Below are 57,671 nucleotides of genomic sequence, written 5' to 3' on the forward strand. Positions count from 1 at the left end.
AGGGTCGCCTCAAATCGGGACAACGCAATAATTAAAGATATACAACATAACTGTAATAACTCAGACGCCAGGGATCATGGAATTTATACCATCTGCCCTGTGGTGCTGAAGCTTCGCAACCTCTACAAGTGGGAAAACGATTTGGAACCGTGGCAAGAGCCAGAATATGGTGATCTTCTGGATTGGATTGAAGCCAAAGTAATTTACTGTAAATCAGGCTGGCCCTGCTCGATTGCATATTTTTTCATTTTCGATCGCTTCTCCATTTATCATTTTTGGAAGATATTTTTTTAGTCTTCTTTCATCTTCACAATGGCTCAGCCCTGGGCTGTTGTTGCAAGAGGGGTACAACGCAGTACCAGCGCCTGCAGTATAGCCAGAACCTGGGTGCCGATGATGACAAGTCCTGGAAAACGTTCAAAAGAAAGTTTCTGTCCGAGCTAAAGGCTCCAGAACCAAGTAAGGATTTGGACCTGTTGGCGGCATTGTCCCATCAGACGAATAGTCGATTGGCTGTTATTGCGAAGATGAGGCCCGCTGCCGTCGCTCAATTTTGCGGGAGCTTCTCACAAAGAGAGGCGCGGACGTCAAATAGACCGCACCCGGCAACATAGCCCCCCAAGCTTCGCTCAATCAATCGGAGATATCCGTTCCCTCACCCGCTTCAACCAAGCCGAGATAACAAGCCTGGTCGTAAAGTCGCTGCGCCATGCGTAAGGTGGCCAGATCGACCATTCTTCCTTCAACGGCGATTGCACCGCGTGATTGTTGTTTGGCTGCCTGGACGGCCTGAAGAACTATGACCGCTCGGTCAATATCTTCCTGCGATGGGGAGAAGACCCTGTTGATGGTTTCGAGCTGGGTCGGATGAATAGCCCATTTGCCGTCACACCCCAAGGCCCCTGCCATTACCGCCGACTGGTGCAACCCTGCGATGTCTTTGAAGTGCCCGTAAGGGGCGTCAATGGCCAGAAGGCCGTTAGCCTTGGCGGCCATGACAATGCGGCTGAGGGCGAAGTGCCAGCGATGGCCGGGATAGATATCGGCTTCGTTTTCCCCGTGCCCGGAAATGGAAACCAGACGCGCACCAACCGAGGCAGAGTAATCGGCAATACCGAAAACCAGACTGCGCACCCGCCGACCGGCAGCGGCAATGGCCCTGACATCAGCCAATCCTTCGGCAGTCTCGATGGAGGCCTCGATACCGATTGTACCGGGCAGTTGCCTGGCCTGTTCGATCCCGTCCAGCATCCGTTCGACGAAATGGATATCGCCCGGATGATTGACCTTCGGCACGACAATTGAGTGCACCTTGTCACCTGCCCCTTCGACAATTTCCAGCAGGTCCCGGTAGGCATAAGCTGTGTCAAGACCATTGATGCGGATGCTAACAGTCTTCTCTTGCCAACCGATGGTTTGCAGGGAAGTAAGAACCTGCATTCTTGCATCTTCTTTCGCCTCCTGCGGGACACTGTCTTCCAGGTCGAGCATGATAACATCGGCCGCGCTTTCGGCGGCCTTGGTATGCATTTTCTGAATATGTCCGGGAACGGACAAAATCGAGCGATAGGGTTTCATGGAATACGTTTCCTCCTGACGATGATGGATGAAGCTGTACTAACGGACAATCTGCACTCTCCCGGCGTTGGGAAACAGCCTCTATGTATAATCACAAATGGAATTCTGAGGACGTCATTCTCATCGCTATTCCGGGTCGCCGAGTTTGTAACGTATCCGAAGAACGCCATTGTTGCAATCCTGGGAGATTATATGGAACTCGCCGATTTCGGCGGTATTGTACACATGTTCGCCGATGCAGGGGCAGAAATCATAGTCGCCGATACGCACTATGCCAACGGTTTCGACGCCGTTTGGAAGACGGGTGAGGTTGAAATGCCGCTTGGCTTACTTAATGGAAATTATATCCTCGGTTACATCCAGATTCGCGGAAAACGCCTTATTGACCACTGCATCCACTTCCCTCGCTTCGTCATCTATCAGGGCTCTGGCGAAGTGGTAGTCACACTTGGACTTCTTCTTGTTCACGTGGGCGCTGAAGCATCGGCCACAATGGAATTTCCTGACCATTGCCTGATTGAGTATGTGTTCCGCCGAATGCATGCGCGGGACATAAGATTTTTTCTGCGTCTTTTGGGAGAGGGTAGATAATTTGGAATTGTGCAGGGGTTACGAATGATGTATATCAGTGTTTGGATGTCAGGGGCGATTTGGAAATGCCTATTCATTAAAATGGGAAGCTGTAACGCTGTAAGATTAAATAGTGGGAGCCATAGTACAAAGGGTGTACTAAGGGGGTATATTTAAAATAACCAACCCAATAATCTTACCAATCTCATTGTAACTGAATTCAAAATAAACTGAGTTTCTCTCTCGCTCAGCCACATTGAAAAAGGTTTTTCGAGGCTTATCGCAAACCCTTTTTTTCTTCAGCCCGGAAAATCAGTTGAGGGTAAGAGGCTATGGAAACATACCAGGGCGTAAAATTTCAGTACCATTCAACAAAAACAACCTTCCCCTACGACCACCGCTTAGCACTTCTCAACCACTGGGCATATCTTTTTTCGCAGCTTGGTCTGGCACCCGTTCATGCATGCGGCGCCTATGGCAATCATTCCTATAGAACCGGACCAACATCCTTTGTCATAACAAAATCGGCAATGACCCCGGCAGAAGCACTGCAACCGGCCGATTTCTGCCACGTCATCGGTTTTGAAGAGCCGTCTACCACCTTTATCACCGAAGGGAATGCCCCGCCGTCCTCGGAATGTTTTCTCCACAACGCCCTGTACCGGGCACTGCCGCACATCAACGCCATCCTGCATGGCCATTGTTCCCTGTTGAACATGCACGCTAGGGATCTCAATATTCCCGTAACGAAAAGATTTTATGACTATGGCACCCGGGAACTTGCCGACTCGGCACTGGCGCTGGTTACTCCGGACATCTCCTTTTTTATTTTAAAGGATCATGGTTTTGTCGCTTTAGGAGAAGATATCGACAGTGCCGGAAAAGTAACTCTTCGATACTTTTCCGAATTTATCACATTATTGATGAAATCGTAAAAACCGTTTTTACGACACCATCACATTATTACGGACAAACAAGAACTCTACATGTTATTGAATTTATAGAAATATACCAACAAACTCCCGTATATATACTCAGTAGTTATGGGTATTCTCGCCCATTTACTCTTTGTCAATTTCTTTTATAATACAGTATATTAGTTTCACATCAATGAACTGGAATTACGTCGACAAAATGTATCTACATGAAATTCTTTACTAAAAAGAAAAAAGAATTCTTATGATACGAAACGATTTTTTTGATGTTTATCCTGGAGAGAGGAGAGTAAATCATGTCAGACGACTTCAGTAATTTGCGTAACTTCAAGAAGTCACCCCTGCCAGCCGCGGATAATACAGTCATTTTAAAAAAACCCGCCACGGTAAACAAGACAATCAAGACCAAGCCGAAAGCAAGGATGCGTTTTATCATCACCAACAATAAAAACAACTCCTGGGTTGAGGATCTGTACGCCCAGGAGCAATTAAATCAGATGGAGCGGGTGTATCACTGATAGATATTGTCTATGTTACTGGAAATCCCCGACTATCGCTTCCAGGCTTTGCTGCAGAACCCTCAGCCAAGCAAATTACCAGCCCAGTTCCGCGAAGAAATCGCCGGCAAGGTGCACAGTTTTCACCGGCAACTCCCCGGCTACCGGGCCACAGCACTTGTGTCACTCAAGGGACTGGCTAAATCCAGCGGTGTCGGCGATATTTTCGTCAAAGATGAATCCACCCGTTTTGATCTCAAGGCCTTCAAGGTACTCGGCGGCAGTTATGCCGCCGCCCGGCTGATCTGCCGCAAATTGCATGTGACCTTGGCGGAAACCGACTATGCCTACCTGGTCAGCAATGATGCGCGCCGGCAGCTTGGCCGCATGACCCTTACCACAGCAACGGATGGCAATCATGGCCGAGGAGTCGCCTGGGTCGCCCAGCAGCTGGGGCAGGATGCGGTCATTTTCATGCCGAAAGGAACCACCCGCTCGCGAATCGACAACATAACTTCACACGGCGCGACCGTGAAGGTGACGGATATGAGCTATGATGCCACTGTCCGTCTGGCTGCCGAAACCGCAGAGAAAAATGGCTGGTATTTGCTCCAGGATACGGCCTGGCCAGGCTACGAAGAGATCCCCCTGTGGATAATGCAGGGCTACATGACCATGTGCAAAGAGGCGGTGGAACAGATGGCCGAACACGATGCGGCACCGAGCCATGTCTTTGTCCAGGCCGGCGTCGGCGCGATGACCGGCGCGGTTGTCGCCTATCTGGTCAATACATACCCCCGCCAGCCGCCATGTTTTATCATCATGGAACCAAACAATGCCGCCTGTATTTTCACATCCGCCAAGGCTGGTGACGGGAAGCCGCATGCGGTGACCGGTGACCTCGATACTATTATGGCCGGACTGGCCTGCGGCGAGCCAAACCCGATCAGCTGGGAAATTCTCCGTGATTTCCCCAGCTGCTATGTGAGCTGTGATAATTACGTCGCGGCCAACGGCATGCGCATCCTTGCCAACCCCATCAACGGCGACCGGAGGATAGAAGCGGGTGAATCCGGCGCAGTCGGTCCCGGCCTCCTTGATCTGCTCATCAACCACGCAGCGTTCAGCGAAATCAAGGAAAAACTGGCCATCGGACCGGAGTCGACCTTACTCTTTTTCAATACCGAGGGTGCGACCGATCCAGTTAACTCCCGGAATATTCTCTGGTACGGGAAATATCCCGGCGTCTTTCCCGCTGAGCGGGGTGCGACCCAGGCAACTCCGCCAACCAGGCCTTGACCTGCATCCGGCACGGCAAATCGCCCTTATATCAACGCTCGCCTTGCGCTCTTTTCTCCTCCAGCAGCACCCTTGCCAACTCCCTGCCCGCCTCAAAGGCTTCGCGCAGATACTCTTCCTTCTTGTCAATTTCGCCCTTATGATCCACCCCTCTACAGAGAACGGTTCTCCATAACCCGGCATTGAGGACATCAAAGAAATATTTAACAGTCAGAATGGCTCCTTCAAAGAGTTTTTTACCCTTGGTCGCGCCCACCGAAATAAATAATCCCTTGCGGGTTTGCGGCTCCTGGCCAGAGGTCTCCTTGTCGATCCAGTATTTCCGCACCCAGAGCGACTGGCATCGATCCATAAAGATTTTCGTATGCGCACTCACCGAATAAAAAAAGATCGGCGAGGCGAGCATAATGCCGCTGCTGGCCTCGACCTTGGCGAGAACTTTCGGGAAATCGTCGCGAATGCCGCATTCGCCGCTTTTTCTGCAGGCATATATTTCCATGCACGGTGAGATGTTGTAATCGCGGAGGAAAACCTCTTCCACCTCAGCCCCTTCCTGCCGAGCGCCGGCTACGGCCTGTTTCAAAAGGCCGGCACTGTTTCCATCGCGCCGGGGACTGCCGTAAATCGCTATAATCCTGACCATGCAACCTCCTCATGAGTGTTTCATCATGCTGTTAAATAAATGCCGCATCCACGGCATGCAATAATGTTGTAAAGAAACATCCTGTTTTTCTCACTATATCGGCAGTGCCAAAAAGGTTCCCCCATTGTTCTTGGTCATCTCGCGCATCAAGATAGCAAAACGCCCGCTAGTATACTTTGACAGAAAGCCGACCGCATGTATTTTTGCCAGACGCCGGCCGTTTGGCTGCAGTCTGTTCATTTTAGTAATGTCACCAATAACCGGATCGTAGGAGGAGCCGGTATAATCGTCACCAAAAACGTAGATCGCCGTCGATTGGCCCGGTTTGGCGTAGCGTTTCAGGGCCATCTGTATTCCTTCGACCGGGCTGCTGTTCGAGGCGGCCCGCCAGCCGGCAAACACCTGTATGACACTCCTGCGCCGTTGCGGGGTATCAGGAATCCACCGGCCGCTGTAGCCGTCAAGAAGCGCTTTGCCCTGATCGTTTATAATCTGAAACCCTTTTACCTGCGGATGAATCTGCAGAACATGCAAAATTTCCCGGGCGACCCGGTCCCAGATCGACAGCATACTCCCCGAGGTATCAACAATGAAAATGACATAGTCGCTGTCCACCGGAATACCGCCGACCTCCTCATCACGGGTGGTGGTGCTGGTCGCCGGCGCGATAGTCATCCTCTGCAGCGTCGATTGCACCAGCGTCAAGCCTTCCAGATCACCGGCAAGGGAATTTTCCGCACGTTTTTTTTGCGCAAGGTTCAGGGCAAGTGTCTCTGCCGTGCGGCCTAAACCGCCGCTTTCTGCCAGCTGCTCGTCATTTTTCTTCTTTTGCACCTCAATTTCCCCGGCCAGGCTCTCTATCCGGCTTTCCAGGTTTGTCGACCGGCCAAGAAGAGTTTCAATCGCATCGGCCCTCTCTGAGGTTGCCACATCACCTGCGGTATTGGAGATCAACACCAGCAGTATGACCGCACCGAAACCGCAGGATATAATATCGAGAAAGGCGAGGGAAAAGATATCAAAATCTTTTTTCTTGATTTTCATGGCCAGTTCCCGGCGGGACTGATAAGCAGGCCTCCTGTGGTTGCCGCCCAGGCCCAGTATTCATTCACCGCATCGGGATCACCTTCAATCGGCAGCAGAACGACATTGACCTTTACCCCGCGAAGGCTGCTATCCTTCAGGCTTTGTCGAAAAAGCTTGACCCGGCACTCGCCGGAAATGGTGTTCGATCTGCCGAGCAGGGAACTGCAGGCGGCAAAAGGATTCAGACCGGCATAGCGCGAGTCACCGACCGTCGGTAAACCATCGGTGATCAGGTAAAGATCAGTGGCGCCACTCTGGGCCACTGCCTGCAGACCTTTGTGCAGATTGGTGGCGCCTTCAGGTACAATGGTATCCAGGTCCCGGTAGAGCACGGCACGTGCTGCCGGAGTAGCCGTCGCACCCTTGCCGAGGGATTTGACCTGGTCGTTATATGAGATCAGCGTAAGCCGGCTGGTCGCCGGCACCCGGGAAAGCAGCCAGCGGACAATTTTTTTCGTGCGCCGCCATTTTGGCCCGCGTTTCTTGTTCTCCCCCGAGTCGTTTTTTCTTTTAATGATATCAAGAAGCTTCTCGTCGGTCATCGAAGCACTGCTGTCGACAAGCACGGCAATATGATGCCCGGCAACCTTGAGCCCCATCAGGTAAGTCTCTTCCCCGCCTCGATCATCCTGCACAGGATCCTCCATCCGGGCCACCGGCCTGGTGGAAATATCCTTTTTCAAGGCGTCCAGCTGCTCTTTTTTCTGTATCAGGTTCTCATCTTTTTGCGAAAGGGACTGCTCGAGCCGGGTGAGCTCTGCTCTTTGCCGGGCAATTTTCTCCGCCTCCGACTGAGCAACATTCTGCAGCTGGGCCAGGGTCTGCTGCAGTTGATCCTGCTGCAGTTCCAGGCGCTGCAAATCTTCCGTGAGAAGATCGGTTTCCGCCGGCACATTGCCGATATTGTGCTTGACCAGCATAAACACCAGCACTATGGCGCCGAGGCCACAGGACATGATGTCCAGAAAAGCCAGGTTGAAACCTTGCGACGGGCGACGCCTTCTCACGAATTCACCGTTACATTCACCGTTTATTTAATGCGGGCAAGAAGATACCGGTCACAGTAGGCCTGAATATCGACCAGCTGGCCATCCTGCAGGCGCTGCAGTTGATGGAAGAGAAACATCAGCAGAATACTGATCAACAGGGCGACCAGTGTCGAGTTAAAAGCCACACCAAGACTATTGGTCATCCCGGCGATGTCTCCGGCAAGGGCCTTGTCGGCCAGGGACAGCGCCTCACCGATGCCGCGCACCGTACCGATAAAACCAATGGACGGAATGGCCCAGATAAGATAGCGGATCATTGAATTTTCCGCATCCTGACGAATGGCCAGCGCCTCGACACTGCTTTCAACCGCGTCGGAAAGATTTTGTACGTTTCTCGTCCCGGCATAACGCCACAGGGCCGAACGCAGCGTCTGAATGAGCGGTGCACCACTCCGCTCAGCGGAAAGCTCCGTGTCCAGCTTTTCAATGACCATCTCCGGCACCAGGCTCTCGCCTGCCGTTCCCTCGATCAGATCAACGGTAAAAAGGTAATTGTTGCGCAGGATCGCCCGACACTTGCTCAAGATAAGGTAACTGCCCCAGAGCATGAGAATAAAACAGATCTCCTGCTCATAATCCTTCAGGACAATCATCAGGTGACGGGGAGCCGACTGGCCGGCCTGTCGCGCCGTCTCCAGCAGAAGATCCGCTTCCGGACGCACATAGCCGATATAGGCAAGATGGACAACGACGACGGAGACAAGCAACACCAGAAAACTTTTCACTATATCCGACATATCAAATATCCACCGGGAAAGAGGTCGGAGAATTCAGGCTGATCGCCGGCAGCACGGCATACACCGTCACCGCCGTGATGCAAAGAAGTACCAGAATACCCAGCCACACCACGGATTTTTTGCTTAATATCCTGTTTATCTTACTCATTTTTCTCCCATAAGGATAACGTCCGAGGCAAGATACCGTCCAATGCGAAAGCCGACATCGTCCCGCCCGGCGCTCAGCCCTTCGCGAAATGCCGGGCGCAGGGTGGTAATTGTGCCGGAACGCCAACCGGCACCTTTGATGACATGGGCATCGCCGGCTTGCGAGCCCAGCGGATTGATCGCGGTAGTTTGCGGCGGCGGCACGAGCGAATAGACATCGTGCACCCATTCACTGACATTTCCGGCCATATCATACAGGCCCGACGGCTCCCTGGTGAAACTGCCGACCGGGGCCACACCGGAAAAGCCATCGCGATACTTCGGTACATAAAATCGCACCTGCCCCTGGGCGCTTTCATCGGCCGCATTGGTCGCCCTGGGCGGGATGACCGTTGCGTTGCCCCAGGTAAAAATCGTCTGCTGCTCCTTTCCCGCTTTGCGCGCCAGCCACTCCCATTCGGCTTCGCTGAGCAACCGATAGCCGTCGGTGTGCGCGTCAAAGCCGGTCACCCGGCCACCGGCTATTTTATAGAAGGGGTCCAATTTTTCTTTTTCGCTCAGCCAGTTACAAAAGGCCGCCGCCTCCTGCCAGCTGACCGAAGTAACGGGGCTCTCTGGCGAACCTCCACCCTTGCCCGGCTTGAACTGGGCAAACTGGCCGGTGGTAATCTCATACAGACCGACGTAAAAAGGCCTGGTCAAACGGATCTTGCGCAGAAATTCATTGGCCCGCATACCTTTTTCAGACCGGGGAGCGCCCATGATCAAGTCGTCTTCGATGGCAAACAGTTTCAGTTTGATACCGGCGTGGCTGGTATACTCCCGAGGTGCCTCCTGCAGCCGGGCCTGATATTCGCCCTGCAGGGTAACGGAGACCTTTTGCACCGAACTGCCCCTTGGTTGAATGGTTTTGACCACGGAGCGATAGCCTGGCTTTTTGAAAGTAACCGCCTGGGCGACGGCCGGAAGTGTGAGTGTGACCGGGCTTAGGCCAAGGTTTTTGCCGCCGATCCAGATACTGGCTGGAGGCGAGGCAACAAACTCGACCCGACCCAGTTCTTCTTTCAGGTGAAAAGAAAGGCGCTTTTCTTCGCCGACGCCAAGCACGACGGTCTCCGTTGCCGGATAATAGCCCGCCTTTCTGTAGGTGAGACGATATTCTTTCGTCGCATCGAGGACAAGGGCTTCTGCCCCGGTCCCCTTGTGCACCACACCGTTGACCAGCAGGGTTCCGTCCCTTGGCAGCAGTTCCAGATGGACCCGTGATTTTTGCAGTTCGAGCTGATAGTTGCGATGCACCTGTGGCTCGGCCCGGGTAATGGACACCTGTTCCTGCGTCTCGATAGAGTTGGCCGCCGCTACCCGCAGATCATACCGGCCGCCGTTTCGGTCAAGGTGCAGCGGGGTCTTCCCCACCTTTTCCTGGTCAAGAAAGACAGTCGCGCCGGACGGATGCGAAACAACATGCAGCATCCCCGCCACAGGCTGCAGATCCACCTGTTCCTTGGTCTCTTCGCCTCGCTTTATCGCAACTGCTACCTCTTTGAGCTGGAAAAAGGGGTGGTCAATGGTGATTGTGTAGGCGCCGGCGTCAAGTTGCACATCAAGCTTCTCGGCCAGTATCACCTCGCGGCCATCGATTCGCCATGCTGTCCTGGCGAGATCGGCAGCATCGCCGGCTATGTCGAGGACCAGCCGTCCCGGCAATGCAACCAGGGTCAGTGGCAGGACTTTACCGAGAAAGGTGGCATCAATTGTCTGCACAGCATCCCTGAACCCTGGCGCGGCGGCGCGTATAACCGGATGTGCGCGCAGCGAGTAGACGGTGTCGGCAAGGCTGAACGCCAGCCCCTCTGCCACCCTGATAACCGCATGCTCTTTCGCCTCCTGTGGCATAATTTCAATCCGGGTACCACGGGAAACGACCAGCAGCGCGACGATCAGCAAAAGAATTACCGGCACCGTTACACCAACGGCAAGGTACAATCGTTTGTGCCGATCCCTCGCTTGATCTAATTTTTCATTAAATTGGCTCATATGCGTTCGTTTCTGCGGTCATTTCTTCGGCATAGATCTTTTGCAGAAAAGCCCGCCATTGGCCAAATTGCTCTTTGGCATTACCGGTCAGCTCAACACTTTCTTTTTCAAAGGCAACAACCTGGGGAGCCAGGGCCATATCAACGGATTGGCCGAGCTCGCCGAGCGCATCCCGGTGTATTTTTGCTTCCTCACTGGTCTGAAAACTCCCGGAAATCAAGGTTGCTCCCGCCACGCCGCCAAGAATTGCCCCCGTCGCACCGGCGGCACTGCCGCCGGTGGAACTAGACCTCGATCCCGACACCGCCGAAAGGACCGCCAGACCGACCAGAAGGACACCGCCTATCGCCTGGCCCATGGCTTTTCGGCTGGCGGCACGCTCGGCCTCGGTCTCAAGCAGGCTCTGCTCCTGCCACATCAGGTAACTCTCATTCATCTCCTTGGCAAAAGCGGCATAGTTATCCTGCAGGTTGTCGACAAAAAGCTGATCGCGCACGCGGATGGCTCTCACCCGCTGCAGCATGGGGTCCTCGTCACTGGGTTTACTCACCAGGGTAAATTTCCCTTTCTCCGTGTTCATATACGGCAGAAAGGAACTCTCGGAAAAGTGCGCGCCGAACCGGATATCGGCAAGATCATGCAGCTCCGCCAACTCCTGCGGAGAATGTTTACCAAGCTCGGCAACAATTTCCGCGGCAGCCTCGGCAAAAACAGGCTCGTACGGATCCTTGCCGTCATTTCTCAGATCTCGATGAAAGGCTGCGGCGACCTGATGCGCAAAAGATTCAGCAAACCAGCTCTTGCCGGCTATATCGACGACCTCGATGTCTATCTCTACCTGCTCACCGTTCGATTGCTCAATTCGGCCAAGAATATACAGATCTCCCGTGGCGGTGCTATCCGGCGTTACCCGAACCGCGCCAAATTTCCCGGTCGCTTCCAGTTGCTCCTTCAACTTATAGGCAAAACGGTTCGCCTCCGCCCGGCGCAGTTCAGGCCAGATCTTTTCTTTAGCATAATCCGCCGGGTCTTCCGGCAGACCGGGATCAAAAACGGGAATAATCACATCAGGTTTTGCACTGGCCGACACCGCTTCGATCGGCTTGGAAACGCTCTGAAAAGAAGATGAAGGAGGAGGGCCAACGGTGGAGGACGCTCGGTTTCTGGTCGTACAGCCTGCAAGAAGAAAGGAATAAATAACCAGGACAGTGACTATTTTTTTAAAAAGCATGATATCGTTCTACTCTTATCTGGAGGCCAGGCCTTTGTATTTTCTGTATTCATTCCACAGCTGGGCGCTTTTCACGGGATCCGGTTCGTTCTCGGCAGCATAGCGTATCTGTGCCGCCAGGGCATCGTCATTTTTCGCTGATGGAATATCGTCGGGAAGCTTGCCGTTTGCCAGTGACGAATTTTTAGCGGATTGGCTTTTTGCCTCATCCATAGCCTGGGATCCCGGCAAAGACGCTGTATCAGCAGATTCCATGCCGTCGGCGGAAGGGATTTTCCGAGAGGTTTGTTCCGCTTCCGTTCCCGACATTGTCGAACTGGCAACAGAGCCGCCTGCCGACATGTTGCTCTTTTCTGAGCCTGAGTCCGCGGAATTCTGGCCTGGGCCATTGTCTGCACCGCCGCCGCTGCCGTTGCCGCTGCCGTTGCCGCCGGCTCCCGCGGCAGACTTCGCCGCCCTGGCCGCCGCCTGACACAGCTCAAATCTGCTCAACGACTCAAAAAAGGCCTGATCCATAAGACGAAGACGTTCTTCTCGCGTCAGGGTCGGATCGTCCGAATAGTCAACGTGCACCTTGGTACAATCAACGGCTTCGCCAAGACTGCTTGCTGCGCAGGTGTTCTGCTGAAAAAACAAAAAATGTCCTAGGTAACTGGAGAAAACCAGAGCGGCAAATATTTTTGCGCTTATCAAGACGTGCCTCCATCGTACAGATAAAGAGGTTCTTCCGGTAATACTGGTGGATTCCGGATCAAGCCCGGAACGACAAGCTCTACCCGCCGCCGTCATTCCGGACTTGATCCGGAATCCAAAAAAGTACAAAAAATTCTAGAAGTGCTTGCGGATACGTTCGTACCCTTTCTTGAGCTCATCGGCGGCCAGTCCCAGCGCAGCACGCGCCTCTTTTGCGGCTTTGCCCGCTTCGTCGGCCACGGATTTATATTGCGACTGCAGGGAACTCCATTTCTTTTCAAGCTCTTCGAGTGCGTCTTTCGCCTCGGCCTTGCCAAGATGGGCCTTGACGTTGATCTCATCACGAAGTTGTTCAATAGATGCCTTCAAGGCGTCAAACCTGCTTTTGTTCTCGGTCATTTTTCTTCCTCCTCCGCTAATAGTTAATCGAGCCTGCTCCTCTTTGCTATTTGTTCTAAAACAAGTAATACCATGACATGATCTCTGTCAAGAAAGAGGAGTTTTTTTCTGTCGCAGGGAGACGAAATGCTCCGTATCTCTTATACACCCCTACTTGGCTTCAACACTGCCCAGCGGCGATCTCCTGGTAACCTTAAGGATCACTTGAACATTTTTTGGCGAATCGTCGGCCAGTTTCAGAGAAGACGACTGCAGCACCAGCTTGACGGTTACCTTGCCGTCGGCAGTAATATTTTCCAGAGGAATTTTTTCGGTATAAATGGTTCGAATATCTTTCAGTGTCTGGTTGCCGCCTCTCACCTTGACCGTCTCAGGAATGGTCCGTGCTTCCTGCAGGAGAAGACCAGGCGGCAGTTTACCTGCCCAGTCCGGTTGAATGGGCAGATTTTTCTGCACCGGCACGTCGAGGACCACCTCGAGTTTCTGTGGTTCCAGCTGCTTCAGTTCAATTCCCGGCGGCACGACGATACCATCCCTGGCAATGGTGACCTGATTCTTGCCGGCCTCGGCATTGGCCAGATTAATCTTGACCTGCACCTGATCGGGGCTGACGGACCTGATGAGCGACCCGGACCCGCTGATCTGCAGCTTAACGCTACTGACGGATGAGGAAAGAATTTCCAATTTCGGATCCCGATTGACGAACTCCACCGGCACATCCAGAGTTTTAAAGGTTTCAACCCCCCGGGCAAAGCTCGACCAGATGGTGGTAACGCCAGCGAGACAGATCAACCCGGCAAGGCAGAGCTCAAGTAACTCCCTCTTCGCACCATTTTTCACCGGGACTGCACCGACATATTGACGGAGCACCCGATTCAAGGAAATATTGTCTTTGATGGGAATAATCGATTTATCTTTAAATACGGTAACCTCGCCCCGTTCCTCGGAAACAACAAGGACCAGCGCATCGGTCAGCTCAGTCAAGCCGACGGCGGCACGATGCCGCGTGCCGAAGTGCGACGGCAGGCGGTCATTTATTGATAGAGGCAGAATAGCAGCGACCTTGACAACCTGTTTTCCCTGGATTATTGCCGCACCGTCATGGACCGGTGTGCCATGCCAGAAGATGCTCATCAACATTTCCCGAGAGAGCTTCCCCTGCCATTGAATACCTCCGTGAACCACCTCATCGATGCTTTTTTTGAGGGGTAAAACTATCAGCGCGCCAAGTTTATGGCGAGCCAGTTCGAAGACACTGTCGGTGATAATTTCCGTTGGTGTCTGATTTTGACGCCGGGGAATCCCCCAGAAAAAGGATTTGAAACTGCGGGCCTGGAAGACACCGGCAATGTCATTGCGAAAGACGATGATGATAATCAAGGCAGCCGCAGCAATGATACCCTGGATAGCCCAGCTGGTTACAATCAGGCCCATTCTCCTGGCCATGCGCTCGAGAATCCAGAGTAAGCTGATGGCCATCAGCATGCGAACGACATTGGTCCCGCGAAACAGCACGTAGAGCCGGAAGAGAATATAACTATTGAGAAGAATATCTAATATATCCTGCCAGCGAAAGCTGACCAGAGAGAGTACCTGTGCGTCCATAAAGTTAATCCGTTAAAGTCAATCCGTTATACTGAATCGTAAGGTGCGAAGAAGTTTGTCGTTGTCGCCGATAATTTCAACCTGCCACGGCCCCTTGTCCAGTTCCCGCAGCTGTATCGTGGAGAATGAGGACCAGCGCGGCGGATTAAGGGTCAGCTGTTTGACGGTGACGAGATTACCTTTGCGATACCATTTATGATGGATGACACTTTGCACCGGCACCGGGTCAAACTCGGTAAAACAGTAGAGTCGGCCCAGATCGATCGAGAAAACCACCGCCTCATTGGCCGGCAGAAATTTCTGAATGGACTCGCACATAACGGCTTTTTTCAATGTCGGTTCTTCGACAAGAACATTGCTCTCTTCGGACCACACGGTCCCGGGCACAAACAAGACCAGAGCCAGGAAAAGCGGATAAAAGATTTTTCTGCTGATGGTATTCATGAACACGTCACTCAGGTAATCGTTTTTCAGGTTTCACTTTTCACCAATGCTAACAGTGCTAACACTGCTAACAATGGGCACAGATGGAGGCATCTGTTAATGGAATAAGCAGTTTTTTCACTAAAATACTTGTTTCTACAAATAGTTATGACATAAATACCTTTGTTTTGAAGAGCATAAAATATCGAAATTACATTTTCAGCACTTGAGTTATACCGTAATAAACAGGATAATCAAGGACGACGCAACCGATAACCAGAAACCTGATCGACACCCTCATGATACAAGACATAACCTCCAAACTTTATGCGGATTTGCCCCAGGAACGACTTTATCACTACACCAGTTTCACCGGGCTTCTCGGCATCGTTGAAAGTGGCACGCTCTGGGCAAGTGATATCCGGTATATGAACGATTCAGCCGAGCTCAAGCATACCGCCGATCTTATCCGAACGGAAATCACCCGCCGGATAACCGCCGGTCATGCCAAGCCGGATCTGCTCAACCGATTTCTCGACTGGGTTACCCATCGTATCACCAACGGCCATATGCTTTTTGCCTCGTCCTTCCGATCAAACGGCAATCTGCTCAGCCAGTGGCGCGGCTACAGCAGGCTCGGCAAGGGGGTGAGCCTCGGCTTTGATCCCGAATCAATCCTGCGCTGCGCTCGACAGCAGTCTTTCCAGATCGGCAGATGCATCTACAGCAGCAAAAGCCAGCAGCGTTTGATCAGCCGGATTATCGATGCCGTTGAGGCTCTTGCCGAAAAACATGTCCCGGAATATACTCACCAGGGAAAAAGTGCTGACAATTCATATCATTGCATCTTTCAATTAATAGAAACTGACCTGCTGCGCATCGCCGCCATCCTCAAGCATCCTTCTTTCAGGGAAGAAGAGGAGTGGCGAATCGTCTCTCCGGTCATCACCGATTACGTCAAGGCCCCGGTGCTGTTTCGCGAAGGTGCATCGATGCTCGTGCCCTACATTGAATTCAAGCTCATTACCGAGGACAATTCACCCATCGCCTTAGAGCATCTTTTTTTAGGCCCCACGCCCAACATCACCATCTCGATGAACTCCTTGACCATGTTCCTCGCGAAAAACAGCATACGACCAGACAAGGGCATCTCTTATTGCCAGATTCCCTACCGTGCCAGGTAGGAGAGTCTGCCAGACCGACCTGCTGAACAGAGTCATGCAGGCCAGTACCGCCAATACGCGCTTTTTCAATAGGTGCTTTGGTAACTTTTTTTTCTATGGAGACGGATTATGAACAGATCACCACGCCACAAGAGCCACATTGTAACCCTCGCCCTCGCTTTCACCTTGGCCACTGCCACCACTTGCCTGGCGGATAAGCCGCCGTGGGCCGGCAACAAGGGTCAAGGCGGAAAACATGAACAGAAAGAGCAGCGGGGCGACAGTCAGGGCGGCAAAAATGGTTATGTCCGGGAACAATCCAGCTCCGGCATCAACATCCAATTCAACTTCAGCGACCAGCAGCGGCACACCATCCATACCTATTATCAAGAGCAATACCGTTCCGGTCACTGCCCGCCGGGGCTGGCTAAAAAAAATAATGGCTGCATGCCTCCCGGCCAGGCCAAAAAATGGCAGCGCGGCCGGCCTTTGCCCCAGGACGTTATCTACCATGATCTGTCGCCGGAGCTTATTGTGCGACTCGGACCACCGCCGGCAGGCCATCGGTTCGTGCGCGTTGCATCGGATATACTGCTGATTGCCGTCGGCAGCGGAATGGTCATCGATGCAATTGACGACTTGAGCAATATGTAGCCAATAATTTCACCCGGTAGCGGGGCACCACCATTCCCTTGTAGTGCATTGAATATTTACGGAATGTTCGGTGGCCCGGCTCTGCTGGCTTGTCAAGAAGACCGTTCAGGAAATAAATTGTCGCAAGGCGAAATAGGCCAGCGGCAGGAAAATAGCGGGAATCAGGTTGCCGACACGGATAGTGGTTATCTTGAGCATGTTCAAGCCGATGGCCATGATAAGCAAACCGCCGACGGAGGTCATCTGTTCGATGGTTTCCGGCACCAGCAGGCTTTTCATGAAGACCGCGGTGATGGTGATCAGGCCCTGATAGAGGAACACGGCGGCGGCGGAAAACATCACGCCCAGGCCCATCGCCGAGGCAAAGATGACCGAGGTCACTCCGTCGAGCACCGACTTGGCAAAAAGCGTCTGATGGTTTCCGGTCAGCCCGCTTTCCATGGAACCGATAATCGCCATCGAGCCCACACAGAAAACCAGGCTGGCGGTGACAAATCCCCTGGCAAAGGACTTTGAATCGGCTGATTTCGAGACAACCTTTCTTTCGAGAAAGGCGCCCAGACTCTCCAGTTTCTTCTCTATCTGCAGACTCTCGCCGAGCAGGGCACCGACAATGACCGAAAAGATAACGACCATCAGGTTGTCCGAGACCAGGGCGCTTTTGATACCGATCAGCACCACCGACAGACCGACCCCGCTGAGAATGATTTCTTTGTAATTATCGGCGATCCCCTTGCTGAAGAGAAGGCCGAGCAGGCTGCCGGCGATGATTGCCAAGGCGTTGACTATAGTTCCCAGCATATTCGTTTCCAGATGGTGTTAGAGGTTTTTCTTCTCGCCGTGCAGCAAAGCAAGCAGTTCGGTCGCCGATATCTTCCCGGCGGCATCGGTGCCTTCGAGCAGGCTATCGGCGAGATCGCGTTTTTGTTTGTGCAGGTTGACAATTTGTTGTTCGATGCTGTCCTTCATTACCAGACGGTAGACGGTCACCGGCCTGTCCTGGCCGATGCGATGGGCCCGGTCCGAGGCCTGGTCCTCCACCGCCGGATTCCACCAGGGATCCATATGGATGACATAATCGGCGGCGGTCAGGTTGAGACCCGCCCCGCCCGCTTTGAGGCTGATGAGAAAAACATCGCCGCTGCCGTTCTGAAAGGCGGTGATCCGTTCCCGGCGCTGTTTTATCGGCGTGGAGCCGTCGAGATACTGGTAGCTGATCTTCTCCTTATCAAGATAGTCGCGGATGATACCGAGGTGGTCGACAAACTGGCTGAAGACCAGGGCCTTGTGCTTGTTTTCGAGAAGCTCGCGCAGGGTATCGCCAAAGACCCGCAGCTTGGAGGAGGCGATATCCGCCTCCGGCAGGAGCAGATTCGGATTGCAGCACAGGCGGCGCAACTTCATGATCTCGGCCAGGATGCGCAGATGCTGCTGGCCGGCGGCCTCATCCTGATGGGCGGTGATGGTCACCATGGCCTTCTGGCGCTGGGCCTCGTAGAGCAGCTGTTCCTCCGGGCTCATCTCGACCTCCAGGGTAATCTCGGTCTTGGCAGGCAATTCCTGGAGGACATCGCTTTTCAAGCGGCGCAGAATAAAGGGGCGAATCAACTTGCGCAGACGCTGCCGCGCCTCCTTGTCCTGATCCCGCTCGATGGGCAGGGCGAATTTTTCGTTGAATTTCTTGAAGGAGCCGAGCAGGCCCGGGTTGAGAAAGTTAAACAGGGTCCACAGTTCGCCGAGGTGATTCTCCACCGGCGTCCCGGTGGTGATGATCCGGCATTCGGCGCGCAGATCCATGGCCGCCCGGGATCTTTTCGTCTGCATGTTCTTGATGGCCTGGGCCTCATCGAGGACCACCGTCTGCCACGCCACCGAAGCAAGCAGCTCCCCTTCCAGGGGCAGCAGGCCATAGCTGACGACGAGCAGGTCGAAGGGCTGCAGATTGTCGAGGACCTGTTTGCGCTCTCCCGGACCAAAGATCTGCACATTGAGGGTCGGGGCAAAACGGCCGGCCTCCTCCAGCCAGTTCGAGGTGACCGACAGCGGCGCGACCACCAGGGTTGGCCCCTGCCCGGCGCGCAGCAGGATCGCCGCCAGGGCCTGGACGGTTTTGCCCAACCCCATGTCATCGGCGAGACAGGCGCCCACTCCCCAGGACGACAGGCGGGCCAGCCACTGAAAGCCGGTGGTCTGATAGTCGCGAAGCTGGGCCTGGAGGGTCGAGGGCACCGGCGGCGCGGCCGTTTCGGCCAGGCGCCGGCACTGCTCCTTCCAGGCCTTATCACTGTGCATCTGCCCGGCATCGCGGGTGAGGTCCTCCAGGGCCAGGGCAGCCACCGGCGCAAAACGAACCCCCTTGCCGTGTCCCTCGGAGTAGGCCTGTAATTCGGCCAGCCGGCCATGTAACGACCTGGTGAGTGCCAGGAAAGTACCATCATCCAGGGGGATAAACCGGCCGGTTGAGCGGCTAAGCATCTCCAGGAGCGGCCGCAGCTCGAGGCTGAGCGTGTCATCGATAGTCAGGGCGCCGGTGGCCTTGAACCAGTCGCGGTCCTTGCCGATGCGCAGGGAAAAGTTTTTCCCGCTTACCTGCCGCCGCACGGCCATCTTTTCGCCCTGGGGCCATTCCATGATCACCTGGTCGCCGCATTCCTTGAGTTCCAGCAGCAGCTCCAGCGAATCTTCCGGATCGTCGATCTGCCACTGGGTATTGTTTTCCTCCAGACGCTGCAGGGTAGGACAACCATCGATGATCCCGGCCAGCCGTTCTTTTTCTCGACTCTGATCACGCACCGCCTGGACGGATTTGCCGTCAATCACCGCCATCACGCTCTTGCTGCCTTTGCCCGGCCGAAAACTCGAGCTGCCGTCGGCGATGGGTTTGACGAGAAATTCCAGGCTGATACCGTCTCGATAGGGAAGAATATGCGCGTGCGGCCGGCAATCGGCCGGAACGACGGCGGCCTGGTTTGCCCCTGCCAGATCGGAATGCACGGTGATAAGCGGTGTCAACGCCTCCACCGCTTTTCGAGCCAGCTCTTCGCCGACTTTGGGGATGGTCATCCCTTTCCCCAGCAGGTTGATCAACTGCAGGTGTTCGGTCGTGAAGCGGATAACTTTAAAGCGCGTCGGGGTGTCTTTCTGCACCATCAGGCCGCCGTTGACCTTGGCAAGAGATGGCGTGACGGACAGTTTCAGGCCGTTCTTTTCCTGCCTGATATGCAGCTCCGGCTCGGCGAGAACCAGTTCCACGTTTACCTCGGGGCTATTCTCGAGAAATAACAGGGGATGTCCCACCAGCGCCGGCAGCGCCTTGTCCAGATCCAGAGTATATTCGGTCGCGGTATGCCTGCCCCAGCCGGTACGGTAATATTCCTCCTTGATGGTCCCGCACACCCGGCGGTCCTGGTCGGTCAGTCCCGGCATGTCATGGTAGTCCTGATACAGTGTTTTCAGGGCTACCGGCCGGCCCTTGGTCCAGGCGCCCTTGACGGACATTTTCTGCAGCCTCGGCGAGAGATGACAGAAATGGAATTCTTCGCTGAAATTGAACAGCCAGATCAACCGCTCTTCGGCGGCAATGGCCTTATCCTTACCCCCTGTGCTGAGATGCAGCAAGGCCTGCAAGGTCTTTTCCCATGGCGGCTGCAGCCGGACAATGTCCACGCAGCTGCTGGTCGTGCAGGCGGCGTGCAGCCCGGCAGCGACCTCGCTGCTGGTCTTTCGGTCATGACCGAGGGCGGCCAGCAGTGCGGAATATTCCGCCGCCAGCCAGATGTAGCCACTGTCCAGCGCAGCATCCCTGGTTTGCCGCAGCAGGGCGATGTCCGCGGCAGTTGTTTTGTCACCGGCCCAGAAGCGAAAAAGCCGGCTACACAGGATATCTGTCGGGTTCTTAAGTAAATAAACATTGCCTTCCATATATCTTTCGGGAACAGCCAACCCAAGCTTCTCGTAAAAAATCGGCCCCAGGTCCCTTATCACCCGAAGCAGCGGATATCTGTTTTTTTCGGCAAGGTTGATGTACTCCAGCGCCTCGCGGAGCGCGTCCGCCTCACCGCACTGCAGCAGGGCCAGAAGATGAAAGATTCCGGCATAATTCTGCAGAAACACCTTCCTTTTGCCGGATATTTTCTTCAACAGATGATTGGCCTTGGTAAACAGGTCACGGCTTGCCGGATAGTTGCCCATGACAAATTCCAGACTGCCGGCCCAGGCGGCTTTTTCCAGCTGCACATCGTCATCGACCATTTTATCAAGCAGGTGTCGACTGATGGGTGGTTCTCCACGCAGCAGGTAATGAAAGAGGACGAAGGACACCAGAGGTTTTTTGACCACCTCGCGGCCATGGTTGCCAAGGACATAGTCGAGAATATCATCGGATGGCTCCAGGCAGATTTGGGCTGCATGAAAAAGATCCGTTAAAATTTCCACCCTGATGGCACGTTTGATCTTCTTGAATATGGCCGCGGAAAAAGGCCGCGCCAGGAAGGTCAGGAAGGGATTATTCGTGTGAAACTGCTCATTGAATTCGCTATAGGCAACAGAGTAGGCAAGGTACCTGACCTCCTGTATCGAACCGTTCAAAAACAAGGCGATATGGAAATCACGGAGAATCTGGCGGTAACTCCTGTACGGCTCGCGTCTATTTGTCACTATTTTCGGCAGGGACAGGTATTGCTGCAGGTACTGGACAATAGCCGGGTAGGTGTTGTCGATCAGGGTATCATGAAACGCCTGGTGCCATATCGACTCGGCACAGCAAAGACCGGCGGTGTTTTTCACCACCAGCCCCTGCGCCGTCAGCTCGTTGATTAACGGCTTGAGACCGGCCCGGGTAATGCGGCGGCCATCGGCATCGTTACAATGCAGATCCTCCAGGAAAAGGCTGACCATATCGAGGCGGCAATCATCAACACCTACGGCGAGAAGCTGTACTATGGCCTTTGCCGGCCGCGACAAGGCGAGATAGGCCTCTTCGGGCGAGACAGGGTCTTTTTTCTGGCTATTCATTGCGACGGTTCACTGTATTGATCATTATTATCGCCAAACTCCCCCGAGGCAGGCACGCCATGCATGCGACTGCGGCTGTTTTAACAGACCGGCAATAATAGCCTGCCAAGCTATGATGTACAAATGAAAATTTGGCCGATTCCGGATCAGGCCCGGCATGACCTTAAAAAATCTTTTTCACTATGGATGACCCAGCCATTGTCACAAAAACCCTTTTCATGAGGACATTCTCCCGCAGCGGATGCATTTACAAAAAAAACCAAAATTGACAGAAGTACAAGAGGTTTCATTTTGTCCTCTCCGGTAGAGATGAACTACTGAACCTTTCTCATCAACTGGCCGAGATCAACCGGCATTTGCATTCGACACAGACACAATTCCGCGCTTTTGTAAAAAATGACGAGAATTCACTGTAAGTAAAGAAGAGTTCGGCGGCGTCTTCGACAAGGTCAGAGCGCAGTGGCAGGACCGATACCGTTGCCTTAGTATTATCGCCTTGGTTGTATCAATCCACACCTTACCTTTCCATTCGGTAACCACCCCTCAAATTACAGAGGTGAAAATTTCGCTCGAAATGGTAGAATCAAAATCAATCTCAAAAGATTCAATTGATAAAGGCATAAGATATGTATCAAATTAAAAATACGATAGAAATAGACAAATTTTTTATTTTAAACGAAGACGAAACGACTTACCATTCTCGCTGCTCAGGTGAGCTGCTACAAAATCCGCAACGATATCGCCTCATAGACCTGTTTTCAGGGGCCGGCGGGATGTCGTTGGGTTTCTCCGAGGTTTTTGGACAACCTTTTCAGGCCGTTTGGGCAAACGACTTTAATCAATTTTGCGTAAACACATACAATGAAAATTTTGGACCACATTGTATTGTCGGAGACATTGTCGAAATACTTGAACAAGGAAAAATCGAAATCCCCAAAGCTGATGTCGTAATTGGTGGTCCTCCTTGCCAGGGTTTCAGCCTTTTAAACAAAAATCGTGAAAATGACCCACGGAAAGAGTTGTGGCGACCTTACTTAGATGTTGTAGAGAGATCCGAGGCATCAATTTTTGTCATGGAGAATGTTCCTCAATTGCTTGGAACATTAGAGAATGGTGAAATTGTCGAAGCGGCAAGGTCTTTAGGCTTTCAAGTCTGGCAGGACAAATTAATTGCTGCGGATTACGGAGTTCCTCAAACTCGTACCAGAGCTTTCATCATCGGCTGCAAATTCACAGATCCATCCGTTTTGTTCCCACCCCGAAAAACTCATTTTAATTCCAACGGTAACGGAAAGCCGTTAACACTTCCTTTCAATGGAGAAGAATACCTATCAACACCCCCGAGATGGACAACAGTAAAAGACGCTATTGCTGATTTACCACCTCCGGAAGGAACAGAATTTAGAAATACTGATCCTCCGTTGGATTTACACTTTGGGAGGAATCCGACCGATCTCAGTCGGAAAAGATATAGGGCAATACCGCGTGAAGGAATGAATCGTTTTGACTTACAACGTATTGCTCCTGAGTTAACACCTAAATGTTGGATCCGCAAAAAATCAGGAGGCACTGATCTGTTTGGCCGACTCTGGTGGGATAAACCTTCCGTTACGATACGTACTGAATTTTTCAAACCGGAAAAAGGCCGATATTTGCATCCTGAACAACACAGGCCAATCACCCACAGGGAAGCAGCACGCTTTCAAAGTTTTCCCGACAGTTTTAAGTTTTTAGGTTCAAAGGTTGAAATTGCCAAACAAATCGGCAATGCAGTACCACCTCTCCTTGCTGCGCGAGTGGCAGATGTTGTTAGATTACTACTTGACCAAAAATATAAGCAATGGACGTCTTCTCAAGAGAAAAGCGAAGTCAAATTATGTCGCGCGTTGGCGGCAAAAATACCAAACCTGAAATAGCTGTCCGCTCTTCGCTTCACCGCATGGGATACAGGTTCAGGCTTCACAGAAAGGATTTACCTGGAAAGCCCGACATAACACTGCCGAAGTACAAAAAAGTTATTTTTGTCCATGGCTGTTTTTGGCATGGCCACGCAGATTGTCCCCGTTCTAAAAGGCCGACTACAAATCAAGAATTTTGGCGTGAAAAGTTGGATAAAAATATTAAAAGAGACAAAATAGTCGTTAACGCTCTTAAACAATCCGGTTGGGAGGTTTTAACTGTTTGGACATGCGAAGTGAACGACACGAATAAACTAAAATCAAAACTTCTTTCGTTTCTCGAAAACACATAAGAGAATATTAACGATGACATCTGAAGCGATCAGAAAAAAATTACAAAGACTATTAACCAATTTTGCACAAGAATTAAAATCAGACAGTTTACGCAACAAAGTTCTTGCTCTTGTCCCCTGTTTTAACCATTTACGAGATTTGGGGAAATCCTTAATACCATCCACCATTGCAAAAAGTGCTCGGGACAGAATACTTCATTATTTTTTAAAATACCCGACTGTTATGATCAGTGGTGATGAGTTGCTTGTCGTTTCAGGTATCCAAGAATATGCCCGTAGGATTCGTGAGCTGAAAGTACAGTTTGGGTGGTCAATTGTCAGCGGCCTGACAGCCAAACAAATGGCGGAAGAAAACGAATTTCCTCTTCCGAATATTGACGTAACATTAATGGGGCCATCCGATTATATATTACTTTCCTCCCAACAGGATAGAGATGCTGCCCATCGTTGGAATCTTGCCAATGAAATAAGAAGAGAGAACATTGCTGTCCGAGACAAAATTTTAAAATATTTGCGGGCGAATGTCGGTCAAAAAGTTACCGGCGAAGAATTGAAGTATCTGGCAAAGGACAGGTCGGAATGGGCAAGGAGAGTCAGAGAGTTACGCACAGAATATGGTTGGCCTGTAGTCACTCGGAATACAGGTCGTCCTGATCTTGACGTAGGGGTTTATTTACTTGAGGCAGATCGTCAAAGTCCTGAACATGACCGGCATATTCCCGATCCAGTTAAAAGAGATGTCCTCCGTCGGGATAAATATATGTGCACTATCTGTGAATGGTCCCACAAAGAATGGAACAGATCCGACCCTAGACATTTGGAATTACACCACAAAAAACATCATATCAAGGGCGGCGACAACTCAGAAGGTAACCTTGTTACCGTGTGCACGGTTTGTCATGATGAGATTCACCGCAAACAATAATAACGAACGGCAAGGCCGAAAAACTGCATCAACTCGGATGGTCAAAAACCCTCTTAAGGGCCGAATATTATAATACATCAATGACCGCTTTGACTTTTCTTTCCTTTACACCAGAGCAGCTCGAGGTCGATTTTCCATTTCCTTGATAATATGCAGAATCGTCTGGTTGACCGGAGTCGGCACGCCGTATTCGAGCCCCATGGACACAACCTTGCCGGCGAATACTTCCACCTCGGTTTTTCTGCCCGCCTCGATATCCTGCAGCATCGAGGTCTTTCCTTCTGGGGCCAGCGTCGAGAGGACGGAGAACCATTCGTCGATGTCTTTCTGGCTGAGGTTGACGGAAGCCCTGCCGGCCAGGGCGACGACTTCCTGCATCAACAGCAGCATCAAGGCCCGGGCGTCCGGCGAGGAGTGGAAGACCCCATAGGGCGCGCGCAGCACCGCCGAGGCCTGGTTGACACCAACGTTAATCATGAATTTCCACCACATGACAAACATCATATCGTCCGGGACCTCATGCGGGATCGCGGCGCGGGTCAAGGCTTCCTGCAGGCGGGCCACCCGGCCGTGATCGTCGGGTACCGGGCCTTCACCGAAAATGATCTTGCCGGGCCTGGCGTAGGAGAACTGATTGTCCTGCCGCACGGCGTCAATGCCCACCGCGATGGCATAGACCATCTTGTCCATGCCGCAAAGCGCACCGATGATCCGTTCGCTTTCAAGCCCGTTCATTACCGACAGGATAGTCGTCTCACCACCGACCACGGCCTGGATAAGAGGCAGGGCTTCGCGGAGGTGCGCGTGTTTCAGGGCGACAAGAACGAGGTCGACCGGCTCCGTCACCTCTTCCGGCCGCCGGACGTCAATACTATACGACTTGCCGTTGACCGTTAATGGCCCTTTGCTGAGCTTTTCGTAGCGCTCGCCCTGGGCCAGAAAAAAAAAGGAGAAACTCCCCGCGTCGGCAAACATGGTCGCATACGCCGCGCCCATGGCCCCTGCGCCGACAATGGCGATCGTGTTGATTTTTTTAACAATCATCGAATGAAATTCATAAAGATTTTGCCTTCTTTTTCCGGCGGCGTAATAGAACCTTTGCCATGCTCAACCAGCTTCATCAGCCAGGCCATATTCCGGCCGAGCGTCTGCATGATCTGTGTTCCCTCTACATCCTGGGTCGCTTCTCCCGGCTTGGTGCCGTGGATGACGTTCCAGTAGTTGGATGTCGGCAGAAGCATTTCCGTATAGCAGAGAAAATTGTTCAGCTGATTGAAGGCAGGCAGACCACCGGACCGACGTACCGCAACCACGGCCGCGCCGACCTTATGGCGCAGCATGCTGTTATTGACGCCGGTTACGTAAAAAACCCGGTCGAGAAACGATTTCATCGTGCCGCCGATGGCCGAAAAGTGCACCGGGGAGCCGATAATGATGCCGTCAGCAGACTTCATTTTCTGAATATATTCGTTGACGACATCATCGACCTGCACGCATTGTTCGTTTTGCTTTTTCGCACACTGGCCGCAAGCCAGACAGCCGCGGATGGCCTGGTTGCCGACATGGAGGATTTCCGTTTCGATGCCTTCTTTTTCCAGGACATCGGTAACCATTTTTATCGCATGGTAGGTATTGCCGTTTTTGTTGGGGCTGCCGTTGATTGCTACTGTTTTCATGGAGTTCCTCTCATTTTATGGTCAATTTTAATATATTTTGATTCTGGACAGTTGTGGTATAATCACCGATACGAGGCAAAAGGTCAACAACGCAGAGGATGTGGGAATATTTTATTCCTGGGCAATTCCTGGCGATTTTATTAAAAACAACAATGTGTTGTAGAGTATGACAGAAAGAGTCCCAGATGATATCAGGCGAGATCTGCACAACGCCTGCGCGCTGCATCAACAGGCCACGTCCGACTATGAGAAGTGCCAGGAATTCAGTAAATTGATGTCCGATCTCCTCGCCAGATTAGAGGACGCCGGGTGTTTCGATACAGCCGACAAAGTGATGTCGGTTTTGCTCGACTGCAGTCCCAAGCCCGGCACCCACTGTGAAAAATCGACCGTTGTCAGTCAACGGACCAAAAAGCTCGGCTAAATATAATGATGCGTAGAGCGAAGAAGCGGAAGTCTCACCCCCCCGAGTTCAAAGCAAAAGTGGGTCTTGAGGCACTGCGAGGGGTGAAGACGATCGATGAGATAGGCCGGGAATACGGTGTTCATCCTGAACAGGTCGGGCAGTGGAAGAAGGCACTTGAGGAACACGCCACAAGGTTATTTGAAGGCAAGCGAGAGCATCAGGAGCCGGAGCGTCTGCACATCGACGAGATTCTCTCTGACGCAACCGGAGACAGACAGCATGAAGAACAGTTGCTGGCACGGGAACAGTGGTTCAGAAACCTGGTCGAGACCATCCCCGGAACAATCTTCCAGTGCCTGCCGGACAGGGAGTGGACCATACTTTTCATCAGTGACGAGGTCGAACGTCTGTCCGGCTATCTCGCCTCCGATTTTATCCACAATAAGGTGCGCACCTTTGCCGGCTTGATCCACCCCGACGATGTGCAGTATGTCGAGGATGCGCTGGGCCAGGCGGTCAAACATCGTCACCTCTATACCTTAGAGTACCGGATTGTCGATCGATACGGTCATATTCACTTCGTCTATGGACAAGGAAAAGCCACCTACTCGGATGATGGTACCCCCATCAGCCTGTTCGGGACCGTCATCGATATCAGTGCTCACAAAAAAGCGGAAGAGGCATTACGCAAAAGCGAAGAACGCTATTCTTTTGTTATGCGAGGTGCCAACGATGGTTTCTGGGACTGGAATTACCTGACCGATGAGATCTACTTCTCACCGCGTTACAAAGAGATTCTTGATTATCGACCGGATGAATTTCCCGATCATATCGACGAGTGGTGGAAGCGGATCCACCCCGATGACATGGACCTTGTCATGGCAGCGATCGGGCCTTGCGTGAAGGGGGAGAGAGACAGTTTCTGGGTGGAATATAGAATGCAGCAGAAGGACGGCCATTACGTCTGGGTTATAGACCGGGGAGCCAGCATCAAGGATACAACCGGCAGGGTCGTCCGGCTGGCCGGCACCAAGACCGATATTTCCGAGCGTAAAAAGGTGGAGGCGTCCCTTGCCGCCGAGCGGCAACAACTACAAAACATTCTCGATAACAGCCAGTTAGGGGTCACTTTTACCAGCAATGGGATCATCCGTTTTGCCAATCCCAAATTCCTGGAAATGTTTGATAGCCATATAGGGGATCCCGCGGTTAACCTCTATGTCGATCCGCAAGAAAGGGCTGCAATTGTCGCAAGAGTGGCAGCTCACGGCAGGGTGGAAAACTACGAACTGCAAGCGTACGACCGGCAGGGCCAGATCAGGGATATGCTCACCAATTACATGTCGTTCACCTACCAGGGAGAGGAGGGAATCCTCGGCTGGTTGCTTGATATAAGCGAGCGGAAAGCGTCGGAAAAGCGTCTTCAGGAAAGTAAAGCACGGCTCGAAGCGGTTACCAGAGGAGCAAAACTTGGCATGTGGGACTACCTTCCGCAACAGAGGGAAACGTTTGCTAACCAGACATTGGCCAGGATGCTGGGATATGATCCGCGAGTACTACTCGAAACCACGGCAAAATGGTCCCGCGTTCTAAGAGGTATCGAAATCTGGTCGGATTTAATGCATCCCGATGATCTGGCAGCGGCTTCGAAGCTGTTCATGCAGCATCTGCAAGGCAAGACAGATTTTTTCCGTGCCGAATTTCGCATGCGTTGCGCTGACGACAGCTGGAAGTGGATTCTTTCTGCCGGTCAGGTAGTGGAACGTGACAGTGCGGGACGAGCCCTGCGCATGACGGGAATCCATGCCGATATTGACGAGTTAAAAAAAATGCAGCAAGAGCTGGAGGTGGCCAAGGATACGGCCGAAAAGGCGACAGAAGCCAAGTCGAATTTTCTCGCCAATATGAGCCATGAGATCCGCACCCCGTTGAACGCCGTTATCGGCCTGTCCCATCTGACACTGCAGACGGAACTCAACCCCAAGCAGCGTAATTATATCGAGAAGACCAATCGCTCCGCGGAGTCCTTGCTCGGCATCATCAACGACATTCTCGATTTTTCCAAGATTGAGGCGGGCAAACTCGAGGTAGAACACATCGATTTTCGTCTCGAGGAGGTCTTCGACCATTTGGCCAACCTTGTCGACCTCAAGGCGGAAGGGAAACACCTCGAGCTGGTGTTTGACCTGCCACCTGATCTGCCCACCGCCCTTGTTGGCGACCCCTTACGCCTGGGGCAGATACTCGTCAACCTGGGCAATAATGCGGTAAAATTTACCGAGCAGGGGGAGGTGGTGATCGGCGTGGAGACGGTTGACCAGGACGACAACAAGATCAAACTGCATTTCACGGTACGCGATACCGGTGTCGGCATGTCCCCGGAAGAGCGACGGAAGCTGTTTCGGTCCTTCAGCCAGGCGGACACCTCGACCACCAGAAGGTACGGCGGTACAGGACTTGGTCTGGTTATCTCGAAAAAGTTGACCGAAATGATGGGAGGTGAAATCTGGTGTGAAAGCGAGGAAGGTGTCGGCAGTACTTTCCACTTTACGGTGCAACTGTCCAAACAACCGGACAAGATCAGCAGTCGCTTTTCAGTGGCGTCGACCAACCTGCGGGCGTTGCGGGTGCTGGTAGTGGATGATAATAGGTCGGCCCGTGAGATCCTGGCTTCCATGCTGGCCTTCTTCGGCCTGCGCGTCGATCAGGCAGGAAGTGGAGAAGCCGCATTGACCCTGCTGGAAGAAGCCAATGACGACGATCCCTACAACCTGGTCATCATGGACTGGATGATGCCGGGCATGGACGGGATTGAGACTATACGGGCCATCCAGTCCGATACTCTGCTGAGCGAGGTGCCGACGATAATTATGGTTACGGCTTACAGCCGGAAAAAGGTAAGCCAGTCCACTGCAGAAATCAATATCAGCAGCTTCCTGACAAAACCGATTACGCCTTCCACCCTGTTGGAAGCTATTATGCTGGCGATGAGGCTTGAAGCGACTGACTTCGCTCGAGTCAATAGTCGCCGGGAAGCAATCAAAGCCGTTCTTGCCGGTCTGCGCGGTGCCAGGGTACTGCTGGTGGAAGACAACAAGATCAACCAGGAGCTGGCTGTGGAACTCCTGACCGCCAACGGGATTATCGCCGAAGTTGCCAATGACGGGCAGGAGGCTCTGGAGCTGCTGGAAAAAGAGCAATTTGATGGGGTGTTGATGGACTGCCAGATGCCGGTGATGGATGGCTACGAGGCGACCCGGCGGCTACGCAGGCAGGAGAGATTCAAGGACCTGCCAGTGCTGGCGATGACCGCCAACGCCATGGTGGGTGACAGGGAACGAGCCCTTGCCGCCGGGATGGACGATCATATTGCCAAGCCCATCAACGTCCACAATATGTTTACCACCATGGCCAGGTGGATTACCCCCTCTCTGCCACTCAAGCCATTACCTCCTGCCGACCCCGTAAAGGCCGTCACCGAGGCGGATATTCCAGTGCTTCCCGGTATCGATACAGCGGCAGGACTGGCTCGCTGCATGGGCGACCGCAGATTGTATCGCAAGATCCTGCAGACGTTCCATGATGACAAGATCGATTTTGCCAATCACTTCCGTAAGGCACAGGCAAGTGACGACCCGCAGGCAGCCGCCCGCCGCGCCCATTCCCTGAAAGGGGCGGCGGGCACCGTGGGTGCCACGGCAGTGCAAAATGCTGCCGAGGCACTGGAATCCGGGTGCCTGGAAGAGGCCGGCAAAGAGCAAATCGATCAGCTGCTGAACGCAGTGGTATCCGAGCTTTCCCCAGCGCTGGCAGCCCTGCAAGCACTTCTAAAAAAAGGACCCACCAATCTTGGGTGAGTGCATCCAAAATGGCAAGGTTAATGGCGATAGCTGATAGGCTGACAAACTTTCGTCAAAGAACTGAAAAGGGATATTGGCAGCACCGAAACCCAGATCCGAAATCGGTTATCAGAAGGCTGGTGGCCGAAGCAGCATTGTGGACGACGATTTTTCATCGTTTTGCCCAGTGCCGCGCATCACAGCCTCAATCTTCCGTATCTCTGAACAGCTCTCGGCCGATGAGCATCCGACGGATTTCACTGGTACCGGCACCGATTTCATACAGCTTGGCATCACGGAGCAGTCGGCCGGTCGGAAATTCGTTGATATACCCGTTCCCACCAAGGCACTGGATGGCCTCAAGAGCCATCCAGGTCGCCCTTTCAGCCGCATAGAGAATAACCGCGGCCGCATCTTTACGAATGTTACTACCGGTATCCGCAGCCTTGGCCACAGTGTACACGTAGGAGCGGCAGGCATTCCAGGTGGCGTACATATCGGCGAGTTTGCCTTGCATCAGCTCGAATTCGCCGATAGGCCGACCAAATTGTTGACGCTGATGGATATACGGCAAAACGACATCCATGCAGGCAGTCATGATTCCTAAAGGACCGCCGGACAGAACCAGTCGCTCATAGTCAAGACCGCTCATCAACACCTCAACGCCACGATCAAGCTTACCGAGGATGTTTTGCGCTGGAACAGCACAATCGGTAAAGACCAGTTCGCAGGTGGGCGACCCGCGCATGCCAAGCTTGTCCAGTTTGGGGCTGGTGGAGAATCCCGCCATGGTTTTTTCTACCAGAAAAGCGGTGATACCCTGGTGCAGTTTTTCCGGCGAAGTTTTGGCATAAACCACCAGCACGTCGGCATTCGGGCCGTTGGTAATCCACATTTTTGTGCCGTTCAAGACATATGTATCGCCCTGTCTGACGGCTCTTAGCCGCATGCCGACCACATCCGAACCGGCCCCCGCCTCGCTCATGGCCAGGGCGCCGATATGTTCCCCGGAAATTAGCCTGGGCAGGTAGCGTTCTTTTTGTGCAGGGGTTCCGTTTCGGTTGATCTGGTTAACACAAAGATTGGAGTGCGCGCCGTAGGCAAGGCCAACCGAGGCTGATCCCCGACTAATCTCTTCCATGGCTATGGCATGTTCGAGATAGCCCATTGCCGCCCCGCCGTATTCTTCCGGAACAGTAATACCCAAAAGGCCTAAAGCGCCCATCTTCAGCCAAAGTTCCGGCGGAAAATGATCCTCCCGGTCAATCTGCGCTGCCAGAGGGGTAATTTCCGTGCTGACAAAACCTTGTACCGATTCACGCAGCAGGCTCGCGGTATCTCCCAGACCAAAATTCAATTGAGGAAATGTCTTCATAGTCGCTCCAGGTTATCAGAAGTTCAGCTCTTTGATGTCAGCAAAAAAATCAAGGGCTTCGGGATTTTTCAGGGCGTCTTTATTTTTTACTTCCCGGCCATGGATCATCTTCTGCACAGCGAGCTCGACCTTTTTCATATTCAGGGTATACGGAATATCAGGCACTTTTATTATCTTTGCCGGAACGTGCCGCGGTGAGGCGTTCCATTTGATGTTTTTTCTGATTCTTTGCTGCAGTTCATCAGTTAATTCATAGCTGGCTTTCATCTTAACAAAGAGGATGACCCGGCTATCATTTTGCCATTCCTGTCCGACCACGACGCTGTCCTCGATCTCTTCCATCTGCTCCATTATCCGGTAGATCTCAGCGGTGCCAATTCGGACGCCGCCAGGATTTAAGGTGGCATCGGATCTGCCGTAGATGATGACACCGCCCCGCTCGGTAACTTCGATGAAGTCGCCATGGGTCCAGACGCCGGGAAACCGTGCAAAATAGGCTGATTGATATTTCTTGCCGTCCTCGTCGTCCCAAAAATAGATAGGCATGGACGGGAAAGGGGCTGTACAGACAAGTTCACCTTGCTGGCCTACGACCGGGGAACCATTCTCGTCATAGCTGAAAACCTTCATGCCAAGGCCGCGGCACTGCAGTTCGCCTTCATATACCGGGCCCATCGGGTTGCCGAGAGCAAAGCAGCCATTCAGATCGGAACCGCCGGAGATCGAGGCGAGCTGCATATCTGTCTTCACTTCCTCATAGATGAAGTGAAAATCTTCCTTAGAAAGAGGTGACCCCGTGGAAAGCAGCGACTTGAGAGGGGCAAGATCAAATTGTTTGCCCGGTCTTACGCCGGCCTTTTTAAGGGCGGCAATATATCCGGCACTTGTGCCGAAAATGCTGATTTTTTCCTCTTCAGCCATTCGCCACAAGGCATCCGGACCAGGATGAAAGGGGTTGCCATCGTACAGAACAAGGGTTGCCCCAACGGCCAAAGATGTGGTCAGCCAGTTCCACATCATCCAGCCACAGGTGGTGAAATAAAAGATCGTATCGTCTCGTTTCAGATCGGTATGCAGCAGCAGCTCCTTGAGCTGGTGCAGCAGGACCCCGCCCGCACTTTGCACCATGCATTTGGGCAGGCCGGTAGTGCCGGACGAGTACATGATATAGAGAGGGTGCTCGAAAGGCAGCTGGGCAAATTCTATTGCCTTGGAATTGTTGCCGATAAAATCCCCGTAAGGAACCGCGTTCGGTAGATTGGCAAGATCTGGTGTCACCTGGGTGTAGGGAACAACAATGATTTTTTCCAGGGACGGTATCTGTTCAATAATTTTTGCTATCTTGGCCAGGCTGTCAATAGCTTTGCCTTTGAAAAAATAGCCGTCAGCGGTAAAGAGGATTCTTGGTCTGGTCTGGCCGAATCTATCCAGTACACCTTTAATACCAAAATCAGGCGAGCATGACGACCAGATTGCGCCGATGCTTGTTGCCGCCAGCATAGCGATAATTGATTCAGGCATATTCGGCATGAACCCGACAACCCGGTCGCCGGCAGCGATTCCCGCTTGACGAAGAGCCGCCGCAACCTTGGCGGTAGCAGCATAGAGTTCACTGTACGTAAGACTTCTGCGAACTGAGTCTTCTCCCCTGAATATCAGGGCTGTCTTTTCATCCCGATAGCGCAGCAGATTTTCGGCAAAGTTCAACCGGCTCATGGTGAACCAGTGTGCACCGGGCATTTTGGTCGGATCGTCAATGACGCTTTGGTATTCTTTCGAGGCTTTGATACCGGCAAAACGCCACATCTCCGCCCAGAAGGCTGCAATATTTTCTACCGACCACTGATACAGGTCATTGTAGTCGTTACAATGTATTCCGTAAGTTTGGTTCACGCTCTGCATAAACCTGTACATGTTGGAATCCTTGATTCGCTGTTCCGACGGTTCCCATAACGGTTTCACCATAGCCTTCCTCTTGGTTTGAATCTCTATCGCTCTCAATTCTTAGACAGTTTCATTGCCAGCTCGCGCAGTTTGTATTTTTGTATCTTACCGCTGGCGGTTGTCGGGTACTCGTCGACAAAAAAGATATATCTGGGAATCTTATGGTATGATATCTGGTCCTTACAGAATTCGATGATTTCTGTGTCGGTGGCTTTTTCCGAAGCCTTGAGCTGGATAAAGGCGGCCACCTCCTCACCATATTTCTTACTCGGAAGACCGACGACCTGCACATCTTTGACCTTTGGGTTGGTGTAGAGAAATTCTTCAATCTCGCGCGGATAAATGTTTTCTCCGCCGCGGATTATCATATCCTTTATTCTGCCGGTGATCTTGCAGTACCCGTTCTCATCCATAATAGCCAGGTCCCCGGTGTGCAGCCAGTTGTCCTTATCTATTGCATTTGCCGTGGCTTCAGGCATCTTGTAGTATCCCTTCATCACGTGATACCCTCTGGTACACAACTCTCCCTGCTCGCCGACAGGCAGCTCCTTGTTGGTCACCGGGTCGACAATCATTACCTCAACGTTGGGCAGGGCTTTGCCAACCGTGGTGGTTTTCAGTTCCAGGGAATCCTGATCCCTGGTCTGCGTGATTCCTGGCGATGCCTCGGTTTGACCATACACAATGGTCATCTCGTTTGCCCCCATATCCTTGATGACTCGTTTCATCACTTCAACAGGACAGGTTGATCCGGCCATGACACCGGTACGCAGACTCGATGTATCGTAGCTGTTGGCATCCATCTCTTCAAACTCGGCGATGAACATTGTCGGCACCCCCAGAAGAGCAGTGCATTTTGAGGCCTCGACAGTCTTCAGAACATTGACGGCTGAAAACGAGACGACCGGAGCCATGGTGGTACCGGAGACCATGCAGCATAGGGTTCCGATAACACAGCCAAAGCAGTGGAAAAAGGGAACAGGAATACACATCGCATCGTCCGGGGTCAGTTTCATGCATTGAGCCATACTCAGGGCATTGCCTATCAGATTGGTATGGGAAAGCATAACACCTTTAGGGAATCCCGTCGTTCCCGATGTATACTGCATATTTATTACATCATCAGGTTTGAGCGAGGCAGATCTCTCCTTAAGCTGCTGATCCGACACCTGTTTGCCCATTTGCAGCACATCGTCCCAGTTATACATCCCGGCAATTTTTTCTTTGCCAAGATAGATAATATTTTTCAAAAAAGGGAGTTTTTCACAGTGTAATTTCCCCGGTTCACTGTCCTTTATCATCGGACAGACATTGTTCAGTACCTTGAGGTACTCGTCGGCGTCTCTTACTCCACCTGTCAATATAATTGTTGTAGCATCAGATTGTAATAAAAGATACTCAAGTTCATTGCTGCGATAATTGGTATTCACCGTTACCAGGACCGCCCCCATCCGAGCACTGCCATATTGCGTATAGATCCACTCAGGAAGATTGTTGGCCCAGATTGCTACCTTATCGCCCTGGGCAATACCGAGGGCCATGAGCCCCTTTGCAACATCGTCGAATTTTTCTCTCAATTGGCGAAAGTTCTTGCTGATGCCCATGGTATGATACTCTAGTCCTCTGTTATCTCCGAAGTTTTCCGCTAGAATATCGACTACATCACCGATGGTCATTTTGCCAACTAAGATATCTGGTTTATTCATTTTTTCCCCTAGAAAATGTGATAATAAGTTGAGATACATGCCTGGCAAACCTCCCGGAGGGGGCCGACAGAAGGTATTTCCCCTCGACTGGCCCCCTCCGGGATTGAGCAAGATGACAATTCTTTCTGCCTTTCCGACAGAACAAGCCTTCCCCCTTAAAAACTAAACCCTTCCGGGAGCTGCTCTTTTGTCGTACCTTCCGGTACCCATGACAGATCGAGGATGGTGAAAGTTGCCCCACTTGTCTTAAAGATCGGCACCACCTTCATGTCAAATGCCGGATCACCAAGGCTGAGATAACTCATCAAGATAGTCGCCACCCCGTCAAATTCAATATTGATGAACTTGATGGGCTTTTCAAGGCTGTTGAAGGCCCCTGACCGCGCACAGACCATAAAGGTATGAATGCGTGCTGTCTTCTTGGCAATATCTGTCAGATCGATAATCGTATTTCTGCTGAGACAATCGGGGCAGTGGACACGAAACGGCAGGTATATCGTTCCCTTGGAGTCACAATCCGGGTCATCACAGCGAGTCGCCATCAGTTTCCCCTGGCTGAGTGATTCAAAGAATATTGCTTCTCCACCATAGGAATGGATATAGGTCATATCTCTCGGGTTCGTTACGCCGAGGAGTTTCCAGCTGTCATCGGCGTCGCGTATCGGGGTGTTTGGTGTCAGGTGGTGAAAATCACCTTTCAGTTTGTATTTATTGTCTTTGACAAAAACCTGTCCGAACATGCTCATAGTATCTCTCCTTTATGCATCTTTCTTTATCAAATGATCGGGGTCCATAAGGATAGTGGACGTGACATGGGAACCAACGCCGGCATGGCTGATCGCCATGCCTCTTTTTGCGCCGACGACCTGGAGGTTGGTCCAGTCACTCGGTTTTTCCCGGTTAAATTTTTTCCACAGTTTTTCATCGCCATGGGTCTCTTCCCATCGGTTCCAGATATGTGTTGCAACTTCGAGGGTCTGCATGATACCTGTAGCCCCAACCGAATGCATGCAGCCGATCAAGCCACCGGAGAGATTGGATGGCAGTTTGCCGGGCTGACCGGTGTGCGGGTTGGTATGGTAACAGTCGCCGGATTCAACATAATCCCGGCCGTAACCATAAGGCCGTATGCCGACATCCTCGTAGGTCTGGACATCACTGATGGTGAAGGCGTCATGCAGCTCGACCAGATCGAGGTCTTCGGTCGGGTCGGTGATTCCGGCCATGCCATAGCCATAAAGAGCTGCCATCCTCGCGGCGAGAAATCCGGTAAATCCGGGATATCGATCCCCTCCTGGGAATCGTTCGCCCAGATCTTTGTACTGATCTGCCGTTTCATTTGGTAACAGCGGGATGTCCATATCCAGTCGATCGGCAGGACGAAGGGTATGCGAACCGGCGGCTACATAGAGGCGTAAAGGCTTATTTTTAGAATTTTTGGTCAGTTCTAGCGCGGTGTCTTCATCGCAGAGAATTGTACAGGCTGCGCCGACGCTCATCAGGCAGCAGTCGAGGGCCCGCAATGGATAGGCGACTACCGGGGAGTTTAATACATCATCGACGGTAATCTTCATCGGTGACTGGGCAAACGGGTTGAACCTGGCATAGCCATGGTGTTTCACGGCGATTTCCGCCAGAGTCCTTCGGAAGGAGTCTTCTGATTTACCAAAAATCTGCCAGTAACGCTGGGCCATGACCGCATAATATCCGGTATAGATATGGCCGAGGGGTGATTCCCAATCTTTATCCGCCGCACACGAAATGAGGAAATTCCCCTCGTCGGTGGGCACCTCGTCCATCCGCTCCCAGCCCATCACCAGAACGCAGTCAGAATACCCTGAGGCTACTGCTTTCATGCCTTCCCATATGGTCGATCCGCCAGTGGCACCACCGGTCTTTACCCCGACGTTACCAAGCGGATCAAGACCGAGGCGATCGTGAATGACCGATTCTCCAAGCAGCTGGTCGCCAAAATGATCAGCGAAATGTCCATAATAACACGTATGGATGTATCGTTTCAACTCAGCCGACGAGAGTCCCAGCAGTTCTGAAGCCATCTTGAAGGCATCGATGCAAAGTTCTTCCGTTCGCTTGTCCGGAAAGGCTCGATCAAACTTGGATTGCCCGGCCGTTACCAGATATACTGGTCTTTGCAGTTTGGGAATCTTCAACTGTTGTTTGCTGAATGTGATCATACCTCGGTCTCCTGTTGGTTATGGTTTGCTTGCGTAGATAATTATTTCTAAGCAACGAAGCCGTTGTCAAACAATGACATGGCCGGAGTACTGCCTGGAGGGGCACAAGGATCGGTAACGAAATGAATAAAAATAGCCAGGTTGTTTCGTAACGGCTCCTAAACTGTTCCCACCCATAAAACAAAACTGATGGTGGTGCTGTTATTGGTAATTTTCTGGTTTACCGGATTGGACCAGAAGTGGACCGAATCACCCTCTACCAGAGGATGGTTTTCATCGCTGAGCATGAGTTCCACCGATCCTTTCAGTACACAGAGAATTTCCTGACCATTTTTGATATTTTTCCGGACGGGGATAGATTTTCCGGGCTCGATGACCAGGATGGATGAATCGATGACGGTTCTGTTTTCCGGAGGGAAAAAACGTCGGGTCACAAAGCCGGTATGGGAAAGATCGATGTCATCCCATTCCGATTTCCTGATGATAATGATTTTTTCCTGTTTATTGACCTGAGTGATGAGATTACCGGCATCGATGCCGATGGCATTACAGATTCGGATAAGGGTATCTACAGAAGGGGAATTGACATCATTTTCAACCTGGCTGAGAAAGCCTTCGGATATGGACGCCTTCTCTGCAACGATTTTCAGCGTCAGTTTCTTGTTCTTCCGGGCTTTTCTGATCAATGTCCCTATGTTCATGCCCTCTCTTCTCCAGATTACCCAGGATTCCTCGATAATAATTCACATCAGCAGAAGTCGACAATTTAAGCATCGGTTAAGCTTATGCATTGGTTAATTTTAACTGAACAAACATTTGACCTTCTGTCAATGAATATATTTCTTCAACCTCAATAAAAAAAGCCTTCGGATGTGGACACCTCCTTCACAGCAATTATCTTATTTATTTTCTTTTATTTACTGGTTATTCCGACCAATATCCTTACATACACTCTCTGCCTTCCTGAGCACCCGGGATCTTTAGATAGTATTTGAGATTATCGGAAGTCAACATATTAAGCATAGATTAAGTTTATGCCTGAGTTAATTCGGCTGGTTACATCGCAACCTTTGGCAATGGCACGAAGCAACTGCGAGACCTTGGAGCGATCAGGCGAAGGTTTACCAGGGAAGAAAACCACATGAATCGGCACTATGGCAATTGCCGGACGAACACCTCGACGAATTCGAAGACGGTGGAGAACACAACTGACAGCTCTCAGGGGGGGGGGACTGACGTTTTTTCTTTTCCATCACTTTTTCACAACAAAAAAAAGGGTTTCAGAGAAGAACTCTGAAACCCTTGAATTTACTGGAGCCAGCAAGCGGAATCGAACCGCTGGCCTGCGCTTTACGAGAGCGCCGCTCTACCAACTGAGCTATGCTGGCAATGATGTTAAAAGAGAGCAAGGAGGCCTGCGCCTTGGGTCCCCGCTCATTTCAGTACGCCTATATAGCAGGTAATCATTGAAAATTCAACTATTATGAAATATAACCTATGCATAATTTTTTAGGCAAAGAGCAGCTCACCCCGAGAAAGATGCAACGTCACAATCGATGTACACGTCAACAAACGGTAAGCCATCCTGGGAATATGTCCAACGCTTTTTACCTCATAGTCCTTCTCTTTCTCCTTCCGGGCTGTACGGAAGACACGGCAGACGAGCAGACAGCCGTTTCACTTCGGCAATGTATCGACTGCCATGCGGTGCACCCCGACAGCAACCATCAGCAGACCTGCATCTCCTGCCATAAAGGGAACAATCAGGCCGACAGCAAGGAGGTCGCCCATGCCGGCTATGTCCCCTCCCCCGCCCACCCGGATCATCTGGCCAAATCCTGCGGCCCCTGTCATGCGGATATTACCGATAAAATAGCCAGTTCGGTGCATTTCACCCTGGCCGACAGCACCAACCTGTTCAGAAAGGCGTTCGGTGCTAAAACCGATCTGGCCGAATTTCGGGCAACCCCGAAGAATGTTTCCCCGGCAAGCGCACTGGAGCTGGCCGATGATCTGCTCCGCCGCAGGTGCTTTCGTTGTCATCCCTACAGTTCAGGCGATGCCTATCCTGCCGTCAGTCATGGTACCGGCTGCGCCTCCTGTCATATGGCCTTCAGTGAAGGAAAAGCCGTCTCGCACACCCTGGAAAAACCCGGGGATGCCCAGTGCCTGTCCTGCCATTACGGCAATTATGTCGGTTTTGATTACTATGGCCGTTTTGAACACGACCTCACTATCGAATATCGAACGCCCTACACCACAAAAAATAAATATTTCCGGCCCTATGGTGTCGAATATCACCAGCTGCAGGCGGATATTCATCACCTGCGCGGCATGCTCTGCATTGACTGCCATAGCGGCCGTGAGCTGATGCGACAAGGTGAAGAAAAACCGTCCTGCGACGGCTGCCATGACGGCAAGGAACTCATACGTTCTCTGCCTGCCGGGGTCGAAAAGCAGCAGAATTCTTACGTTCTCCATGGCCGGGACGGCACAGACCACCCTCTCCCGCTGATGCGCCATCCGGCCCACGAGGGGCAAACGGAAAAAATTACCTGCCAGGCATGCCATGCCCAGTGGACCTTCAACGATGTCGGCAAACATTTCCTCAGGTCGGATACCGACGATTTTGAGGAGTGGTCGCATCTCTCCGTCCAGGGAAGTTTTGAAATTGAGACCATTATCGACCATAACAATGATTTTGATAAAACAGAGCTTCCCGCGGAAATGACCGACAAATTAACCGGCGCCCCGGAAACCGGTCTGTGGCATAAGGGCTTTACCATGCGACGCTGGGAAGAGATACTCCTCGGACGCGACGACCAAGGAAAAATCAGCACGATGCGCCCGCTGCTCGACTACTCCCTCTCGTGGATAGACGAAGAGGAGACCGTCCGCTTCGATTCGGTCCCATCCTCTGCCCAGGACAAAGGCCTGCACCCCTATGTGCCGCACACCACCGGGCCGGCCGGGCTTTTTTACCAGGAGCGTCTGGCCCGGTTTCTCGACAAGGAACGTTCTGCCCCTGCAGAACCAAATACCCCGGAGCCGATCAATGCACCTGATTAGTCATCGACGGAGCACTGCATGATACGTTTGACTCCAGTCGCCTCGGACGAAAGATACACCGGCACCTTGTTATGGTGTCTCTTCCTGCTGCTTGTCCTGCCGCTCTTTTTCGTTCCTGCCGCCCAGGCCTCCGGACACAGACCTGCCGCCACACAGAACCCGTATGTTATCGACAATAAAAAGTACTACCCCATTCCCTCGGCCGAAGGCTATAGCGAAAAAGGCGTGGCCTCCTGGTATGGCGGCAAGTTCCACGGCAGGAAGACGTCGAATGGAGAAATTTACGACATGCATTCGATGACCGCCGCCCACAAAACTCTGCCGATGAATACCATGCTGCTGGTCAAAAACCTGGAAAACGACCAACAAACCGTGGTCCGCATCAATGACCGCGGACCGTTCGTGCGCGGCAGAATTGTTGATCTCAGCTATAAGGCGGCAACCGCGCTGGGCATTCATGAAAAAGGGATCACCAGGGTACAGGCCATAGCCCTTGGCCAGGAAGCCGTCAGTAAATGGGGCGAACCGCCGGTCCTGGTCTATCAGGATCTGTCGGTTGGAGAATTTTTTGTGCAGATCGGCGCCTTCGCGGAACAACGCAATGCGGATAAATTACAGAAACGATTCAGTGATGCCGGGCATACGACGGCTGTTCGCAAGTCTCTCGGCACCGTGTCAATGCTCTACAGGGTACTGGTCTACGCTGGGAAAACAATGCAGCACGCCAAACGGGCGGAAAAATCTCTGCTTGAACGCGGCTATGTCGGAGCATTTATCATCGCCGAATAATTCCGGGTCGAGCCCGGAATGACAGCGGCAAGAACCGCAGCTTACCAAAGAGCGGTTTGATATACCAGCTGCAACAGGTTTTTCAGGCGGGCATGGTCCTTCACCCCCGGGTGCGACTCTACCCCGGAGTTGATATCCACCGCGTACGGGTGCACCGCACTGATGGCGGCAAGGACATTTTCAGGCGACAGTCCCCCGGCCAAGAGGATCGGCCCATGCAGCTGCAGCTGCTCGATAATTGACCAGTCAAAAATCCGCCCGGTCCCGCCTCTTTCGCCCTGCACGTAGGTATCGAGCAGAAAGGCATCGACGCAGGCATGGTAGGCAGCAAAGTCGTCCGGCCGACTCTCGGCACCGACACGAATGGCCTTGATAAGACTGCAGCAAGGAAGTTTTTGACGTAATGCCCAGCAGTAGTCGACCGACTCATTGCCATGCAGCTGCAGGGCGGAAAGCCCCGTCGCGGCAACGGCGACCACCTCGTCGATTGTCGCATTGACAAAGACACCGACCCTGTCGACAAAGGGGGGCAACTGTTTGATTATCTGTGCCGCCTTCTCCGGAGCAATGGCGCGGGGACTTTTGCTGTAAAAGATAAAACCCAGCGCGTCAGCGCCGCAGTCCGCAGCGACCAGGGCATCTTCCAGGCGCGTGGTACCGCACACCTTCACCCGTGTTCTTCGCGGTACTTTGCCGACCACAGACGACATCCTTATTGACGCAGAGACTGCAGCAGCGGACTGTCGGCGCCGGCCCGCATCAGCGTCTCCCCGACCAGGGCCGCGCTGATCCCGGCATCGCGCAACCGCCGGAAATCATCGGCGGTTTTCAGCCCCGACTCACTGACCACCGGAATATCTTCGGGAATGAGTCTTTTCAACCTGAAGGTCGTTTCGAGGTCCATCGAAAAGTCCTTGAGATTACGGTTATTGATGCCGATCAGCGTACTGCCCCCTTCCAGGGCCCGTTCCGTTTCCCATTCGTCATGCACCTCGACCAGCACATCCATGCCGAGTTCCCCGGCACAGGCCTGATACTCGCGCAGCTGGTTGAGATCGAGGATGGCGGCGATCAACAGGATGGCATCCGCCCCGTGGACATGGGCTTCCTTGATCTGCAGTTCATCAATAATAAAATCCTTGCGCAGAACAGGCAGGGCAACCGCCTCGCGAACCTGCATCATATAGACGAGGGCGCCTTGAAAAAAATCGACATCGGTCAGAACGGAAATCGCCTGCGCGCCATTTTCCTGATAGTTAACGGCAATATCCACCGGCCGGAAATCGGCACAGATAACCCCCTTTGAAGGAGAGGCCTTTTTCACCTCGGCGATGATCGAAACATCGGCATACTGCATGAGCGTGCGGCGAAAACCGCGCGGCGGACCAATCTCCCGGTCCCTGAAGGCGGACGGCAGCTGGATCCCCTTGGTGCGCAGTGCGGCGACCTCAATCTTCTTTTTTGCCACTATGGTATCTAAAATCATTGCCATAAATCACCAGACCCTTCGTTACGCTGACGCTTTACCGGCGGTGCGGGAATAACCGACGAGCTGTTCCAGTTTTTCAAGCGCCGCCCCGGAGGCAATCACTTGCCGGGCCAGGACAACACCGGCCTTGATGCTCTCGACCTTTCCTGCGGCAAGAAGAGCAGCCCCGGCATTGAGAAGAACCATGTCGAGCCGTGCACCGGGCTCGCCCCGTAACACTGAACGAACCAGTTCCGCCGCTTCCGCAGCGGTCGCTCCGCCTTGTATATCGGCAATTGCTGCCCGGCTGAGCCCGACATCCTCGGGCTCGATGGTGTAGCTGGTCACCTTCCCCTCAAAGCCATCCGCCACATGCGTGGTACCGGTAACGGTCATCTCATCCATATTCCCCTCACCCCAGACAACAAGGGTGCGTTTCATGCCAAGCCGGACCAGCACCTCGGCAAGAATTGTCGTCAGTTCCCTATCAAAAACGCCGGTGAGCTGGACATTGGCCCCAGCCGGATTGGTCATTGGCCCAAGAATATTGAAAATAGACCGGATACCGATTTCCCGCCGTGGTCCGATGGCGTATTTCATCGCCCCATGGAGCATCGGTGCAAAAAGAAAGCCGATGCCCACTGTTCGGACACACTCGGAAACCGCCTCTACCGAGAGGCTTAAGTCGACGCCGAGGGCCTCAAGGACATCGGCGCTGCCGCATTGTGACGAAACCGCCCTGTTGCCGTGTTTGGCCACGGGAACACCGGCCGCGGCGACAACAAAGGACGTCGTCGTCGATACATTAAAGGTACCGGAACAGTCTCCGCCGGTGCCGACAATATCAATCAAGACCGCACCGCCGGCGGTATCGACGCCTGCGTCGACGAAGGTGGCTTTTTCGCGCATGACCCGCACCGCACCAACAATTTCGTCGATGGATTCACCCTTCATCCGCAAGGCGGTGATAAACGAACCTATCTGGGCGTCGCTGGCGAAGCCGCCCATGACATCGTTCATGACCGAAACCATTTCCGTTTCGCTCAGATCCTGACCAGTGACAACTTTGCCGATTGCTTCTTTAATATTCATGATTTTTTTATTAGGTGTTTTTCCGGGCAACCGTATTATCGGCGTAACAGGTTTACATAATCGGCCGCCAGAAAATTTTTCAAAAGGGTTATGCCCGCCGGAGTCATGATCGACTCGGGGTGAAACTGCACCCCTTCGATCGCCAGTTCCCGGTGCCGCAACCCCATCAACTCGTTTTCGTCGGAGCGGCAGGTCACCTCCAGACAGGCCGGGAAGTCACTTTCCTGGACAATGAGGGAATGGTAGCGCATGCCGTCAAAAGGATTCGGCAGGCCGGAAAAGACGCCTTTGCCATCATGGGTCATCGGGCTGGTCTTGCCGTGCATGATGCGTCCCGCCCGAACAACCGTGCCGCCAAAGGCCTCGCCTATGGCCTGATGGCCGAGGCAGACACCGAGAATCGGCAGCTTGCCGGCGAAATAGGTAATCGCCTCAATGGAAATTCCGGCCTCTCGCGGCGTGCAGGGACCGGGGGAAATCAACAGTCGATCGGGCTGCAGTTCTTCAATTTCCCGCACGGTGATCTTGTCATTGCGAAAGACGCGAATGTCTTCGGTGCGGCCCTCTTCCAACCCATTCGCCGCCACAGTCTGGACGATGTTATAGGTGAAAGAATCGTAATTATCTATGATAACGAGCATGTTTCAAAATCCCTTCTCTGCAAGTTCAACGGCACGACGCAAGCCCAGCGATTTATTGACCGTTTCTTCATACTCTTTTTCCGGCTCGGAATCGGCGACAATGCCCGCCCCGGCCTGAATCCATAAATCCCTGCCCTTCATGACAAAGGTCCGGATGGTGATGCAGAAGTCCATATTGCCGGAAAAGCCGAAATAACCGACAGCTCCGGCATAGGGCCCACGTTTGTCCAGCTCCAGCTCATCGATAATCTGCATCGCCCTGATCTTCGGCGCACCACTGACCGTACCCGCCGGAAAACAGGCGGCCATGACATCGAATTGATCTTTGTCATCGGCAATCTCACCTCGGACCCCGGAGACAATGTGCATCACATGGCTGTAACGCTCGATGACCAGCAGGTCGTGGACATAAACATGACCGCCTTTGGCTACCCGGCCGACGTCATTGCGACCGAGATCGACGAGCATCAGATGTTCCGCCGTCTCTTTCGGGTCGGCGAGCAGCTCACGTTCGAGTGCCAGGTCCTCTTCCGGCGTCGCCCCTCGTTTTCTGGTCCCGGCGATCGGCCGCAGCTCGATGTTTTTGCCTTCTTTGCGCACGAGAATTTCCGGTGACGAACCGATTTGAATGACATCGCCCAACTGGAGATAAAACAGATACGGACTCGGATTTATATGTCGCAGCGCCCGATACAGTACCATGGGGGCCAGCTCGGTTTCCGTGTGAAATCGCTGGGACAGCACCACCTGGATGATATCACCGGCATGGATATATTCCTTGGCTTTAACCACCATGGCTTCGAACTGTTCTCTGGCCATGTTCGAGGTAAAAACGTGCGAAAGAGAAGTGTTGTTGCCGCTTGCTGCAAAAAAATCCGCCGAGACGGGCCGCTTGATTTTGCCAATTACCTCATCAATACGCGCAACCGCATTATTATAAAGCATATCGCCATCGTCGTCATCCACCTGCACCCAGCAGACAACGGTCACGGTCTGTTTGAAGCTGTCATGCACCAGGACGATTTTCGGCACCATGAAGGAGGAGTCGGGAAACTCCGTCGCCGGGCGGCTGTCGGGGAGCTCCTCCATGAACCTGACCATATCATAGCCGAGAAAACCGACCGCGCCGCCGCAGAACCTCGGCAGATGGTCGTATTCGGCGGCATCGAGATCGCTGATTAAGGATTTAAGGGCACGCAGGGGATCGGCGGAAAAGGTCCGGCTTTCGCGCAACCCTTTTTTTACTTCCGAAAGCGTGATGGCCTCCGCAGTAGAGGTAAAGGTGACCAGGGGATCGTAGCCGATAAAAGAAAACCGCCCCCATTTTTCGCCGCCCTCCATGCTCTCGAAAAGAAAAACATGGCTGTTACCATCGGCAACTTTGGCAAAAAGGGTTAACGGCGTATCAAGATCCGCCACTATTTCCCGGCACACGGGAATCAGCCGGGCCACGGCCATGTCACTCTTGAATCTCTGTACGTCCGGTAGAACCATTCTCGTAGGCATCGGCTTAATTGGCTTATTGTATGGATAAAAAGCTCTGATAGTCAGTATGGACAGTAACATACCAGTTATCGGCTCTTCTTGTCCAGCCTCTTCCTGGCAGAAAAAATAAAAAAAAGAGCCATGGAATCCAGCGATTCCATGGCTCTTTTTTAATTTCTATCAACCGTTTCTTGACAAACGGTCAGCCGGCGATTAGGCGGCACTGTCCATTTTATTCACCCGTTTGGCGAGACGGGAAATTTTACGGGACGCGTTCCGCTTATGAATTGTTCCCTTGGCTGCTGTCCTGGCAATGACTGAAGTAGCTTCTTTCAGAACATCCTTTGCAACATCTGCTGTTCCGGCACCCACAGCTTCATCGAGTTTGCGGATGATCGATTTCATTTTGGTCTTGTTCATTTTGTTACGCAAACGAGCAGCCTGAGCTTGACGGGTTCTCTTTTCAGCGGATTTATGATTTGCCACGTAGGTGTTCCTCCTGTAAGTATCGTATCTCTTTAGAGAGATGAATAAAATATATTTTCAATGCATCAGTGACCGTAATCGCTGCAAGGCGCACTGATCCTGAATAGTCCATATTGTGAAGGGCATAATTTATAATGTAAGAAAAGGACATTGTCAACAGATATCATCAGGTATTCGTCATCAATTTCATGTCGATTTTTTTGTGCCTTCGCATTAAAGCGCCTGCCCGGCCCCCTCATTCCAGCGTCCCCAGGTAGTTGAATGTCGACAGCTTGCCATAGCGGCCGGAGTTCGACAGCCGGTCGTTCAACTCCAGCAGTTCCCGCTTGGATTCGCTCCCACCGGAGATATCGACGACAACATATTTTATGCCCATCTCTTTCAATTCTTCGAGATACGGCAGCAGCGAAAAGGGTTTTTCCGGAAAGGTCTGGGTAAACCCTTCTTTTTTTCTGATGACATAGGGCTCATCTCTCGGGCTGAGGATCTGCCGCTCATACGGAAAATGATCGGGTGCAAGCCTTGAGGTATACAGGGCAGGAGCACCGTACACGGTAAGACCAAGCGGTATGCTTCGCCTCTTGCGGCCTGGCCCGGAGACACCCTCGCCTCCCCGGCAGCCGCGCAGCAGCTCCTGCAGGGCGGCACGATCCATCTCAATACCTGCCTGTGCGGCTTCAAGCCCGATGTCGCCGACCATGGCCACCGCCTGATTGTTGAGCAGATTCGCGGTGTAGTCACCAAAAAGGTGCGCCTTCTCCCCGGCAAAGAACAGCTTCTGGCTGAGATGGCCGAGTTGAAAACTTCGAAAGCCGGTACGCAGAAGCAGCTGAATCTGTTTGCGCACCCTGGCCAGATCATTTTCCATGATCAGGGGAGGAAGCGCCCAGGTGACCAGCCTGGCTTTTGCGCCAAGGGCCCCCTTCATCTTGCCGGCCTGGAGCACCGTCTGCTTGTTGAAACTGAGCAGATATCGATCGGGTGTAAAGGGCAGATCGCCCTGCAGCAATTTCAGCGAATCGGTTTTCAGCCACCATTCCAGGACCATTTTTTTTCTTACCGGTCGCAGGTGCGCCAACCTTTTTTTGGTAAGGCCCTGTATCGCACCTCTCCCGGCGACTTTTCCTGAAACTTTCTCTCTCTGTTCCGGCATCCCCGCCGTACCATCGACAGTACACACCTCGGCGACAATCCCCTTGATGGTACCGGCCAGCTGTTTTCTTTTGCCACTCAGCTCTCGGCCAACCTGTTCGGTCTGCAGCACCGTGCTGTTCAAGGAACCGAGGCGGAAGCCACCGTCAATTTTGTACACCTCGACATGTCCGGCGGTATCGGCCTGAAAATCGGGCGGCAACTCAATGGACACCTTGCTGCCCGGAGCGGCGCTTTGTTCCTGCTGACCGAGAACGAAGAGGGATTTCAAACGAAAGGCGGTCCGTTCTCCGGAGGGCTCGACATGGAGCCGAAGCCTGTCGCCGACGGCGAGGGCACCCTTGGTAACAAATTTACAGGTAAGCTGTTCTCCGGCCCTGCGGGTCACGGTAAAGCGGCCGAGATGCATGCCCATATTCCCCGAATGATGCACCGTTATTGCTTCCGCCGGCTGCGGGGTGAAAAAGTAGCCGCTGGAGGTCTTGCGACTCATCGCCTGTTCCGCCAGGACCTTCGCCTCGACAAGCGCACTCTCTTCATGCCCCGGCGCGGCATCGAGAACCTTCCGATAGGCCGCGACAATCGATTGCACATAGTGCGCCGAGCGCAGACGACCTTCAATTTTCAGCGAGGCGATACCCGCCTCCTTGAGAAAGGGGATTGCCTCGAGACCGGTAAGATCATTCATCGAGAAAAGGTAGCGACCAGAATCACCTTTTTGCGGCATGCTTCCGCCTTTGGCACCAGCACTTTTGCCCCGGGAGCTATAGGCGCGGCGGCACGGCTGGACACATCGGCCGCGCAGGCCGCTTTTCCCACCGAGATACGACGAAAACAGGCAGAGCCCGGAATAGGAGAAACACATGGCGCCGTGGATAAAAATCTCAATCTCCGTATCCCCTCTCCCGGCGCTGATGGTGCCGATTTCCTTGAGGGTCAGTTCCCTGGCGAGCACCACCCGTTCACAGCCAAGCTGCGCCTGAAAACGTACCCCGTCCGAGTTATGCACGGTCATCAGCGTCGAGCCGTGCAGCTTCAACTTCGGAAAATAGTCCCGTACCAGCCGGATCAATCCGAGATCCTGGACAATGAGGGCGTCAGGGCCCAGCTCCTGCAACAGGGCGAGGTTTTCAATAACCAGCGGCAGTTCTCTTTCCAGAAGCAGACTATTGGCAGCGACATAAAGCTTTTTATTCAGGCTGTGGCAATGACGGATCATCGCCCCGATCTCTTCAAGGCGCAGATCCCTGGCAAGATTTCTCGCGTTAAATCCAGGGGCTCCGACATAGACAGCATCGGCACCGCCGTCCAGAGCAGCGCCGAAGGTTTCAACGGTTCCCGCAGGGGCAAGCAGTTCCATGGCAGCCATCAGCTTTCAATGACCACTTCGCCGTCCGGACCGTCGGCATCAAGCAGGACCGAGATTCGTTCATTCGGCAGAATAGCGGTGTGCATGCCGGTAAAATCCGGCTGAATGGGTAATTCCCGGCCACCCCTGTCGACCAGGGCGGCAAGTTGAATGGAGGTTGGCCGACCGTAATCCATAATGGCATCCATGGCCGCCCGGATAGTTCGCCCGGTAAAAATCACATCATCGACCAGCACCAGATTGGTATTGTCGACATCAAAAGAAATGTCGGTGGTCTTCACTATCGGATTCTGGCTCATCAGGCTCCAGTCATCGCGATACAGGTTGATATCGAGCGAGCCGAAGGGTACCGGCAGGCCGCTCTGCTGTTCAATATACGCGTGGATTCTCCGGGCCACGTAGACGCCGCAGGTATGAATACCGACTATGGCCATGGCATCACCGCCAAGGTTTTTTTCCATGATCTGCAGGGAAATTCTCTGAATGGCCAGATCGATATCCAGAGACGACATAATGACACGTTTTTTCACACTCACAACTCCACCCTTTTCCAAAAAAATTCTACTCCCAGCTGGTCAACTCTATTGATCGCCTCGGGAAAGGCGACACATTCAATGGCAAAGACCATGTCGGCAATGGTGTCGGCATCATCTTCGTAGGCAATTTCGACACATTTCTGCAGGATAATCGGTCCTTCGTCATAGTTTTCATTGGCAAAATGCACCGTGCAGCCGGTGACGGTGCAGCCCCTTTTCTTCACCGCCTCATGCACATGATGGCCATAAAATCCATCGCCGCAAAAACTGGGGATCAACGAGGGATGAATATTGATGACCGCCCGGGCCAACTCGGCCGGCGGCGTATACAGTTTCAGATAGCCGGCAAGACAGATGATATCAATATCATAGTCCTGGAGGATCTCGTTGATACGCGCGTTATCGGCGGCATAAAAAGCGGGATAGCCGTATTTCGCGGCCTTCTTCAGGCCAAGCACATCGGCCACGTTGGAAATGACCACCTGGATCTCTCCGGCAAGACTGCCCTGGTGAATACGTTCATGAAAATTATCGAGGGTGCGTCCACTGCCGGACAATAAAACCGCCATCTTCAGCATGGTTCATTCTCCGGAGAAATAACGATTATTCTCTACATCGACCTTTTCCAGCCAGGTGGAGATGGCCGTATCGTAGGCCGCTGTCAGGGCAAAGACCTTTTTCATCAACCTAAACCGTGTTTTCAGGGTGGTATTGCCCAAGGCTTTGATCTCCTCGATGACCTGGCCATAGTCGGCAGGATCGACGATCACCGTGACATCGTGGAAATTTTTCGCCGCCGCCCGCAGCATCGTCGGACCACCGATATCAATATTTTCAATGGCATCGGCCAGGCTGCAGTGTGGATCGGCGACGGTCTTGGCAAAGGCGTAGAGATTGACGGCGAGAAGGTCGATGTTTTTCAAGCCATGCGCCGCGCACTGCTGCTGGTGCTCGCTGTTGGCTCTCTGGTTTAAAATACCGCCGTGCACCTTCGGATGCAGGGTTTTTACCCGGCCGTCGAGCATCTCCGGAAAGCCGGTGAACTCCGAGACATCCATGACCGCCAGCCCCGCGTCACGCAGTTTTTTTGCCGTGCCGCCGGTGGAAAGCAGCTCTATTCCCAAGGTTGCCAGTTCCGTCGCAAAACCTTCAATACCGGCCTTGTCGGTCAGGCTGATCAGTGCTCTTTCAATTCTTTGCATAGCTTACTCCTGTTCATCTTTTCTGGTGAAAGATTTTATTTTTCGCCGGTCGCGCTTGCTCGGTTTTTTCGCCGGTCCGGTATAGCCGCTTTGCGCCATCCGCCGAAGCTCCCGTTGCTCCTCACGGACCTTGATACTCTCGTCCGATTCGACATACAACAGGGCGGCTTCCTTAGCTGGTCGCCTGAACTTTGCCAGAGCCAGTACCGTGATGTGAAACTCCATGAAGCCAATGGTGATGCGCAGCTGATCACCCACTGAGACACTCCGGGCAGCCTTTGCCCGGTTGCCGTGCACATGTACTTTCCCGCCATTTACCGCAGCGGCGGCCAGGGAACGCGTTTTAAAAAAACGGGCAGCCCACAGCCATTTATCCAGTCTGCATGCTTCGTTATTGCTACCCATCGTCCAGACCCTCTAGCGGCAGTATCGATCAGTGGAATGAGAAAACGCGTAGAATACACCGATTTCAGCAGAAACGCATGAAAAATTGGGGTCACGGCAAGCCCGGAGCGGAAAAGAGTCTTGTCGAAGACAGTCAAAAAGGGTAAGTAACAAACGTCTTACTACAATCGACTATTGTGCGATTGCCTACGATGGAAGTAAAAACGTGTGACAGCGAACACTTCTCCGTGAATTTCATCTGAACAAGATTAATCGATTAAGCCTATGCATATTCAGACGGTTGGCCTGAAGGGTCTCAAGACGCCGGTTCGAGTGAAGGAAAAAAGCGGCAACCTGCAAAACACCATAGCGACGATTTCCATGCGGGCCCGTCTCTCAGAGAGCCACCGGGATAACTGTGTCGAGATATTCACCTCGGTTCTCAATGACTATCTCGGGGAACTTTCCGTCACCAGTTTTTCATCGATTCTCGCCCGACTGAAAGAAGATCTGCAGGCCAAGAGTGTTCGGCTGGAAATGACCTTCCCCTATTTTATCGACAAAAAGGCGCCGGTCAGCGACACCCACAGCCTGATGGAGTACGCCTGTGGGTTTTCCGGCGGCATCGGCGATGACGAAGGGTTTATCCTTTCCGTCTCCGTTCCGGTAACCACCCTGTGCCCGTGCTCGAAAGAGATCAGCGCCGGCGGCGCCCATAACCAGCGTGCAGAAGTGACACTCAATGTCAAATTCAACGACTTCATCTGGGCGGAAGATCTCATAGCGTTGATCGAGCAGTCGGCATCCTGCGAACTGTATGCCCTGCTCAAACGGCCGGATGAAAAATACGTCACGGAAAAGGCCTTCAACAATCCGATGTTCGTTGAAGATGTGGTCAGGAAGGTGGCGGTGCTGGCTCTCAGCGACCCGAGAATCACCTGGTTTTCCGCCGGGGTGGAAAGTTTCGAATCAATCCATAAACATAGCGCTTATGCCTATGTGGACAGCGACGAAATCAGATAAATCCCTTACTTTTTGGTACTGCCGAAGCCACTGAAACGCCTACGAAAGCTGCCGGACTCTTTTTCCCCGTCAAGCATCCGCCGCAGCATCTGCAGCTCCTTGCGGGCCAAGTTCAGTTCCTGTGCCAGCGCCTCCTGCTCGGGCAACGTCGCATTGTCGTAGTTTTTCTGCAGCGACTCGACCTTTTGCTGCGCCCGGTAAAGTTCCAGGGCCAGGGCTCGTATTGACATAATCTCCTCAAAATTTTCTCGAACATCCTCCTGGACAGGTTGCCAGGGTCGGCAGTTCACTTGCAGCCGGGCTCAGTCAATTTTCCGCAGCATTTCTTCTTTTTGCACCGCCGCTTTGACAATACGGAACACTTCGCGGTTATGGTTGTGCAGCCTGGTCTTAACATATTGAAAGACGGTCCGACGCAGGTCGCCTTCATCGACCGGATAGTGCCGCACAAAGGCATCAAGTTCCTCTCCCTGCCAATCCGGTTCCCAGATCATCCCCGCCTGCATGCACTCCTGCTGATCGGCAATGGCCTCATTGATGATCACATCACGTAAGCGTTCGACCTCCCGCTGCATTTTGGTATCTTTTAGCTTGGAGCCTTTTCGGTCGGCAAGAAAGTCGAAGATCTCATCGACGGAATCATCACGCATGACCTTAGCGAGATATTTAATCTGTCGCTTAAGTGCCCCGCCTTTCTGACCTCTGCAGTTGATGATCTCATCCTTAACAGTCTGGCCGATGGGCAGTTTTTTTAAATCCTTGTCCGACAGCTCCGCCAGTTCCGCAGCAGCGCCTTCCTCATCCTTAAAACGTCTTTTTTGTGCAGATTTACTTATTCTTTCGGTCATTATTGCTCATATGAAGAATTGATTAATTACTAACAGTGCAGACAAAAGGCCTTATTAGACGCCATCAGGGGGCCAGCCTGACTAGAGGTGCATCGTATTCCCTGGGCGGCTCCAGACCCAAAAGGATGCAGAGGGTTGCCGCGACGTTTGACAGTCCAGGGTTCTCCACCCCGGTCAGCTCGAACCTGTTGGCCCCGGAATAATCCTTGATGATAAAAGGCACCGGGTTCAGTGTATGGGCCACCATCGGGGTGATTCGGCCATTTTTTTTGGTCCACATGCAATCGGCATTGCCGTGATCGGCGGTGATGACCGCGATACCTCCGGCCTTTTCGACTGCCCGTAAAACACGCTGCAGACAGAGATCGACGGTTTCAACGGCGATGCGAATAGCGGGCACCACCCCGGTATGGCCAACCATATCGCCGTTAGGATAATTGAGACGAATAAACTTGTAGGCGCAGCTCTCTATCGCGCTGACCACCTTGTCGGTGATTTCGCCGGCTTTCATCCACGGCTTCAGATCAAACTCCACCTTGTCGGAGGTGATTTCTTCATATTTTTCCAGATCCTTGTCAATATACCCCGACCTGTTGCCGTTCCAGAAATAGGTAACGTGGCCAAACTTCTGCGTCTCGGATATCGCATAGGAGGTAATTTTCGTGCCGCACAGATACTGTCCCAGGGTGTTGTCGATGACCGGAGGTTCAACCAGATAATTTTTTGGTATCAGCGCGTCCCCATCATACTGCATCATACCGGCATAATACACCTGCGGCAGTCGAATCCTGTAAAATTCATGAAAATCCTCTTCGTCAAAGGCCCGGGAAATCTCGATGGCCCGATCGCCGCGAAAGTTAAAAAAGACCACGGCGTCACCGTCCTCGATGGTCCCGACCGGGCCCTGTTCATCAGCCACGACAAAAGCGGCCATATACTGATCGGTCATGTCCGGATCTTCCTCGTAATAGGCCCGCACCGCATCAGACGCCGCGGCAAAGGTGCGGCCGCGTCCCAGGACATGGGCCTGCCAGCCGTTTTCGACCACCTGCCAGTCGGCACCGTACCTGTCCATGGTCGTCACCATCCGTCCGCCCCCCGAGGCTATCCGGTAGTCGCGGCCATCAGCCGAGAGAGCAGCGAGTTTTCGCTCGAGCGGCTCGATATAGCGCAGAGCACTTTTTTGATCGACATCACGACCATCGAGCAGGGCGTGCACCCTGACCCTCGCAAAACTATCCGCCGCACACCGATCGAGTAAGGCATACAGCTGCTCGATATGACTATGGACATTGCCATCGGAAACAAGACCGATAAAGTGCACCGTTCCCCTGGAATGAGCGCGTTTGGTCACCTCCTGCCAGGCCTCGCCGCCAAAGATAGCCCCTGACTTGAGAGCGTCGTTGACCAGCCGTGCACCCTGAGAAAATACCCTCCCTGCGCCAAGCGCATTATGACCGACCTCGGAATTACCCATATCGCCATCGGACGGCAGGCCGACCGCCGTGCCGTGCGCCTTCAGTTGCACCATGAGCGGTTCCTGAAAAAGTTCATCAAGAACAGGGGTATACGCAACAAACACACCATCACTTTCATCCCGTGCGCCTATGCCCATACCATCCATGACCAGGGTTACCAGCGGACCGTTAAAGCTCTTATAGCCGGACAGAGGCGGCAATGTTTTTGTCGTCATTTTACATCCTTTCAGAAAAGTATAAGTGAAATAAGATTACTTTTTTATCTCACCGGCGTGAAAATTTGTTATACTTGTTTGTGGTTATCGGTCATCTTCGTGACTTGCCGAAGAGACTGTTTCATGTAAAAACAAAGACAATGTAACCACATACATTGTAAGCCAATTATACAGAAGATCAACACATATGAAAGATCAACTCCCTGTGCCGACGCTGAAGATGGCAGTAACCGGCGATGCCCTGCCCCTGTTTACCACTGTTTTACAGTCAGGCATAGAAATAAAGACGGCCCACGGCGAGACGCTGGGCAAATTTTTAAGCAATTTCCCCGGTTTTACCGCAAAATATCTGGCAGATACCGTGCAGACCATTTTCCTTAACGGCACCGCCGTTGACGACCTTTCGCTGCCGCTTACCGGAAGCAATCCGGTACTGGCACTGTCTGCGGCCATGCCGGGCCTTGCCGGAGCAATTTTCCGCAAAAATAGCTTCCATGCCGCTTTGCGCACCGACACGAAAACCTTACCTTCGGAATCTGAGCAGAAAAAGTCTATCTCCGTCACCCTGAAACTCTTTAACAGCATCGCCAGAGATCGAGGCGTGGATTTATTGAAGACAGGTCTCTGCCTGCAAAGCGAGCAGTTGGCCACCTTTCTCACCAGCAGACCGCACCTCGCGCAGCACATCGTCCGCATACAATTTGCAGACAAAGAAATAGCGTACCAAGAACTGCTTGCTGTTCTTGGTAAAACATCCAGGGTTAATCTCAACATAGTCGGCACAAATGGGTGATCAAATGGGTGATCAAATGGTTGAAAAATCACCTACCAAAGACATGCTCGGCCGCAGTGGTTTGCTGCCTGTGGACGAGGCACTGCATATTCTCCTCGATCACCTGACCGGCATCAGAACCGCAAGCACCAGCATCCCGCTCACCGAGGCCCTTGATCGAGTCACGGCGGAACCGATTCTCTCGCCGGAAGACCTGCCCGCCCAGGTGCGGTCGACCATGGACGGCTACGCCGTACGGGCGGCGGACACCTTCGGCGCCAGTGAATCGATGCCCTGCTATCTGAACATCACCGGCGAGGTGCTGATGGGTACGGCACCCGGCGGTGATGTGCAGAAAGGCTGTTGTTTTAAAATCCCCACCGGAGGCCTTCTGCCCGCCGGCGCCGACAGTGTGGTCATGCTGGAACATAGTGTGCCGGTCGACGAAACGATGATCGAGATCATCAAAGGGGTCGGGTCCGGGACCAATCTCATCCAGAAAGGAGAGGATATCGCCAGGGGCGAGATGGCGCTGGCCGGCGGTCACCTGCTTCGCCCCCAGGACATCGGCCTGCTTGCCGGGCTGGGCATTACTGAAGTCCGGGTGACTGAAAAAGTCCGGGTCGGTATTCTCTCCACCGGGGACGAAATAATCGCCCATACCGCAAGCCCTAAAGCCGGACAGATCCGCAATATCAACGCCCTGGCCCTGGCCGGAGTGATCAGCCGCGCCGGAGGCATCGCCCGCGACTACGGCATCGTCTCGGACCAGAAAGAAATCTTCCTGCCGGCCATAAGAACAGCCATCGAAGAAAATGATCTGGTCCTTTTTTCCGGCGGCAGTTCCGTCGGCGTCAGAGACCTTGGCGAACAGGTGGTCGAAGCACTCGGTCCACCGGGTATTCTCGTGCATGGCGTTACCCTGAAGCCAGGTAAACCCGTGTTGATCGGCCAAAGCGGCAGTACACCGATATTTGGTCTGCCCGGTCATCCGGTCTCCGCCCTGGTCTGCTTTGATTTTTTTGTCAAACCGGCGATCGAGCAGCTTTCCGGTCGTGTACTGCGGCCGAAACTGCCAGGCCCCTACATCATGGCCGGTTTAACCCGCAATATCAACTCCGCACCGGGCAGGCTCGATGTGGTCCGGGTAAAAATGATACAAGAAAATGACTCCTGGCGTGCCGAACCTGTTCTCGGCAAATCGGGTTCTATCTCCACCCTTTCTCGCTCCGACGGCTACTTTCTCATCGACGAGGACAGCCAGGGGGTCACGGAAAACACCGCCGTCAAGGTCTATCTCTACACATGAGCAGAATGAACACAATGAGCCAGCGAAACATTTACGTCAGCAACAAACCCCTTTCGGCAGCAAAAGAGGTATGGCAGGCAGCCCTTGAAAAACACGGATTTTACTCAAGAGATCCGCTGGAAACAATCGCGGTTGACGACAGCCTCGGCAGAATCACCGCCAAGCCGGTGTTCGCCCTGCGCTCGTCTCCCTCGTACAATGCCGCGGCCATGGACGGTATAGCCGTCCATTTCAGTGACCTGACCGGGGCCAGCGAGGCCAAACCACTTCGTCTCGG

The 57,671-nt window shown here is 52.9% G+C and carries 54 protein-coding genes, 1 tRNA gene and 3 pseudogenes (1 of these 58 running past the window's edge); 20 read left to right on the forward strand and 38 right to left on the reverse strand.

The genetic code is table 11. The features are described from left to right. Both ACYQ8U_RS15685 and ACYQ8U_RS15690 read left to right on the forward strand, forming a co-directional pair. The coding region (locus tag ACYQ8U_RS15685) for an Sfum_1244 family protein (protein WP_459946500.1) at window positions 1–294 on the forward strand (294 nt) is incomplete at its 5' end. A 95-nt stretch (window positions 295–389) separates the two neighbouring features. Next, window positions 390–595, forward strand: a pseudogene (locus tag ACYQ8U_RS15690) (DUF488 family protein, N3 subclade); the annotation flags it as partial. Between the two features lie 38 nt (window positions 596–633). Here ACYQ8U_RS15690 and ACYQ8U_RS15695 read toward each other — a convergent pair. Together ACYQ8U_RS15695 and ACYQ8U_RS15700 are read right to left on the reverse strand one after the other, a co-directional pair. Continuing rightward, window positions 634–1,578, reverse strand: a complete 945-nt coding sequence (locus ACYQ8U_RS15695) for an HpcH/HpaI aldolase/citrate lyase family protein (RefSeq protein ID WP_459946501.1) — start codon at window positions 1,576–1,578, stop codon at window positions 634–636. Window positions 1,579–1,704: 126 nt separating this feature from the next. Further along, window positions 1,705–1,803 carry a hypothetical protein gene (locus ACYQ8U_RS15700; protein ID WP_459946502.1) on the reverse strand — a complete coding sequence of 33 codons (99 nt, stop codon included), beginning with the start codon at window positions 1,801–1,803 and terminating at the stop codon, window positions 1,705–1,707. Here ACYQ8U_RS15700 and ACYQ8U_RS15705 point away from each other — a divergent pair. The 4 genes from ACYQ8U_RS15705 to dpaL all read left to right on the forward strand — a co-directional run bounded on the left by ACYQ8U_RS15705 (window position 1,771) and on the right by dpaL (window position 4,879). Continuing rightward, entirely contained in the window at window positions 1,771–2,169 is a 399-nt protein-coding gene (locus ACYQ8U_RS15705; protein WP_459946584.1) for a hypothetical protein, read from the forward strand. The two genes, ACYQ8U_RS15700 and ACYQ8U_RS15705, sit on opposite strands and share 33 nt — an antisense overlap. 311 nt (window positions 2,170–2,480) lie before the next feature. After that, window positions 2,481–3,083, forward strand: coding sequence for a class II aldolase/adducin family protein (locus ACYQ8U_RS15710; protein WP_459946503.1), 603 nt, complete (start codon window positions 2,481–2,483; stop codon window positions 3,081–3,083). Between the two features lie 296 nt (window positions 3,084–3,379). Further along, a complete protein-coding gene (locus ACYQ8U_RS15715) occupies window positions 3,380–3,601 on the forward strand; it encodes a hypothetical protein (RefSeq protein WP_459946504.1) in 222 nt (73 codons plus the stop codon). Window positions 3,602–3,613: 12 nt separating this feature from the next. Further along, window positions 3,614–4,879, forward strand: coding sequence for a diaminopropionate ammonia-lyase (gene dpaL, locus ACYQ8U_RS15720; RefSeq protein ID WP_459946505.1), 1,266 nt, complete (start codon window positions 3,614–3,616; stop codon window positions 4,877–4,879). A gap of 31 nt (window positions 4,880–4,910) precedes the next feature. Here dpaL and ACYQ8U_RS15725 read toward each other — a convergent pair whose 3' ends face one another. From ACYQ8U_RS15725 to ACYQ8U_RS15775, 11 genes are all read right to left on the reverse strand, one after another. Then, a complete protein-coding gene (locus ACYQ8U_RS15725; RefSeq protein ID WP_459946506.1) occupies window positions 4,911–5,522 on the reverse strand; it encodes a flavodoxin family protein in 612 nt (203 codons plus the stop codon). Between the two features lie 93 nt (window positions 5,523–5,615). Next, window positions 5,616–6,566, reverse strand: a complete 951-nt coding sequence (locus tag ACYQ8U_RS15730; RefSeq protein WP_459946507.1) for a vWA domain-containing protein — start codon at window positions 6,564–6,566, stop codon at window positions 5,616–5,618. Beyond that, window positions 6,563–7,615: a vWA domain-containing protein gene (locus ACYQ8U_RS15735; protein ID WP_459946508.1), complete on the reverse strand. Its 1,053-nt coding sequence runs from the start codon at window positions 7,613–7,615 to the stop codon at window positions 6,563–6,565. The genes ACYQ8U_RS15730 and ACYQ8U_RS15735 overlap by 4 nt, the downstream gene beginning before the upstream one ends. Window positions 7,616–7,638: 23 nt before the next feature. Then, complete coding sequence (locus tag ACYQ8U_RS15740) at window positions 7,639–8,394, reverse strand: MotA/TolQ/ExbB proton channel family protein (protein WP_459946509.1); 756 nt, start codon at window positions 8,392–8,394, stop codon at window positions 7,639–7,641. 1 nt (window position 8,395) lies between these two features. Beyond that, the gene (locus ACYQ8U_RS15745) at window positions 8,396–8,542 is read right to left on the reverse strand and encodes a hypothetical protein (RefSeq protein WP_459946510.1); all 147 of its coding nucleotides are present in this window, start codon (window positions 8,540–8,542) and stop codon (window positions 8,396–8,398) included. Beyond that, complete coding sequence (locus ACYQ8U_RS15750) at window positions 8,539–10,578, reverse strand: SUMF1/EgtB/PvdO family nonheme iron enzyme (RefSeq protein WP_459946511.1); 2,040 nt, start codon at window positions 10,576–10,578, stop codon at window positions 8,539–8,541. Before ACYQ8U_RS15750 ends, ACYQ8U_RS15745 begins: the two co-directional genes overlap by 4 nt. Further along, window positions 10,565–11,809 carry a hypothetical protein gene (locus ACYQ8U_RS15755; protein ID WP_459946512.1) on the reverse strand — a complete coding sequence of 415 codons (1,245 nt, stop codon included), beginning with the start codon at window positions 11,807–11,809 and terminating at the stop codon, window positions 10,565–10,567. Before ACYQ8U_RS15755 ends, ACYQ8U_RS15750 begins: the two co-directional genes overlap by 14 nt. Window positions 11,810–11,824: 15 nt before the next feature. Continuing rightward, window positions 11,825–12,502 carry a hypothetical protein gene (locus ACYQ8U_RS15760; protein ID WP_459946513.1) on the reverse strand — a complete coding sequence of 226 codons (678 nt, stop codon included), beginning with the start codon at window positions 12,500–12,502 and terminating at the stop codon, window positions 11,825–11,827. 135 nt (window positions 12,503–12,637) lie between these two features. Further along, the gene (locus tag ACYQ8U_RS15765; protein WP_459946514.1) at window positions 12,638–12,901 is read right to left on the reverse strand and encodes a hypothetical protein; all 264 of its coding nucleotides are present in this window, start codon (window positions 12,899–12,901) and stop codon (window positions 12,638–12,640) included. Between the two features lie 150 nt (window positions 12,902–13,051). Further along, complete coding sequence (locus ACYQ8U_RS15770) at window positions 13,052–14,506, reverse strand: diadenylate cyclase (RefSeq protein WP_459946515.1); 1,455 nt, start codon at window positions 14,504–14,506, stop codon at window positions 13,052–13,054. An 18-nt stretch (window positions 14,507–14,524) separates the two neighbouring features. Next, a complete protein-coding gene (locus ACYQ8U_RS15775) occupies window positions 14,525–14,950 on the reverse strand; it encodes a DUF2914 domain-containing protein (RefSeq protein WP_459946516.1) in 426 nt (141 codons plus the stop codon). Between the two features lie 278 nt (window positions 14,951–15,228). On the opposite strand from ACYQ8U_RS15775, the gene ACYQ8U_RS15780 reads away from it, so the two are divergent. Both ACYQ8U_RS15780 and ACYQ8U_RS15785 read left to right on the forward strand, forming a co-directional pair. After that, window positions 15,229–16,113 (forward strand): DUF2971 domain-containing protein, encoded by an 885-nt coding sequence (locus tag ACYQ8U_RS15780; protein WP_459946517.1) that lies wholly within the window; start codon window positions 15,229–15,231, stop codon window positions 16,111–16,113. A gap of 108 nt (window positions 16,114–16,221) precedes the next feature. Continuing rightward, a complete protein-coding gene (locus ACYQ8U_RS15785) occupies window positions 16,222–16,746 on the forward strand; it encodes a hypothetical protein (protein ID WP_459946518.1) in 525 nt (174 codons plus the stop codon). A gap of 105 nt (window positions 16,747–16,851) precedes the next feature. Here the strand turns inward: ACYQ8U_RS15785 and ACYQ8U_RS15790 are convergent, their stop codons facing one another. After that, complete coding sequence (locus tag ACYQ8U_RS15790; RefSeq protein ID WP_459946519.1) at window positions 16,852–17,547, reverse strand: DUF554 domain-containing protein; 696 nt, start codon at window positions 17,545–17,547, stop codon at window positions 16,852–16,854. 18 nt (window positions 17,548–17,565) lie between these two features. Then, entirely contained in the window at window positions 17,566–21,759 is a 4,194-nt protein-coding gene (locus ACYQ8U_RS15795) for a DEAD/DEAH box helicase (protein WP_459946520.1), read from the reverse strand. A gap of 626 nt (window positions 21,760–22,385) precedes the next feature. Between ACYQ8U_RS15795 and ACYQ8U_RS15800 the strand changes: the two genes are divergently transcribed. From ACYQ8U_RS15800 to ACYQ8U_RS15810, 3 genes are read left to right on the forward strand one after another with little or no spacing between them, the layout of a single operon-like run. Further along, window positions 22,386–23,675, forward strand: a complete 1,290-nt coding sequence (locus ACYQ8U_RS15800) for a DNA cytosine methyltransferase (protein ID WP_459946521.1) — start codon at window positions 22,386–22,388, stop codon at window positions 23,673–23,675. After that, entirely contained in the window at window positions 23,636–24,010 is a 375-nt protein-coding gene (locus ACYQ8U_RS15805; protein ID WP_459946522.1) for a very short patch repair endonuclease, read from the forward strand. The genes ACYQ8U_RS15800 and ACYQ8U_RS15805 overlap by 40 nt, the downstream gene beginning before the upstream one ends. Window positions 24,011–24,023: 13 nt before the next feature. Further along, window positions 24,024–24,935: an HNH endonuclease gene (locus ACYQ8U_RS15810; RefSeq protein ID WP_459946523.1), complete on the forward strand. Its 912-nt coding sequence runs from the start codon at window positions 24,024–24,026 to the stop codon at window positions 24,933–24,935. Window positions 24,936–25,040: 105 nt separating this feature from the next. Here ACYQ8U_RS15810 and ACYQ8U_RS15815 read toward each other — a convergent pair whose 3' ends face one another. Then, window positions 25,041–25,979, reverse strand: a complete 939-nt coding sequence (locus tag ACYQ8U_RS15815) for a ketopantoate reductase family protein (protein ID WP_459946524.1) — start codon at window positions 25,977–25,979, stop codon at window positions 25,041–25,043. Next, entirely contained in the window at window positions 25,976–26,611 is a 636-nt protein-coding gene (locus ACYQ8U_RS15820) for a flavodoxin family protein (protein WP_459946525.1), read from the reverse strand. Before ACYQ8U_RS15820 ends, ACYQ8U_RS15815 begins: the two co-directional genes overlap by 4 nt. A 166-nt stretch (window positions 26,612–26,777) precedes the next feature. On the opposite strand from ACYQ8U_RS15820, the gene ACYQ8U_RS15825 reads away from it, so the two are divergent. From ACYQ8U_RS15825 to ACYQ8U_RS15835, 3 genes and pseudogenes are all read left to right on the forward strand, one after another. Beyond that, entirely contained in the window at window positions 26,778–27,035 is a 258-nt protein-coding gene (locus tag ACYQ8U_RS15825; RefSeq protein WP_459946526.1) for a hypothetical protein, read from the forward strand. An 8-nt stretch (window positions 27,036–27,043) separates the two neighbouring features. Further along, window positions 27,044–27,230 (forward strand): annotated as a pseudogene (locus tag ACYQ8U_RS15830) (transposase); the annotation flags it as partial. 77 nt (window positions 27,231–27,307) lie between these two features. Further along, window positions 27,308–30,874 (forward strand): PAS domain-containing hybrid sensor histidine kinase/response regulator, encoded by a 3,567-nt coding sequence (locus ACYQ8U_RS15835; RefSeq protein WP_459946583.1) that lies wholly within the window; start codon window positions 27,308–27,310, stop codon window positions 30,872–30,874. Between the two features lie 187 nt (window positions 30,875–31,061). On the opposite strand, the gene ACYQ8U_RS15840 is transcribed toward ACYQ8U_RS15835, so the two are convergent. From ACYQ8U_RS15840 to ACYQ8U_RS15870, 7 genes are all read right to left on the reverse strand, one after another. Then, a complete protein-coding gene (locus ACYQ8U_RS15840) occupies window positions 31,062–32,231 on the reverse strand; it encodes an isovaleryl-CoA dehydrogenase (protein ID WP_459946527.1) in 1,170 nt (389 codons plus the stop codon). Between the two features lie 15 nt (window positions 32,232–32,246). Further along, the gene (locus tag ACYQ8U_RS15845; protein WP_459946528.1) at window positions 32,247–34,196 is read right to left on the reverse strand and encodes an acetoacetate--CoA ligase; all 1,950 of its coding nucleotides are present in this window, start codon (window positions 34,194–34,196) and stop codon (window positions 32,247–32,249) included. 32 nt (window positions 34,197–34,228) lie between these two features. Continuing rightward, complete coding sequence (locus tag ACYQ8U_RS15850) at window positions 34,229–35,881, reverse strand: AMP-binding protein (RefSeq protein ID WP_459946529.1); 1,653 nt, start codon at window positions 35,879–35,881, stop codon at window positions 34,229–34,231. A gap of 155 nt (window positions 35,882–36,036) precedes the next feature. Next, window positions 36,037–36,627 carry a Zn-ribbon domain-containing OB-fold protein gene (locus tag ACYQ8U_RS15855; RefSeq protein WP_459946530.1) on the reverse strand — a complete coding sequence of 197 codons (591 nt, stop codon included), beginning with the start codon at window positions 36,625–36,627 and terminating at the stop codon, window positions 36,037–36,039. A 12-nt stretch (window positions 36,628–36,639) separates the two neighbouring features. After that, window positions 36,640–38,076, reverse strand: a complete 1,437-nt coding sequence (locus ACYQ8U_RS15860; protein WP_459946531.1) for a thiolase domain-containing protein — start codon at window positions 38,074–38,076, stop codon at window positions 36,640–36,642. Between the two features lie 158 nt (window positions 38,077–38,234). Then, window positions 38,235–38,777 (reverse strand): helix-turn-helix domain-containing protein, encoded by a 543-nt coding sequence (locus ACYQ8U_RS15865; protein ID WP_459946532.1) that lies wholly within the window; start codon window positions 38,775–38,777, stop codon window positions 38,235–38,237. Between the two features lie 611 nt (window positions 38,778–39,388). Further along, window positions 39,389–39,464, reverse strand: a tRNA-Thr gene (locus ACYQ8U_RS15870). Window positions 39,465–39,573: 109 nt separating this feature from the next. On the opposite strand from ACYQ8U_RS15870, the gene ACYQ8U_RS15875 reads away from it, so the two are divergent. Together ACYQ8U_RS15875 and ACYQ8U_RS15880 are read left to right on the forward strand one after the other, a co-directional pair. Next, on the forward strand, window positions 39,574–41,145 hold the full coding sequence (locus tag ACYQ8U_RS15875; RefSeq protein WP_459946533.1) for a cytochrome c3 family protein: 1,572 nt from the start codon (window positions 39,574–39,576) through the stop codon (window positions 41,143–41,145). 18 nt (window positions 41,146–41,163) lie between these two features. Next, window positions 41,164–41,934 carry a septal ring lytic transglycosylase RlpA family protein gene (locus ACYQ8U_RS15880; RefSeq protein WP_459946534.1) on the forward strand — a complete coding sequence of 257 codons (771 nt, stop codon included), beginning with the start codon at window positions 41,164–41,166 and terminating at the stop codon, window positions 41,932–41,934. Window positions 41,935–41,975: 41 nt separating this feature from the next. Here the strand turns inward: ACYQ8U_RS15880 and ACYQ8U_RS15885 are convergent, their stop codons facing one another. The 11 genes and pseudogenes from ACYQ8U_RS15885 to ACYQ8U_RS15935 form a co-directional block, all read right to left on the reverse strand. Beyond that, window positions 41,976–42,635 carry a phosphoribosylanthranilate isomerase gene (locus tag ACYQ8U_RS15885; protein ID WP_459946535.1) on the reverse strand — a complete coding sequence of 220 codons (660 nt, stop codon included), beginning with the start codon at window positions 42,633–42,635 and terminating at the stop codon, window positions 41,976–41,978. Window positions 42,636–42,646: 11 nt separating this feature from the next. Next, a complete protein-coding gene (gene trpC / locus ACYQ8U_RS15890) occupies window positions 42,647–43,426 on the reverse strand; it encodes an indole-3-glycerol phosphate synthase TrpC (RefSeq protein WP_459946536.1) in 780 nt (259 codons plus the stop codon). An 18-nt stretch (window positions 43,427–43,444) separates the two neighbouring features. Then, window positions 43,445–44,494: an anthranilate phosphoribosyltransferase gene (trpD, locus tag ACYQ8U_RS15895; RefSeq protein ID WP_459946537.1), complete on the reverse strand. Its 1,050-nt coding sequence runs from the start codon at window positions 44,492–44,494 to the stop codon at window positions 43,445–43,447. A gap of 35 nt (window positions 44,495–44,529) precedes the next feature. After that, window positions 44,530–45,135 (reverse strand): anthranilate synthase component II, encoded by a 606-nt coding sequence (locus ACYQ8U_RS15900; protein ID WP_459946538.1) that lies wholly within the window; start codon window positions 45,133–45,135, stop codon window positions 44,530–44,532. Window positions 45,136–45,138: 3 nt separating this feature from the next. Then, window positions 45,139–46,629 (reverse strand): anthranilate synthase component I, encoded by a 1,491-nt coding sequence (trpE, locus tag ACYQ8U_RS15905; RefSeq protein ID WP_459946539.1) that lies wholly within the window; start codon window positions 46,627–46,629, stop codon window positions 45,139–45,141. A gap of 204 nt (window positions 46,630–46,833) precedes the next feature. Beyond that, window positions 46,834–47,106: a 30S ribosomal protein S20 gene (gene rpsT / locus ACYQ8U_RS15910; protein WP_459946540.1), complete on the reverse strand. Its 273-nt coding sequence runs from the start codon at window positions 47,104–47,106 to the stop codon at window positions 46,834–46,836. Between the two features lie 235 nt (window positions 47,107–47,341). Next, complete coding sequence (locus ACYQ8U_RS15915) at window positions 47,342–49,627, reverse strand: peptidase U32 family protein (RefSeq protein WP_459946541.1); 2,286 nt, start codon at window positions 49,625–49,627, stop codon at window positions 47,342–47,344. After that, on the reverse strand, window positions 49,627–50,157 hold the full coding sequence (gene pyrR / locus ACYQ8U_RS15920) for a bifunctional pyr operon transcriptional regulator/uracil phosphoribosyltransferase PyrR (protein ID WP_459946542.1): 531 nt from the start codon (window positions 50,155–50,157) through the stop codon (window positions 49,627–49,629). Before pyrR ends, ACYQ8U_RS15915 begins: the two co-directional genes overlap by 1 nt. Before the next feature lie 2 nt (window positions 50,158–50,159). Next, complete coding sequence (gene purN / locus ACYQ8U_RS15925; RefSeq protein ID WP_459946543.1) at window positions 50,160–50,741, reverse strand: phosphoribosylglycinamide formyltransferase; 582 nt, start codon at window positions 50,739–50,741, stop codon at window positions 50,160–50,162. Window positions 50,742–50,789: 48 nt separating this feature from the next. Then, window positions 50,790–51,365 (reverse strand): annotated as a pseudogene (locus ACYQ8U_RS15930) (IMP cyclohydrolase); the annotation flags it as partial. A 3-nt stretch (window positions 51,366–51,368) separates the two neighbouring features. After that, entirely contained in the window at window positions 51,369–51,770 is a 402-nt protein-coding gene (locus ACYQ8U_RS15935) for an RNA-binding S4 domain-containing protein (RefSeq protein WP_459946544.1), read from the reverse strand. A 264-nt stretch (window positions 51,771–52,034) separates the two neighbouring features. Here ACYQ8U_RS15935 and folE2 point away from each other — a divergent pair, with 264 nt between their 5' ends. Beyond that, on the forward strand, window positions 52,035–52,772 hold the full coding sequence (gene folE2 / locus ACYQ8U_RS15940) for a GTP cyclohydrolase FolE2 (protein ID WP_459946545.1): 738 nt from the start codon (window positions 52,035–52,037) through the stop codon (window positions 52,770–52,772). A gap of 5 nt (window positions 52,773–52,777) precedes the next feature. On the opposite strand, the gene ACYQ8U_RS15945 is transcribed toward folE2, so the two are convergent. The 3 genes from ACYQ8U_RS15945 to gpmI form a co-directional block, all read right to left on the reverse strand. After that, window positions 52,778–53,002, reverse strand: a complete 225-nt coding sequence (locus ACYQ8U_RS15945; RefSeq protein ID WP_459946546.1) for a hypothetical protein — start codon at window positions 53,000–53,002, stop codon at window positions 52,778–52,780. Window positions 53,003–53,074: 72 nt separating this feature from the next. After that, window positions 53,075–53,620 carry a DarP family protein gene (locus ACYQ8U_RS15950; protein WP_459946547.1) on the reverse strand — a complete coding sequence of 182 codons (546 nt, stop codon included), beginning with the start codon at window positions 53,618–53,620 and terminating at the stop codon, window positions 53,075–53,077. Between the two features lie 64 nt (window positions 53,621–53,684). After that, window positions 53,685–55,313, reverse strand: coding sequence for a 2,3-bisphosphoglycerate-independent phosphoglycerate mutase (gene gpmI, locus ACYQ8U_RS15955; protein WP_459946548.1), 1,629 nt, complete (start codon window positions 55,311–55,313; stop codon window positions 53,685–53,687). Window positions 55,314–55,500: 187 nt separating this feature from the next. Between gpmI and ACYQ8U_RS15960 the strand changes: the two genes are divergently transcribed. The 3 genes in view from ACYQ8U_RS15960 to ACYQ8U_RS15970 are tightly spaced (at most 14 nt apart) and all read left to right on the forward strand, a layout consistent with a single transcriptional unit that may run on beyond the window. After that, a complete protein-coding gene (locus ACYQ8U_RS15960; RefSeq protein ID WP_459946549.1) occupies window positions 55,501–56,106 on the forward strand; it encodes a hypothetical protein in 606 nt (201 codons plus the stop codon). Window positions 56,107–56,110: 4 nt separating this feature from the next. After that, entirely contained in the window at window positions 56,111–57,394 is a 1,284-nt protein-coding gene (locus ACYQ8U_RS15965) for a molybdopterin molybdotransferase MoeA (protein ID WP_459946550.1), read from the forward strand. Window positions 57,395–57,408: 14 nt separating this feature from the next. Continuing rightward, window positions 57,409–57,671, forward strand: partial view of a molybdopterin biosynthesis protein gene (locus ACYQ8U_RS15970; RefSeq protein WP_459946551.1) — the 5' portion only. Its footprint extends 1,663 nt past the window's final position; the window shows 263 of its 1,926 coding nt (coding positions 1–263); the start codon lies at window positions 57,409–57,411; the stop codon falls past the right edge of the window.

The organism is Desulfocastanea catecholica, assembly GCF_054657295.1.

Bases quoted from the DNA above. Each gene is read 5' to 3' on its own strand.
- ACYQ8U_RS15695 (WP_459946501.1), bottom strand. From the start codon at position 1,578: ATGAAACCCTATCGCTCGATTTTGTCCGTTCCCGGACATATTCAGAAA.
- ACYQ8U_RS15705 (WP_459946584.1), top strand. From the start codon at position 1,771: ATGGAACTCGCCGATTTCGGCGGTATTGTACACATGTTCGCCGATGCA.
- ACYQ8U_RS15710 (WP_459946503.1), top strand. From the start codon at position 2,481: ATGGAAACATACCAGGGCGTAAAATTTCAGTACCATTCAACAAAAACA.
- ACYQ8U_RS15715 (WP_459946504.1), top strand. From the start codon at position 3,380: ATGTCAGACGACTTCAGTAATTTGCGTAACTTCAAGAAGTCACCCCTG.
- dpaL (WP_459946505.1), top strand. From the start codon at position 3,614: ATGTTACTGGAAATCCCCGACTATCGCTTCCAGGCTTTGCTGCAGAAC.
- ACYQ8U_RS15725 (WP_459946506.1), bottom strand. From the start codon at position 5,522: ATGGTCAGGATTATAGCGATTTACGGCAGTCCCCGGCGCGATGGAAAC.
- ACYQ8U_RS15730 (WP_459946507.1), bottom strand. From the start codon at position 6,566: ATGAAAATCAAGAAAAAAGATTTTGATATCTTTTCCCTCGCCTTTCTC.
- ACYQ8U_RS15740 (WP_459946509.1), bottom strand. From the start codon at position 8,394: ATGTCGGATATAGTGAAAAGTTTTCTGGTGTTGCTTGTCTCCGTCGTC.
- ACYQ8U_RS15745 (WP_459946510.1), bottom strand. From the start codon at position 8,542: ATGAGTAAGATAAACAGGATATTAAGCAAAAAATCCGTGGTGTGGCTG.
- ACYQ8U_RS15750 (WP_459946511.1), bottom strand. From the start codon at position 10,578: ATGAGCCAATTTAATGAAAAATTAGATCAAGCGAGGGATCGGCACAAA.
- ACYQ8U_RS15755 (WP_459946512.1), bottom strand. From the start codon at position 11,809: ATGCTTTTTAAAAAAATAGTCACTGTCCTGGTTATTTATTCCTTTCTT.
- ACYQ8U_RS15765 (WP_459946514.1), bottom strand. From the start codon at position 12,901: ATGACCGAGAACAAAAGCAGGTTTGACGCCTTGAAGGCATCTATTGAA.
- ACYQ8U_RS15770 (WP_459946515.1), bottom strand. From the start codon at position 14,506: ATGGACGCACAGGTACTCTCTCTGGTCAGCTTTCGCTGGCAGGATATA.
- ACYQ8U_RS15775 (WP_459946516.1), bottom strand. From the start codon at position 14,950: ATGAATACCATCAGCAGAAAAATCTTTTATCCGCTTTTCCTGGCTCTG.
- ACYQ8U_RS15780 (WP_459946517.1), top strand. From the start codon at position 15,229: ATGATACAAGACATAACCTCCAAACTTTATGCGGATTTGCCCCAGGAA.
- ACYQ8U_RS15785 (WP_459946518.1), top strand. From the start codon at position 16,222: ATGAACAGATCACCACGCCACAAGAGCCACATTGTAACCCTCGCCCTC.
- ACYQ8U_RS15790 (WP_459946519.1), bottom strand. From the start codon at position 17,547: ATGCTGGGAACTATAGTCAACGCCTTGGCAATCATCGCCGGCAGCCTG.
- ACYQ8U_RS15795 (WP_459946520.1), bottom strand. From the start codon at position 21,759: ATGAATAGCCAGAAAAAAGACCCTGTCTCGCCCGAAGAGGCCTATCTC.
- ACYQ8U_RS15800 (WP_459946521.1), top strand. From the start codon at position 22,386: ATGTATCAAATTAAAAATACGATAGAAATAGACAAATTTTTTATTTTA.
- ACYQ8U_RS15805 (WP_459946522.1), top strand. From the start codon at position 23,636: ATGTCGCGCGTTGGCGGCAAAAATACCAAACCTGAAATAGCTGTCCGC.
- ACYQ8U_RS15810 (WP_459946523.1), top strand. From the start codon at position 24,024: ATGACATCTGAAGCGATCAGAAAAAAATTACAAAGACTATTAACCAAT.
- ACYQ8U_RS15815 (WP_459946524.1), bottom strand. From the start codon at position 25,979: ATGATTGTTAAAAAAATCAACACGATCGCCATTGTCGGCGCAGGGGCC.
- ACYQ8U_RS15820 (WP_459946525.1), bottom strand. From the start codon at position 26,611: ATGAAAACAGTAGCAATCAACGGCAGCCCCAACAAAAACGGCAATACC.
- ACYQ8U_RS15825 (WP_459946526.1), top strand. From the start codon at position 26,778: ATGACAGAAAGAGTCCCAGATGATATCAGGCGAGATCTGCACAACGCC.
- ACYQ8U_RS15840 (WP_459946527.1), bottom strand. From the start codon at position 32,231: ATGAAGACATTTCCTCAATTGAATTTTGGTCTGGGAGATACCGCGAGC.
- ACYQ8U_RS15845 (WP_459946528.1), bottom strand. From the start codon at position 34,196: ATGGTGAAACCGTTATGGGAACCGTCGGAACAGCGAATCAAGGATTCC.
- ACYQ8U_RS15850 (WP_459946529.1), bottom strand. From the start codon at position 35,881: ATGAATAAACCAGATATCTTAGTTGGCAAAATGACCATCGGTGATGTA.
- ACYQ8U_RS15855 (WP_459946530.1), bottom strand. From the start codon at position 36,627: ATGAGCATGTTCGGACAGGTTTTTGTCAAAGACAATAAATACAAACTG.
- ACYQ8U_RS15860 (WP_459946531.1), bottom strand. From the start codon at position 38,076: ATGATCACATTCAGCAAACAACAGTTGAAGATTCCCAAACTGCAAAGA.
- ACYQ8U_RS15865 (WP_459946532.1), bottom strand. From the start codon at position 38,777: ATGAACATAGGGACATTGATCAGAAAAGCCCGGAAGAACAAGAAACTG.
- ACYQ8U_RS15875 (WP_459946533.1), top strand. From the start codon at position 39,574: ATGCATAATTTTTTAGGCAAAGAGCAGCTCACCCCGAGAAAGATGCAA.
- ACYQ8U_RS15880 (WP_459946534.1), top strand. From the start codon at position 41,164: ATGATACGTTTGACTCCAGTCGCCTCGGACGAAAGATACACCGGCACC.
- trpC (WP_459946536.1), bottom strand. From the start codon at position 43,426: ATGGCAATGATTTTAGATACCATAGTGGCAAAAAAGAAGATTGAGGTC.
- trpD (WP_459946537.1), bottom strand. From the start codon at position 44,494: ATGAATATTAAAGAAGCAATCGGCAAAGTTGTCACTGGTCAGGATCTG.
- ACYQ8U_RS15900 (WP_459946538.1), bottom strand. From the start codon at position 45,135: ATGCTCGTTATCATAGATAATTACGATTCTTTCACCTATAACATCGTC.
- trpE (WP_459946539.1), bottom strand. From the start codon at position 46,629: ATGGTTCTACCGGACGTACAGAGATTCAAGAGTGACATGGCCGTGGCC.
- ACYQ8U_RS15915 (WP_459946541.1), bottom strand. From the start codon at position 49,627: ATGGCTGCCATGGAACTGCTTGCCCCTGCGGGAACCGTTGAAACCTTC.
- purN (WP_459946543.1), bottom strand. From the start codon at position 50,741: ATGCTGAAGATGGCGGTTTTATTGTCCGGCAGTGGACGCACCCTCGAT.
- ACYQ8U_RS15935 (WP_459946544.1), bottom strand. From the start codon at position 51,770: ATGGGTAGCAATAACGAAGCATGCAGACTGGATAAATGGCTGTGGGCT.
- folE2 (WP_459946545.1), top strand. From the start codon at position 52,035: ATGCATATTCAGACGGTTGGCCTGAAGGGTCTCAAGACGCCGGTTCGA.
- ACYQ8U_RS15945 (WP_459946546.1), bottom strand. From the start codon at position 53,002: ATGTCAATACGAGCCCTGGCCCTGGAACTTTACCGGGCGCAGCAAAAG.
- ACYQ8U_RS15950 (WP_459946547.1), bottom strand. From the start codon at position 53,620: ATGACCGAAAGAATAAGTAAATCTGCACAAAAAAGACGTTTTAAGGAT.
- gpmI (WP_459946548.1), bottom strand. From the start codon at position 55,313: ATGACGACAAAAACATTGCCGCCTCTGTCCGGCTATAAGAGCTTTAAC.
- ACYQ8U_RS15960 (WP_459946549.1), top strand. From the start codon at position 55,501: ATGAAAGATCAACTCCCTGTGCCGACGCTGAAGATGGCAGTAACCGGC.
- ACYQ8U_RS15965 (WP_459946550.1), top strand. From the start codon at position 56,111: ATGGGTGATCAAATGGTTGAAAAATCACCTACCAAAGACATGCTCGGC.